The organism is Rhizobium sp. SU303, assembly GCF_021052345.1.
GTDB classification, from domain to species: domain Bacteria; phylum Pseudomonadota; class Alphaproteobacteria; order Rhizobiales; family Rhizobiaceae; genus Rhizobium; species Rhizobium laguerreae.
In genome coordinates this window covers 3807672-3862788 of sequence record NZ_CP088095.1, presented here as the reverse complement: position 1 = coordinate 3862788, position 55117 = coordinate 3807672, and the positions used below count along the sequence as shown (strand labels likewise).

Sequence of the window (55117 nt, the reverse complement as noted above, 5' to 3'; positions counted from 1 at the left end):
GCCGTTAAAGGCCTGGACTGTGCGGGTTGCGCCAATCGTCTCGTTGGCGAAGGCGGAGGCATGGGCCAGCGTATCCTGGGCGGCGCGCGAGCGCTTGCGCACCGAGCGGCCGAAGGCGACGAGCGGGAAGACGATCAACGGGATCGCTCCGATAACGAGGCTCGAAAGCTTCGGCGAGGTGACGATCATCATGCCCATGGCGCCGATACAGAGGATGAAGTTCCTGAGCGCTACCGAGGCGGTGGCGCCGACGGCGGACTTGATCTGCGTCGTATCGGCGGTCAGCCGCGAGACGATCTCCCCGGATTGGTTGACGTCGAAGAAGGAGGGTGACAGCCTGGTCACATGGGAAAAGACGTCGCGGCGAAGATCGGCGACGATGCGCTCGCCGATGGTGATGACGAAATAATAGCGCAGTGCGCTGGCGACCGCGAGCACGATGGCCATGACCATCAGCATGGCGAAGTAGCTGTTGATGAAGCGGCCGTCGGACTGGGTGAAACCGTGATCAATCATGCGACGCACGGCGAGCGGCAGCGCCAGCGAGGTGATGGCGGCAAGCGCCAGCGACATCAGCGCACCGGCCACCAGGCCGCGATAACGCATGACGTAGGGCGTCAGCCTGCCGAGCGATCGCAGTGATCGCGTCTTGTTTTCCTCAGCCCGTGCCTGCTCTGCCAAATCGTCTCCGATCGCCCGCAGGACCCGCGCAATGCGGCCTGTTGGCTCTTGTTATCTAGGCGTCCTTCATGTATAGGCACTGCATCCTAATGGGAAGCCGTAGCCATCCGACTGCGGCTTCATTTATTCAATCGGTTCGTTGGCCGCAACTGCATGCGGCAAATTGAACTCCGGTATCGCAGGAAGATTGTTATGAAGGCAGGCATCCATCCCGAATATCACATGATCAAGGTGGTCATGACCGATGGCACTGAGTACGAAACCCGCTCGACCTGGGGTTCGGAAGGCGCTGTCATGAACCTCGAAATCGATTCCAAGTCGCATCCGGCCTGGACCGGCGGCAACCAGCAGCTCATGGACCGCGGTGGCCGCGTCTCCAAGTTCAACAAGCGTTTCGGCGGCCTCGGCCTCTAATCGCTCCTGCTCGACGGAATTCGAAGAGAGCCCGGTTTCGCCGGGCTTTTTTGCGTTTGCAACGGCTTACTGTGCTGCGCGTCTTTTCAGACGCGCAAAGGACGCTGTAGGGATGCCGGCGTTCAGCGGCAAACAAAAAACCGGCCGCGCAAGACGCAGCCGGTTTGTATTCGAATTCTTGCAGGTCCGGTCAGTTGTTGCCGAAGGCAGTCTGCAGCAGGGAAAGCTGGGCCTGGACGCTGTTCTGATTATCGTGAACGATCACCGCTTCGGACGGGCGGTAGATCTCGCGGTCGAGCAGGGCAATGCGGTTTTGCAGACGCAGCGAGCGTTCGACGAGGTCGCGGAAGGATTCCGGCAGGTCGCCCCAGCCGGGTGCGGCGCGGTCGACGTTGAAGCCGTCGAGGCGAACCTTGTTCTTTTCAGCCAGCACCTGATCGCGAGACATTTCGCCATTGTTGACGGCGCGCTGCAACAGCAGCCAGGAGGCCATCTGCATCAGGCGGGTGGTGAGGCGCATCGATTCCGCCGCGTAGAGAACCGAGGCCATCCGCGGCAGAACCTTGGAGGCGGCGCGGCCCTGACCGTCGAGATAAGCGGCAGTCTCTTCGACCAGCGACATGCCTTCCGCATAAAGTGCCTTGAACTGCGAGGATGCAGCGGCGCGGCCTGCAAAACTGATCGTGTTCAATCCAACTTCCGACATCGCAATAGTCCCTGTTCGCACGCAGCTACATATAGTCAGGTAACGCCGGCACCGACGGAAAAGTTTCCAGGCCCGGTCTTTATGACTTTAAGATGGTATCATTAGCCCAAATGCGCAAGCCGTTTCTTAAGAAAGGGTTAATCTCCACAGTTTCGTGGAAGTGTGCCGGCCATAGGAAAAAGAAGAGCCGCAAACGCGGCTCTCAAGGTAAAACAGGGAGAAAAATCAGACCAATTCACCGCTTGGAAAACTGTCTGAGATCCAGAGGAAATCCGGATGAATACAGTAATACCTTATAAAGCTTAATATTTTATTAACATTGTGCCGGATTAAGACTTGAGGCGGGCTATTTTATCCGCCTATAGCCTTGTTTTTCGGGGGTTTTTATCCGATCACGAGCGGAAGAAGCTTTCCGCCGCCTGCCGCCCGGAGGCTTTGCGGGCGGCCTCGGCCTCGAGACGGGCGATCTCCGTCTTCAGCAATTCCACCCGCGCCTTCAATTCGTCGACCGAAAGCATGGAGAGATCGGCGCCAATCTCATGGGCGACTTTCTTCTGCGGCCGGTCATCATCGATGAAGCTCATGGTTCGTCCTCCGTTCGCTGCCTAACCAAACTTTACAGCAGGATCGTCGCTTTCGGGAGACTTTGCGGTTTCGGGAGGTTTGCCGGCGCCGCGATCAGCAAGCGACATGCTTTGCGGTGTCAGGATCGCCGAGGTGCCGGTCGGGATCGTCGTGTAGGCGTCGCGGTCGCTGGCGGGGACCGCGGCGCGGATGCGGCTCCTGATGATGGCATAAACGGTGATCAGCACATGGGCGATGGCGGTGACGAGGAAAAGCGCATGTGGCGTGATCGCCGACATGACGGGACCGCTGAGCGTCGGGCCGATCACCGTGCCGATGCCATAGAGCAGCAGCAGGCCGCCGGAGACCTTGACGAAATCCTCTGACGCCGCGAAGTCGTTCGCGTGGGCGACGGCGATCGGATAGAGCGTATTTGCCACGGCGCCGTAAAGGACGACGAGCCCGATCAGCAAAGCGGGGGACGTCGGGTGGAGCAGGAAGATCAGCAGGCCGGCAAGGGCGGCGATCCCCGACATGGCAGCGAGCACGTAACGCCGGTCGATGCGATCGGAAAGCCGGCCGGCCGGCAGCTGCATCACCGCCCCGGCGAAGATGGTGGCGCTCATCATGACGGCGATGCTGGTGTCGGACAGGCCGGCGCCGGCGCCGAAGACGGCGCCGAGCGTGCCGTAGGCACCGTTGGCGATACCGACGAGCAGAATGCCGAGGCAGGAGACCGGCGAATTGCGATAGAGCGCCGGCAGATCGAGGCGCACCGCCTTCAGCGGCTGCGGCGAAGCGGCGGTCGACAGCGTCGTCGGCAGCATGGCGATGCAATAGAAGATGCCGCAGATCATGAACAGCACCGGTGTGCGCACATCCTCGAGCGGGATCATCATCTGGCCGCCGACGACGCCGATGAGTGTGATGCCAATATAGAGCGAGAAAATCGCGCCGCGGCTCTCGTTGCTGGCGCGCTCATTCAGCCAGCTTTCGATGATCATCGACGTGCCGGCGGTGGAGAAGCCGGTGACGGCGCGCAGGACCACCCACCAGATCGGATCGATGATGATGCCGCTGACCAGCGCAATGATGGCGATGATCGAGATGAAGCCGGAAAAGGCACGCACATGGCCGACGCGGCGCACGATCTTCGGCGCAACCAGGCAGCCGACGACGAAGCCCCCGGCCCATGAGGTGCCGAGCAGGCCAAGCGTCGTCGTTCCGTAGCCTTCGAGATTGCCGCGCACCGGAAGCAGGATGCCCTGCAGGCCGTTGCCCATGAAAAGGAAGAGCGTGCCAAAGAGCAGCGCGGCGACGGACAGCAGATTTCTCTTCATTTCCCCAGACTCGGTCTTAGCGATTTGCAATGACATAAGGCAGGACCTGCGTCAGCCCAGCCTCAAGATGATTGATTGTGCCCCGGAATGTCTTTACGGCGTGTCGAGATCCTCTTGTTCGCGCGGAAAAATGTCCGTCCTGTGACATTCCGAAAAACGGAAAAAATAAAGCATGACAAAGCTGATAGCCTTGCTGCTCATCCTTGCCATGGCGATACAGGTGATCAAGCCGCTCGGGCTTCCCGGCCTCAGGCGGCGAATGGATTTCTGGAAGCTCGCGCTGATCGCTTTCGCCGTCTGGGCAGTGGCTCTGCTTTCGCGCGATTTCCTGATGTAGCCCCGGACTAAGTCTAACGCAGGGGTACGGTCCGAACTGCGACCGTCAGTCTTGCAAGCTAATTTCTCCGCGCATGACGGAAACGCAGCCTCCCGAGATGACGACATCGGTGACGATGCCGTCGGATTTCACGACATCAAGGGTGATGACGCTGCGGCGGCCCATTTCGACGCCCTGTTCAATGGTGATGCGGGCGTTCATATGGGCCTCCGGCGCAAGCGAGACGAGATAGGCACCAAGCGCCGCTGACGCGCTGCCCGTTGCCGGATCTTCGGGCACGTTGTCGAGGGGCGCGAACATGCGGGCGCGAATATTCCACGGATTTTCGGCTGTCCTCACATAGAGGAAGAGCGAGAAGTCGTGGCCGCTCGTCGCCTGACGGCCAGCAGCTGCCTGGAACCCGGCAAGGTTTGGGCGGACGGCGGCCAGCGCCTCGAGCCCATTCACCTCTGCAACGGCGAAATTCAGGCCGACGGATGCAAAGACCGGGGCATGGGTGGTGCTGACGATGACACCGGGGTCGAGCGAGACGCAGCCGGCGATGGTTTCCGCGGCGATGGTGTCGCCGATCGTCAGCGGCTGCGGCGCGCGGATGGCGGCAGCAGCAACCTTTCCGCCGCTGCGTTTCAGGCTGACTTCGACGATGCCGGCCTTTTCTTCGAAACGCAGCGTATCGCCGACCGGCTTGCCGAAAATCTCCGCCTGCTGGCCGAGCACATAGGCGGTGCCGACGTTCGGATGGCCGGCAAAGGGTATTTCCATCGTCGGGGTGAAGATGCGCACGCGGGCGGAATTTTGCGGGTCTTCCGGCGGCAGGACGAAGGTGACTTCGGAATAATTGAACTCGGTGGCGATCTTTTGCATCGCCGCATCGCTCAGATCGCGCGCATCGGAGATGATGGCAAGCGGATTGCCCTCGAAGCGGGTGGAGGTGAAGACATCGACGGTGACGTAGGAGAGGGTGTTCATGGCGGCTCCTGTTGTGACAGGGCGCTATGAGTAATCACGGTTTTTCGCGGAACGAAGCGGTTTCTTGTCGCCGTGACAATGAGAGGGAAGGAAACGGCAGAGAGGGCAGGAAGCTGCGTTCGCCGCTCCCTGCCCATTAGTTCAAAGCTCCAAAAACTCAGGCGGCCTTTTCCAGGTCTTTCTTCCAGTTGCCCTTGGCGGCAAGGCTGTTCATCTCGGCGCGGTGGGTGAATTCGCGCTGGCCGGCAGCGACGTTTTCCTGCTTGCCGTTCCAGGCCCTGAGCGCGCTGTCCTGCAGGGCGCGGCCGTAGGAGAAGGTGACGAACCAGGGCAGGTCGCCGCTGGCATTGATCGCCGAAAGATGGGCTGTCGCTTCTTCGGTCGTCTGGCCGCCGGAAAGGAAGGCGATGCCGGGAACGGCAGGAGGTACGGTCGCCTTCAGCACCTTGACGGTGCGTTCGGCAACTTCCGCGACCGAGGCCTTGCGGGCGTTCTTGCCGTCGATCACCATGTTCGGCTTGAGGATCATGCCTTCGAGGTTGACGCGGGCATCGGCCAGTTCCTCGAAAACGATGCGCAGCGTGGACTCGGTCACTTCGGCGCAGCGGTCGATATTGTGGTCGCCCGGTTTGCCGTCCATCAGGCATTCCGGCTCGACGATCGGAACGATCCCGGCTTCCTGGCAAAGTGCGGCATAACGAGCAAGCGCCTGAGCGTTGGCGCGGACGGAACCGCGGGTCGGCAAGATTGACGAGATGGCGATGACGCCGCGCCACTTGGCGAAGCGGGCGCCGGCTTCATAATATCTGGCGAGGCGCTCGCCGAGGCCGTCGAGGCCTTCGGTGATGGTTTCAGCGGGATATTTGGCCATCGGCTTGGCGCCGGTATCGACCTTGATACCGGGGATGGCGCCGGCTGCGCGGATGATATCGACGAAGGGCGTGCCGTCCGCGGCCTTTTGGAACAACGTCTCTTCGAAGAGGATGACGCCGGAGATATATTTCTTCATCGCCTCGTCGGAGCGGAAGAGCATCTCCCGGTAGTCCCGCCGGCTCGTTTCGGTCGATTCGAGGTTGATCGTGTCGAAACGCTTCTTGATGGTGGAGGTCGATTCATCGGCGGCGAGCAGCCCCCGGCCGCCCGCAACCATCTGCACTGCAATGTCTTCCAGTCGTTCGCTCATTTCGTTCTCTCCACAACAATAAACATCGGCACTTGAGGAATATAGAACGCGGATAACAGAAGTTGATAGCGAGGAAAATGGAAGGCTAAGTCATTGAAACGATTGAATCCAATTCAATCGTTTGAAAATTTGGGATTTTTTTCATCATCTGAGCAAAAGACCGCGGAAGCTGTTTTTCTTCCACGGTCTATCCGCATGTAAAATCTGCGAAATCAGTCTGGGTAGTTATTTAGCAGCGTTGAGGACGGCGACGCCGGGAAGCTCTTTGCCTTCCATCCATTCGAGGAAGGCGCCGCCGGCGGTCGAGACATAGGTGAAATCGTCGGCAACGCCGGCATGGTTGAGCGCCGAGACGGTATCGCCGCCGCCGGCAACGGAGGTGAGCTTGCCGGCTATGGTGCGCCCAGCGGCGTATTTCGCGGCAGCGACCGTTGCAGCATCGAAGGGCTCGATCTCGAAGGCGCCGAGCGGGCCGTTCCAGACCAGGGTTGCGGCGCGCTCGATCCAGGCATTGATGGCCTCAACGGATTTCGGGCCGACATCGAGCACCATGGCATCGGCAGGAATGGCGTTGATATCGACCGTCTCATTGGCGGCGCCCGCCTTGAACTCGCGAGCGATCACGCCATCCTCGGGCAGGATAATGGCGCAGCCGGCGGTGGCGGCCTCGATCATGATTTGCTTGGCGGTCTCGGCGAGATCATGTTCGCAGAGCGACTTGCCGACATTGGTGCCGCGGGCGGCGATGAAGGTATTGGCCATGCCGCCGCCGATGACGAGCGCATCGACCTTCTTCACGAGGTTCATCAACAGGTCGATCTTGGTGGAGACCTTGGCGCCGCCGACGATCGCAACGACAGGGCGAGCGGGATCACCGAGGCCCTTTTCCAACGCTTCCAGCTCGGCCTGCATGGTGCGGCCGGCATAGGCCGGCAGGTGGTGGGCAAGGCCCTCGGTCGAGGCATGGGCGCGGTGGGCGGCCGAGAAAGCGTCGTTGACATAGATGTCGCCGTTGGCGGCAAGCGCCTTGGTGAAATCGGGGTCGTTGTTTTCCTCGCCCTTGTGGAAGCGGGTGTTTTCCAGAAGCAGGATATCGCCGTCATTCATCGCGGCAACGGCGGAGGCGGCGGCTTCGCCGATGCAGTCGGAGGCCGTCAGCACGGCATGATCAAGCACTTCCTCGACGGAAGGGGCGATCAACGACAGCGACAGCTCCGGCGAAGGGCCATCCTTCGGCCGGCCAAAATGGGCGAGCAGGATCACCTTGGCACCCTTTTCGGACAATTCGAGGATCGTCGGCGCCACACGCTCGATGCGCGTCACATCGCTGACCTTGCCGTCTTTCACCGGGACGTTGAGGTCGACGCGGACGAGAACGCGCTTGCCGCGGATGTCGGAAAGATCGTCGAGGGTCTTGAAAGAAGGCATGGGGAGGATCCTGTCGTGGTTGGCGAAAGTTGCGCCGAACATAGCAAGGATCATTCGAGACGCAAGGCGTTCAGCGGCCGTTTTCGCGTGTGCCTTCGTCGCGTCCGGCCGGTGGTTTCGGTGTGCTTTCGGAAGCTGCGGTTTCCCGGTTCCGGCGTCCGTTCAACCGGTCGCGGATGCGCTGGATGATGTCCTTGAGATTGAGGAAGATCGGCAGCGTAATTGCCGGTTCGACTGCTTCGAGCGACATGCCGACGGAGGTGATGTGATCGTGCTCGTCGAGATCGCGGACGATGAGGATGATCGAGCCGAGGCGGACGCGGTCGGCATAATCGGCCTTGCCGCCGAGGCGCTGGCGCATCAATTCGGCGATCGTCAGGCCCTTTTCGGATTCGTTGAGCAGGCCGGGGCCATAGGCGGCGTCGAGATCGGCGGCGGGGCGGGCGGGAGAGAGCGCGAAGGCCCCGAAGAATTCGGCATCGTCGTCATCGACAGGCGCCCGGCTGGCGAAGAGCCGGTCGAGCAGGCGGGAATAGCTCGGCACGATGAACAGGTAGACGAGATCGTGCTCGCGCAGCCGCCCGGCATATTGATAGCGCATCGACTTGCCGTCGCGGATGACGAGCGAGGGGGTCGCCCAGCGCGGAATGCGCTCGCCGCGTAGCACCGGGCTATCCTTGATGACGCGGTAGGAGAGCAGTTCGTGGTTGGCCGCGCCCGGCAGGTCGACCTCGACCTTGTCGACGGCGCCGATGCGCGGCGGAATGATCAGCCCGAGCTTCTTGGCGACGGGTTTGATCGTCCAGCCCTGGAGGAGCAGCGAGACCAGCACGATGATGAAGGCGGTGTTGAAATAGATCTGGCCGTTCTCAAGCCCGCCGAGGATCGGCATGATGGCAAGCAGGATGGAGACGGCGCCGCGCAGGCCGACCCAGGCAACGAAGCCGATTTCCTGCTGCGTGTAATCGAAGGGAAGCAGCGACAGCCAGATCGCCAACGGCCGGGCGACGAAGATCAGGAAGAGGGCGAGCAGGATGGCCGGCACGATGATGGCAGGGAATTGCGACGGCGTGGCGAGCAGGCCGAGCACCAGGAACATGATGATCTGCGCCAGCCAGGTCATGCCGTCCTGGAAGCGCTTGATGGTGCCGATCGCCTGCATCTTGCGGTTTCCGGCGTAGATGCCGGCAACATAGACGGCGAGGAATCCGCTGCCGCCAACCGCGCCGGTGAAGGAGAAGACGAGAAGAGCGAGCGCCAGCACGAAGATCGGTGTCAGGCCGCGATCGGTATCGAGCTTGCTGACGATCAGCACGATCATCATGCCGCCGAGCAGGCCGAGAATGACGCCGAGGCCCATCTGCTGCACGAACATGGCGAGCATGCCGATATTGATGCCGGCATAACGCTCGCCGCTCGCCAGCACCTCGACGAGGGCGATGGTGAGGAAGATCGCCATCGGGTCGTTGGTGCCGGATTCGACTTCCAGCGTCGAGCGCACCTTGTCACGGATGTTGATGCCGCCGATGCGCAGCAGGAAGAAGACGGCGGCGGCATCCGTCGATGCGACGATCGAGCCGAGCAGCAGTCCTTCCAGCCAGGTGAAATTCAAAAGCCACATGGCGGCGAAGGCAAAGAGCGAGGCGGTGATCAGCACGCCGACCGAGGCGAGCGCCAGAGAGGGCACGGCCGCCAGCCGGAAGGCCTGTATCGGCGTGCCGAAGCCTGAATCGAACAGGATGACGGCCAGCGCGATGGAGCCGAGAATATAGGCGAGATAATTGTTGCTGAACTCGATGCCGAGGCCATCGACGCCGGCAGCAAGGCCGATCATCAGGAAGAGCAGCAGCAGGGGGGCGCCGAAGCGGAAGGCGAGCAGGCTCGAAAAAGCGGCAAGAAGCACGAGTGCCGTCGAAACCAGCACCACGATATAGAACGCTTCCATGCCCACCCCTTTCCATCGACTGCTTCGCGAACACAGCCGCCCCGGCCGATCCGCCTTTATTCACCCCCTCCGTCACGCGCGGCGATCCGTCAGTAAACGGCAAAACGTCAGAGAAGGGTAGGCCTTGCGGCTTAACCTCGTCGCGATGCTGCTTCATGCTGCTGAACGGCTGCCGGACGGCCAACCGACACGGAATGCTACGGGAGAAAGTCTCTATAAAGAATGTATAGGAAAATCAGGCGAGAGCAGGGCAAAAGAGACAGGCACGGATTTTTCCTGCCGGTATCTGCGAATGGAAACAACATAAGACACGCTCCTCACTTCACGCGGCCCGTTTGCCTTGTCCGATGACGGGAAGACTGGATTGCACGCGCGGATGCGGAGAGGAGGAAAATGAGCGCTGAGATATTTCGATATCGGGTGGAAATGCCGGCCGCCCAGCGAGAGCAGCCGGCTGTAGTTTTGTGCCAGAAGCGGCCGCCCCTTGCTCAGTTATCCCAACACTGCCTGAAGTATGACGATGGCGAGAAACGAGAGGCCAATGAACGCGGCAGCCGAGATGACCAGACGATTGGCCTTTGCCAGCACGGCAGGTCTGACGTCCCGCTTGGGGTGAAACCGCTGCCGCCGTTTGAGAGTGGTATGGGACAAGCGTTTTTGTGCCTCTGCCATTTATCACCTCCCTTGGCTCATTAGCCATTGTGCAGCGCTGCGTATTTCCTCAATCTAGCACGCTTGGCCAGCGGATTGCCAACCCGTGCAGCGAAGCCTATCGAATTCGTCGCTTCGATATGGCTTCGAAACCGGTGCGGATCGGCGCTCAGTCTTCTGTGTTCTCGCCCTCATCGGTCAGATCCGCGACCGGGACCAGGAAAACGACGAACTCGTCCTCGATGGTCCGTTCGGGATCGTCGTCGAATTCATAGGCGTGCTCGACTTCGCTTGCTTCCTCGGTGGTCGCCTTGCGCAGGCTCAGGGCCGCTTTGCGGTCCCAAAGAGGCTTGCCTTCGGATTCCAGGACGGTCAGATCGTCGCGAAAATCTTCCGCCTCGAAGAAATGCGTCGCTTCCTCGTGATTTTCCGAGCGAAAACTGGCAACGGCGCGGCCGGCGATTTCAACGGTAAAGTAATCCATCCATCTCTCTCATTTTCATGCGGGCGACAGTGCTACCACACGGTATTGGCGTTCCGCACCTGGCCGGTGGCCGATGCGGTGTGAGGAAACTGGGCATTTTGGAATGTCCAGGGTGACGTATTCTAGCAGATCTCACCCGGGCAAGGGGCGAAAAGATGCCAGTGCGGGAAGGCCGGTTTCGTTTGGAGGCACGGCAACGAAAAGCGGCCCGGTTTCCCGGGCCGCTTACGTGTCGACGCCTGAAGAGCGCTCAGATGAGCTTGGCGAAAGCGACTGCCGTGTCGGACATGCGGCTGGAGAAGCCCCACTCGTTGTCGTACCAGGACAGGACGCGCACGAAGTTGCCTTCCATGACCTTGGTCTGATCGGTTGCGAGGATCGAGGAGTGGCTGTCGTGGTTGAAGTCACGGGAGACGAGCGGCTCGTCGGTGTAGCCGAGGATGCCCTTCAGCTTGCCGTTTGCAGCAGCCATGATGGCTTCGTTGATTTCGCCAACGCTGGTCGCCTTCTTGGAGACGAACTTGAAGTCGACGACCGAAACGTTCGGGGTCGGAACGCGGATCGAGGTGCCGTCGAGCTTGCCTTTCAGATGCGGCAGAACGAGGCCGACTGCCTTGGCTGCACCCGTCGAGGTCGGGATCATGGAAAGGGCGGCCGCGCGGGCGCGATACAGGTCCTTGTGCATCGTGTCGAGCGTCGGCTGGTCGCCGGTGTAGGAGTGGATGGTCGTCATGAAGCCGTGGTCGATGCCGACGGCGTCGTCGAGAACCTTCACGACCGGCACCAGGCAGTTGGTGGTGCAGGACGCGTTGGAGATGACCATGTGCTCCTTGGTGAGCTGGTCATGGTTGACGCCGAAGACGACCGTCAGGTCGGCACCATCGGCAGGCGCCGAGACGATGACGCGCTTGGCGCCGGCCGTCAGGTGAGCGGCAGCCTTGTCGCGGGCGGTGAATATGCCGGTGCATTCCATCGCGATGTCGACGCCGAGTTCGCGGTGCGGGAGCGTTGCCGGATCCTTGATCGCCGTGACCTTGATCGGCTTGCCGTTGCCGACGATGATCGTGTCACCCTCGACCTTCACCGTTGCCGGGAAGCGGCCGTGGATCGAGTCGTAGCGCAGCAGGTGGGCGTTGGTTTCAACCGGGCCGAGATCGTTGATGGCGACGACTTCGATGTCGGTGCGGCCGGATTCGACAATGGCGCGAAGGACGTTGCGGCCGATGCGGCCGAAACCATTGATGGCAACCTTGACTGTCATGTTCATTCACTCCCGATAGAGTAGGGCCCGATAGCGAGGGCCTGGAATTGAGGAGATGGAGAGCGCCTCAAGGCGCCCTCATTAAAGCTTTGCTTCGGCGGCCGCAACGACGGCGTCGGCGGTGATGCCGAAATGCTTGTACACTTCCTTGACCGGGCCGGAAGCGCCGAAGCTCTTCATGCCGATGAAGGTGCCTTCCGGTCCGATGAACGCATCCCAGCCTTCGCGAACGGCGGCTTCGACGGCGATCTTCACCGGCGAGTTGCCGAGGATTTCCTTGCGATAGGCTTCCGGCTGCTCGAAGAACAGTTCCGTGCAGGGAACCGATACGACGCGGACGGTGACGCCCTTGGCTTCGAGTGCCGTACGCGCCGCAACCGCGATTTCGACTTCCGAGCCGGAAGCAAAGATCGTCACCTTGGCGTCGGCATTGCCGGCCAGCGTGTAGGCGCCCTGTTCGCAGAGGTTCTTTTCGCTGTACTCGGTGCGGGACGGCGTGAGGTTCTGACGCGTTAGAGCAAGGCCTGAAGGACGGTTGTGTGTCTTGATTGCGATCTGCCAGCATTCCGCCGTCTCGGTGGCGTCGGCCGGACGGAAGACCATCAGGTTCGGGATGGCGCGCAGACCGGCGAGCTGCTCGACCGGCTGATGCGTCGGGCCGTCTTCGCCGACGCCGATCGAGTCATGCGTCAGGACGTGAATGACGCGGATGCCCATCAGCGAAGCAAGGCGGATCGGCGGGCGGCAATAATCCGAGAAGATCAGGAAGCCGCCGCTATAGGGGATGAGGCCGCCATGCAGCGCAATGCCGTTCATAGCAGACGCCATGCCATGCTCGCGGATGCCCCAATGCATGTAACGACCGGCGAAATCCGTCGGGGTGATCGAATGCATCTGGCTGGTCTTGGTGTTGTTCGACGGCGTCAGGTCGGCGGAGCCGCCGAGCGTTTCCGGCAGGAAGCCGTTGATGACCTCGAGCGCGTCTTCCGAAGCCTTGCGGGTCGCAACCGTCGGCTTGGTCTCGGCGAGCTTCTTCTTATATGCGCTGATCGCGGCGTCGAAGCCTTCCGGCAGCTCGCCTGCCATGCGGCGGGTGAACTCGGCCCTGGCCGGAGCCTTGGCAAGACCGTCTTCCCAGGCCTTGACGAGGTCGGCCGAGCGAGCGCCGGCTGCACGCCAGCTGTCGAGCACATCAGACGGGATGACGAAGGCCTCGGATTCCCAGTTCAGCGCCTTGCGGGTGGCGGCGATTTCCTCGGCGCCGAGCGGGTTGCCGTGGACCTTGTGGGTGCCCTGCTTGTTCGGGGCGCCGAAGCCGATGATCGTCTTGCAGGCGATGAAGGTCGGGCGGTCGGACTTGTGGGCAGCTTCGATCGCGGCGGCGATGGCGGCCTGATCGTGACCGTCGATCTCGATCGTGTTCCAGTGAACGGCCTTGAAGCGGGCGACCTGGTCGGTGGAATCCGACAGCGAGACGGCGCCGTCGATGGTGATCGAGTTATTGTCCCAGAACAGGACGAGCTTGTTGAGCTTCAGATGGCCGGCGAGCGCGATGGCTTCGTGGCTGATGCCTTCCATCAGGCAGCCGTCGCCGCAGATCGCATAGGTATAGTGATCCTGGAGATCGGAGCCGAACTCCTCGCGCAGCTTGCGTTCGGCAATCGCCATGCCGACGGAATTGGCAATGCCCTGGCCGAGCGGACCGGTCGTCGTTTCGATGCCGGTCGCGTGACCGTATTCCGGATGGCCGGCGGTCTTCGAGCCGAGCTGACGGAACTGCTTCAGATCCTCGATCGTCATGTCAGGGTAGCCGGTCAGATACAGCAGCGAATAGAGCAGCATCGAGCCATGGCCGGCCGACAGCACGAAGCGATCGCGGTTCGGCCAGTGCGGCTTCTTCGGATCGAACTTCAGATATTTGGTGAACAGGACCGTCGCCACGTCAGCCATGCCCATCGGCATGCCCGGGTGGCCGGAGTTCGCCTTTTCAACGGCGTCCATGGCGAGAAAACGGATCGCATTCGCCATCCGGTCGTGTTGTTCGGGAGAGGTCATGGCTTTTCCGCAAGTTCCGGGTGTCGGGGGATGGCCTCGAGCCTCCAAGACCATCGAGTGAAAGCGGCAGAGACATAGCAGTTGGGACGGGCAAGTCAATAAATGGCAGGCCAAATCCGGGCCGTCAGCGGCGATTTTTGACATTTGATCGCGCGATTGTACAAATGACGAATCTGATGTGACGGGCATGTGTAAAACGCTCATCCACAGGATAGGCCGGTGGGCAGGTGACGGGATTTATTGACGGGCCGTTTACGAGCGGCATATCCTCTTGAAATCACAGGATCGGTGCGGGCCGCCGATTCGCGGATCCTGCGCGGGAATCGGAAAGGCATGATGCCCACAGGCAAAACCATGGAAGCAGCGCTCAACGAGCTGAGACAGGCGATTTCGAGCCTCGAAAACGCCGTCGACATGCGCGTCGAGCGCCAGCGCGAGCAGGGCGAGATCGAGGGCGAGGTGCGGCGCGTGCATGCCGATCGCTCCCGGCTGGCGCAGGAGCTCGACCAGGCCGAATTCCGCGCCAACCGGCTGGAAGAGGTCAATCGCGAGGTCTCGCGGCGGCTGGTGACGGCCATGGAAACGATCCGCGCGGTTCTGGATCGCTGATGAGAGAGAGTTTCGCATGGCGCAGGTGACGGTAACGATCGACGGCAAGGCCTATCGTATGGCCTGCGAAGAAGGGCAGGAGGATCACCTGACCGATCTCGCCAACCGCTTCGACGGCTATGTCGGCCATCTCAAGGATCAGTTCGGGGAAATCGGCGATCTCAGGATCACCGTCATGGCCGGCATCATGGTTGTGGATGAAATTTCCGAACTGACACGCCGCGTCGCCGGATTGGAATCCGAGCTCGAGACGCTGCGCGGCAACCGCGATACGGTGCTTGCAGCCACCGCCCGCACCGAGGAAAACCTAGCCGCGGCGCTCAGTGAGGTTTCGAGCCGCATCCGCGGCATCACCGACAAGCTGAACGGCCGGTCCGCCCCCGAACTCAATTGATCTCAATTAAATAAGGACGGCTTGCTGCTGCCACTGGCGCGTCGGCGCAAACGACCTTATATATCGCCATGCGGTCTGCGCCTCTCGACAGGAACCACAATCCCTGGGGCCATACTCGATCCAAAGGGAGCTGTCCCTGGCCAGGCCCGTGGGCCTGGACACACGGCGCCCACCTACGTTTGTAGGCACCCAGGATCGTAAACATCCATCGGTGGTCGTGGATCGCACCCTTTCCTTCTATTTTCAGCGAAGACGCCGGATCGACAGCGAGCATCAGGAAGGTTCTTGTCGGAAAGAGCAACGATTTCGCTCTCAGCGGCGATCGTCGTCTTGTCCTTGGCATACCGGGTACGGCCCTTCGGCGAAGACCTCGTCGTGATAGCCCTTGGAGCCGACATTCAGCGCCAAAGGGCTTCGCCATTCCTTGTTGTCGCGCAGGCAATCGAGCACGAAACGGAAATCATATCGCGGCTGCCAGCCGAGCTCCCGCCTTGCGCGTTCGTTGACGTAGACGCGGTCGAGTGTCGGGAACATTTTCCAGCCGCGTGATGCGTAAAGGACCCCTGCACCTGGGAACAGTCGTTCGACGACGTGAGGCGCCTCGCGCCGGATCGCGGCGAGATCACTTGCCGAAAACGGCGTCGTGGCGGAGGCGATGTAGCGGCCGAAGCCGATCGCCGGCGCCTTTTCGAGCGCCAGCAGATGAGCGCCGACCACGTCGCTGATATCGACGCGGCGGTGAAGAAGCTCGTTGGCCTGGGCATTCTCTGCCGAATAGCGGTTGCGAATGTCAGGATCGTCGTCGTTTTCGGGGAAGAAGCGCGACGTTCTGAGAATGACCACCGGCAGGCCGGATTTGCGGGCGAAGAGTTCGCACAGACCTTCGGCGGCGAGTTTCGTCACGCCGTAGATGTTTTTCGCGACGGGAAGCACGTCCTCGGTCACCCATGCCGCCGGTTCGCCGGCAGCCGGCGTCAATGCCGCACCGAAGGTGCTGGTGGTGCTGGTGAAGACGAAGCTTGCAACGTTGGCAGTGACCGCTTCTTCGAGCAGGTTGAGGGTGCCGGCGATATTGGTGTCGAGAAAATCGTAATTGCCGTGGGTTGCCACATGCGGCTTGTGCAGCGTTGCGGCATGGATGACGTGGCTGATGCCTGACATTGCCTGCCGGACGAAGGCGCGATCACTGATCGAGCCGACCATGTCGGTAAAAGCCGAGGGCTTGATATCGATGCCGCGCACCCAGCGGCTTTCCGCCCTCAAGGTCCGCATCAGCGCCTCGCCGAGATGGCCGGCACTTCCCGTCACCAGTATCGTCATCACATCGTCTCCTGACCGTTTAGGCGGCGGACGCTATAAAGACTGATGTTTCCGGACAACGCATAAATTATGCATGGGAGTGCAGGAAAGCTTGAGGCTCAGCCGATGGTCGTAACAAGGCGGCCGGCGCTGCCGTCGGAAAGCATGATCCGTTCCCAGGTCACGCGGCCGGCGGCGATCGGCAGCAGCGCATTGCCGTTGGCGCCGGTATCGAGGGTCAACGACGAGAGCCTGCCCTCATGCCAGCCGCGCTCCTCCAGCGACTGCTCGGCGGCGGCGATTTCGGCGGAGGCGTAGGAGAACAGAGAACGGCCGAGAAAGGCGCCGAGCGGCGCCCGCCACTCCGCCTGTCGTGGGCGAGAGGCGGAGAGCAGACGGTGGGTGCGGTCGCAGATCAGATGCACCGGCCGGACGGAATCCTCGACCAGCCGCTTCAGCGCCGCATCGACTGCTGCATATTGCGGGGAGGCGAAAATCCGTTCCAGCTTGATGGCCTGTTCGGGCGAGAGAGCGAGCTGATTACGCTCCCAGCGCGAGACCGTCGCCTGGTTGACGCCGAGGAGTTCGGCGAGATGTCCTTGCTTCATGCTGCGCAGCAGCCGCATGCGGCGTAAGCCGGCGCCCGATATCGTCATTTGCCTGATCCCGTGCCGTTTTGGCCAGCATAAGGCTTCGGCTGACCGACCGGCAAGCTGTTGGGCGGCTGGATCATTATTCGGGCTGCCCATCGAGGTCGCCCTTCAGCCGGTCGAGAATCGACAAGGAATGGCCGGCATAGGCGCTGATCCAGCGGTCATAGATGTGTTTGATCGGCAGGCTGTTCAGGTGGTTCCAGCGCTCGCGGCCTTCCTTCCTGGCGATGACCAGGTCAGCCTCTTCCAGCACCTTCAGATGCAGCATCACCGTACAGCGATCCATCTCCGGAAACATCTCGCAAAGGGTCCCTGTGGTTCGGGCGCCATCCTTGAGCAGATCGAGGATTTCGCGGCGGCGATGATGCGCTAGCGCCTTGAAAACGGGGTCGTCGGTTGATTCGCTTGACATGTTATGTTTTTATAACATAATGGTGCCAGGCACAATGGAGAAGAGGAGAAGTGTCATGTCTCTTGGAATTCGCGTTTCCGGCCGTATCGGCCGGCCCGTTGCCGAAGTGTTCGATGCCGTCGTCAACCCGAAGAAGCTCAGCAGCTATTTCACCACGATCGGCGGGGCGAGCGCGCCGCTCGTTCAAGGCACGACAGTAACATGGTGGAAGGATGCGCCGGTCGAGGTTGTCGAGCTTGTGCCGGAAAGCCGCATTGTGCTTCGCTGGGACGGCGGCACTGCTGAGGACAAGACGAGGTACAAAACGCTGGTGGAAATGAATTTCAAGCCGCTGGAGGATGGCGGCACGCTGGTGACGATTGCCGAGAACGGCTGGCGCGAGGACGAGGCCGGCCGGCGCGGCACCTATCTCAACTGCGAAGGCTGGACGCAGATGCTCTGCAGCATGAAGGCCTTCGTTGAATATGGCATCAATCTGCGCGAAGGCATGTTCCTCAGCGAAATGAAGGGCGAGCCGGCCAGCGCGCCGGACGTTTGAGGAGAAAGGTCATGACGGAACTTCTTTATGGCGGCGTCGATATTGCGATGAAGGTGCCGCCGCACCAGTATCAGGCGACGGTCGCCTTCTATCGCGATGTCATCGGCCTCAAGCAGATCGGCGAAGGGGATGCGGCGCTGTTCGCTCTCGGGCCGATCCGGCTCTGGATCGACGAGGTGCCGGCGATGAGCCAGGCCGAGCTCTGGCTGGAGTTGATGACACCGGATCTCGAGAGGGCTGCCGCGCATCTCGAAAGGGCCGGTGTCATTCGCTGCGATCCGATCGAGGCGTTGCCGGAGGATCTGCGCGGCGCCTGGATCGTCAATCCGGCCGGTATCGTGCATCTGGTGCGCGAGGCGCAATAGTCGCATTCGTCAATATGACCGAGACTTCGCTTGCCTGTCACACCGCGGGTGCTAATTTCCGGATTCGATACTTCATTTCGGTTTCCAGGAGATTCATTATGCAGCTTGGCATGGTTGGTTTGGGCCGCATGGGCAATTATATGGTCCAGCGCTTGATGCGAGGCGGTCACGAATGCGTTGTCTACGACGCAAGGCCGGAAAGCGTTGCCGAGCTCGCAGGCCTCGGCGCGACCGGCAGTGCTTCGCTCGCGGAATTCGTCTCGAAGCTCGCCCATCCGCGCGCGATCTGGCTGATGCTGCCGGCGGCGATCGTCGACAAGGTACTGGCGAGCCTGGTGCCGCTGCTTGAGAATGGCGATATCGTCATCGACGGCGGCAACTCCTATTATCATGACGATATCCGCCGCGGCGCCGACCTCATCACCAAGGGCATCCACTATGTCGATGTCGGCACCAGCGGCGGCGTCTTCGGCCTCGAGCGCGGTTATTGCCTGATGATCGGCGGCGAGAAGGGCATCGTCGAACACCTTTCCCCGATCTTCGCGACGCTGGCGCCCGGCGTCGGCAAGACCGAAGCCTCGCCGAACCGGAGCCCCGAAGCGGCTGCGGTCAGCACCGCGGAACAGGGTTACCTGCATTGTGGCCCGCACGGTGCCGGTCATTTCGTCAAGATGGTGCATAACGGCATCGAATACGGCCTGATGGCTGCCTATGCCGAAGGTATCAATATTCTGAAACATGCCAATATCGGCGCTGCCTCGCACGAGGCGGATGCGGAAACCGCGCCGCTCGCCCATCCGGAACATTTCCAATATGACTTCAACCTGCAGGATGTCGCCGAAGTCTGGCGCCGCGGCAGCGTCATCACCTCCTGGCTGCTCGATCTCACGGCCGATGCGCTGCATGCCGATCCCACACTTTCGAAATATGCCGGCCGGGTTTCGGACAGCGGCGAAGGCCGCTGGACGATCATGGCGGCAATCGACGAGAGCGTGCCGACGCCGGTGCTGAGTGCTGCGCTCTACGGCCGTTTCTCCTCGCGCGACAATGACGAATTCGCCAACAAGGTGCTGTCGGCGATGCGCGCGGGCTTCGGCGGCCATGTGGAAAAGCCGGCCGCGAAATCCTGAAACAATTCAGCTACAGCGCCCTGCGGCTCTCGAAAAGACGCGTGGCGCTGTAGAGCGCCCGCCATCATAGCCGAGGCCGTCAGGCAGCGCAGCTGGCGGGCTTGCATCTCGCGCCGCGCCTCAGGCATTGATCTTTGCGGCGGCAACGGTGCTGACACTTCTCAGCCTCAGCTGGCCCTTCCTCATCCAGAGCATCGCGATCGTCTGCGTCGTCGCGCTCCTCGTCCAGCGCTTTACGATCTGCTTCGGCGGCGTGCTGGTCGATCTTATCGGGCTGGCGAGGGTGGAGGAAGAACGGCAGCGTATCACCGCTGCGATCATGCCCGGGCCGACGGTCGCATTGTTCCGGTGCCGGCGCTGTGCGACTTTCGTCATCTATTTCATTTTCGGCTGGGCGGTGATTCAGTCGATGATGACGAAGCCCGGCGAGCAATTTGTCATCCGCCGCAATGCGCTGGCGATGATCCGCAATGCCTTCCACGACAACGATATCGAATTTGCCGTGCCGACGGTGCAGGTGGCGGGCGATCGAGACGCGGAGGTGGATGCTGCCGTCGCGCGCTATGCGGCGCATGCGCGGGCGGGCGCCGAGCCGGCTGCATGAACCGCTTCACATCGCGCTGGCGGCTGCGATCAGCAGACCGCCGATGATCGCCATGTTGGTTTTCCAGGTATTGATCGCGCTGTCGCGCGCCGTTCCCTGCATGTCCCAGAAATTCAGCAGCATGACGGTGGCCGCCAGCGTGAAGATGATGAGGCCGAATGCCGCTGCCGTGACGAAAAGGCCGAGCATCAGCAGGATGCCGGCGACGATCTGGAACATGCTGCCCAAGACCAGCACTCCTTTCGCAAAAGGGACGCCGCGGGCTTCGATCGCGTCGGTCAGCGGCACGATGACGAAAAAATGATGAATGCCGCCAGCGACATAGAGGCCGCCCAGCAGCAGACGTCCGAGGGCAAGTATTACGAAGGCCGCATCACCCTGCATATCGAACCTTTCTCCCGCGTCTCAAATCTCCATCGAGGGCAAGGCTCTGCCGAAGCTTACGAAAATGCAATGTGCGGCGACGCCCGCCTGCGCAAATTCGCCCCAATTGAGGATGATTGAGGCGCAAAGGGCGAGGTGGGGTAGCGGCGGCATGGCTTCAGAGAGCTTCTATGCCTCTTATGTTACGTCATCTGAAATGATTCCGCTGGCGGTCACAGGGTACGCGAATGTCGGGGCACGGCAATTTGGAAGAGATTGAAGAAACGGACGGGTTTTCTTTTGGCGGGCTCTTCAGACGGTACAGAACACCGCTGTTGGCCGCCGCGTCGCTCGTAGTCTTCTGCCTCGTCGGTTACGCGATCATGCAGCTCACCAACGAGGTGCGTTACGACGACGTCGTCGAAGCGCTGGCGGCGACCAAGCCGAGCGCCATCCTGCTTGCGTTGTTCTTCACAGCGCTCAGTTTCCTCGCGCTGATCTTCTACGACATCAACGCCATCGAGTACATCGGCAAGAGGCTGCCCTTTCCGCATGTGGCGCTGACGGCGTTCAGCGCTTATGCCGTCGGCAATACCGCCGGTTTCGGCGCGCTTTCGGGCGGCGCGATCCGCTACCGCGCTTATACCCGCCTCGGGCTCTCGCCGGAGGATATCGGCCGCATCATCGCCTTCGTCACGCTGTCCTTCGGATTGGGGCTTGCGGGCGTTGCGGCAATCGCCCTCATCGTCATCGCCGACGAGATCAGTCCGCTGATCGGGGTCAGCGCCTTCCTCCTGCGGCTGATCGCCGGTTCGATCGTCGCCGTTCTGGGCGCGGTGATGATTATCGGCCGTGACGGGCGCGTGCTCGATCTTGGCCCTGTGGCAATCCGCCTGCCGGATTCTCGCACCTGGTCGCGGCAGTTCCTCGTCACCGCCTTCGATATCGCCGCCTCGGCGTCGGTACTCTATGTGCTGTTACCGCAGACGGCCATCGGCTGGCCGGTCTTCCTCGCCGTCTATGCGATCGCCGTCGGTCTCGGCGTGCTCAGTCACGTTCCGGCCGGGCTCGGCGTGTTCGAGACCGTGATCATCGCCTCGCTCGGCAGCGCGGTGAACATCGATGCCGTGCTCGGATCACTGGTGCTCTACCGGCTGGTCTACCATGTGCTGCCGCTGCTGATCGCCGTGCTCGCGGTCGCGGCGGCGGAGCTGCGTCGTTTCGTCGATCATCCGGCCGCCTCCAGTATGCGGCGCATCGGCGGGCGGCTGATGCCGCAGCTGCTGTCGGCTCTCGCGCTGCTGCTCGGCGTCATGCTGGTGTTTTCGAGCGTCACGCCGACGCCGGACCAGAACCTCGAATTCCTCTCCAACTATCTGCCGCTGTCGATGGTCGAAGGCGCGCATTTCCTCTCCAGCTTGCTGGGGCTGGCCCTCGTCGTCGCCGCGCGCGGCCTCGGCCAGCGGCTCGACGGCGCCTGGTGGGTGGCCGTATTCTCGGCGCTTGCCGCGCTGACTTTGTCGCTGCTGAAGGCGATCGCGCTCGTCGAAGCCGCTTTTCTCGCCTTCCTCATCTTCGGGCTCTTCGTCAGCCGCCGGCTCTTTACCCGCCAGGCTTCGCTGCTCAACCAGGCGCTGACGGCGTCCTGGCTGATGGCGATCGCCGTCATCGTCGTCGGCGCCGTCGTCATCCTGCTCTTCGTCTATCGCGACGTCGAATACAGCAACCAGCTCTGGTGGCAGTTCGAATTCACCGCCGAAGCGCCGCGCGGGCTGCGCGCCGTCCTCGGCATTACCATCATCTCGTCGGCGATTGCGGTCTTCAGCCTGCTCCGGCCGGCGACCTTCCGGCCGGAACCGGCGACGGACGAGGCGCTGGCGCGCGCCGTCGAGATCGTCATGAAGCAGGGCAATGCCGACGCCAATCTGGTGCGCATGGGCGACAAGAGCATCATGTTCTCGGAAAACGGCGATGCTTTCATCATGTATGGCCGGCAAGGGCGCTCCTGGATCGCGCTGTTCGATCCGGTCGGCGACCATCGCGCCGTGCAGGAACTCGTCTGGCGTTTCGTCGAAGCGGCGCGTGCCGCCGGCTGCCGGGCCGTGTTCTACCAGATATCGCCGGCGCTGCTGTCCCATTGCGCCGATGCCGGCCTTCGCGCCTTCAAGCTCGGCGAACTGGCGGTGGCCGATCTCAGGACCTTCGAGATGAAGGGCGGCAAATGGGCGAACCTTCGCCAGACGGCAAGCCGCGCCCAGCGCGACGGGCTGGAATTCGCCGTCGTCGAACCGCAGGACCTGTCTTTGGTCATCGATGATCTAGCCGCCGTTTCGACGGCCTGGCTCGAGCATCACAATGCCAAGGAAAAGGGCTTCTCGCTCGGCGCCTTCGATTCCGATTATGTCTCCTCGCAGCCGGTCGGCATCCTGAAGAAGGACGGCAGGATCGTCGCTTTCGCCAATATCCTCGTGACCGAATCCAGACAGGAGGGCACGATCGATCTCATGCGCTTCTCGCCGGACGCGCCGAAGGGCTCGATGGACTTTCTCTTCGTGCAGATCATGGAATATCTGCGCGGGCAGGGTTTCACCCACTTCAATCTCGGCATGGCGCCTCTCTCCGGCATGTCGAAACGCGAGGCGGCGCCTGTCTGGGACCGCATCGGCAGCACCGTCTTCGAACACGGCGAGCGCTTCTATAACTTCAAAGGCCTTCGGGCATTCAAATCCAAGTTTCATCCGCACTGGCAACCGCGCTATCTTGCAGTCTCCGGAGGAGGCAATCCGATGATCGCGTTGATGGACGCGACATTTCTGATTGGGGGCGGATTGAAAGGGGTAGTGAGAAAATGATCAGGACAATCCTTCTTGCCACGGCATGCGCCTGCATGCTCGCGGCCGCACCGGCTGATGCCGCCGAGGAAACCACGCAGAGCTTCGAAACCGGGCTCATTCCGTCGCCGCACATCTTCCTGCCGGAAGGGGAGGTGAAGGGCACGGTGATGCTGATCTCGGATGCGGCCGGCTGGGGCGACTATGAGAAGGGCGAAGCCGACAGGTTGGTCGCCGAAGGCGCCGTCGTCATCGGCGTCGACTTTCCATCCTATATCCAGGCGCTCAGCCGCTACGACGTCAGCCTCAACGACGGCTGCGTCTATATGGTGTCGGACATCGAATCGCTGAGCCAGCAGGTGCAGCGCGCGACCGGGAACAACGCCTATCACCTGCCGATCGTCGCCGGAATCGGCGAGGGCGGGGCCTTGGCGCTGGCAATCACCGCGCAAACACCGGATGCGACGATCGGCCAGACACTTGCCGTTAATCCGGTCGCCGGCATTCCGCTTGCCAAGGAGCTTTGCACGCCGGCGTCCAAGCAGGTGGTCGGCGAACGCACGGTCTATGGCCTTAGCGACGGCATCCTGCCGGACCCGATCATTACCGTCTTTACGCCTGATGCCAATAAGGATGGCCGGGCGCATGCCGAGGCGCTGAAGAAGGCCCATGACGAGATCGAGATCCGTGATTCCACCGACGATGCGCAGACGGCGTTTGCCGATACCCTCGACGATCTCGTCACCGCCTCCGGCGCTTTCGGCAACCCGCTTGGCCTGCCGCTGGCGGTGCTCGAGGCAACGCCGGCCTTCGATACGATGGCGGTGATCTATTCCGGCGACGGCGGCTGGCGCGACATCGACAAGGAGGTCGGCGGCACGCTGCAGAAGGAAGGCATTCCCGTCGTCGGCGTCGATTCGCTCCACTATTTCTGGTCGGAGCGCAAGCCGGAGGAGACCGCCGCCGATCTTTCGAAGATCATCGATTTCTACCGCAAGCAGTGGAAGGTGAAGCACGTGCTGCTCGTCGGTTATTCCTTCGGCGCCGACGTCGTGCCAGCCACCTACCAGCTCCTCAAGCCAGCCGAAAAGTCGGCGGTGGCGCAATTGTCGCTGCTGTCGCTTTCGCATGAAGTCGACTACGTCATCTCCGTTCTCGGCTGGCTCGGCCAGAAGACGGAAGGGGCGGGAGGCGATCCCGTCGGCGATCTGAAAAACATCGATCCGAAACTCGTGCAATGCATCTACGGTAAGGACGACGATGACGATGTCGCCTGTCCGGCGCTGAAGGACAGCGGCGCCGAGGTCATCGAGCTGCCCGGTGATCATCACTTCGACGAGAATTACGACCTTCTCACCAAGACGATCATCGACGGGCTGAAGAGACGGCTGCAGAACTAATGCATTAGCGTTTCTTCGCTCCAGCCGAGCGCGGTGAGTTCTGTACCACGAAACCGCGCATCGTCGGCAACGATGAATTCGTCGAGTTGCGGCGGAGCGACGCTGGTGCCGGAGAGCATCGCATGCACCTGTCCGCGATGATGGGTCTGATGCTGGAAGAGGTGGGCGAGCACGTCCTCCATCCGCTCCTCTTGGATGCGGTCGCCGCGATGGAGGCTGATGGTCGAGGTGAGCCTCTCTGGCGTCAGGGCCTCGCAAAGCGCCGTCAGGCGCTGATCGACCTTCGCCTGCGCTTCTGCCAGCGAGGAAACGTCATCGAACGGTTCGTCTACCTCGAAGGCCTTGAGCCCGAGCGTGCCGCCTTCCAGGCCGTCGACATAGAACCAGTCGACCGTGATGATATGGTTCAAGGTTTCCTTGATCGAGGGGAAGAAGCTGGTGCGTGGCGCTTCGAATTCTCCAGGCTTTAAAGTTGCGCAGGCCTGAAGTAGCCGGCGGTTGGCAAGGGCGTTGTTATAGGCAAGTTTGCGGAATGGCCTGACAGGATCGAAGGTCGGCATCGGCGCATCTCCTCTTTAAGCGCTTTTGGCTACAGCACCGAGCGCCTTTTGAGGCGCAAAGGACGCTGTAACACCTTGAATTGCCTGCATCAGTCTTTGCCGTCGAGATCGCCGTCCCGCCAGACGAGATGACGTGGCACAACGGGAAGGTTTTCGATTTCATCGGCGATGAAATAGGGCGGGATGTCGAGTGCGCACAAGGCATCACGCGTTGCCGGCACCCATTTGAACTCGAGATGGTTGTCGGCGTCCTCGACCCGATGGATGATCTCGCCGGATAAAAAGGGGAATTCCGGCGGGAGGTCCATCAAGTAATAGAGACCGAGTTCATGCCAGTCGCGCTGTTCGTAGCGGAAGAAGTTCTCGACGATCCACAGCAGGCGATGGACGGTCACCTCAACGCCCAGTTCCTCCACCATCTCCCGTTTGAGCGTTTCCTCCGACGTCTCACTGATTTCCGCCCTGCCGCCTGGAAAGGTCCAGAAGGGCTCATGGACGGCGCGATGGACGAGCACGTGGCCGTCGCGAAAGCCGAGGCCGGCGATACGATAGTTGAAACGCTCAGCGCCCGCATTCAGGCGGATGAGAGTGCGCTTGGCCATGCCATTCTTATCCAAGATCGATGACGACAATTTCCGGCGGCACGCCGAAGCGCACCGGTGCGATGGAGCAGCCGAGGCCGCCGGAAACGATGATATTACGCCCCTCCTCGATCATATGGCCATAGGCGTAGCGGTTGCCGTACCGCGAGGGGACGATCGGCGAACGGCCGAGGAGGCGAATCTGTCCGCCGTGGGTGTGGCCCGATAGCGTCAGCGAGACACGCTCGGGCACCCGCGGAAAGATATCGGGCTCATGAGCGAGCAGAATGACGGGCGCATCGTCCGTGACCTGAGCCATCGTTCCATCGAGATCGTCAAGGCCGCGCATATGCGTGCGACGCCATTTCCGGCCGGGCAGAAGCGCCAGTTGATCTTCGAGGCCTGCCAGCCAGAAGCCGCGGCCCTCCTTTTCGAGCCGAACGGCGCGGTTGCCATAGACCGAGATGCCGGCGTCGGCGAGGGCCCGGTGTCCGAATGTTTCCATCCCGCCGTTCTTCTGGGCGGTCCTATCCTCCCACCAATCATGGTTGCCCATGACCGCATGGACGCCGAGAGGGGCCTGCAAGGTGGCGAGCGCCTTCGACCATTGGCTCGAATGCACGTACTGCGTCACCATGTTCATGCCGGCGGCATAATCGCCGAGCAGGACGGTGACGTCGCCTTCAAGTTCATTCGCCCTGTGGCAGATCGTGGCAATGCGGCTTGCCGACATCCAGGGTTCGCAGGCATGGAGATCGGCGAGCGCCACGACGCGCAGCTTGAGCCCCGGGGTCCATCCCGGCGGCGTCAGCTGGTAGCGGGTGATAGCGAGCCGCGCGAGCGGTTCATAGGCGAAGGCGTAACCACCGAGCGACATGAGGCCTGCGACACCGCCGCCCAGAACCTTGAAAAATCCGCGGCGGGTGATCACTCAGTTGTCCTCCTGGAACAGCCGGAACTGCGCAGCCTCCATATCCTTGGGCGGTTGCATTCCCAGATGTTTCCACGCGATTGCGGTCAGAACACGGCCGCGTGGCGTGCGCTGGATGAAACCTTGCTGGATCATGTAGGGCTCGATGATGTCCTCGATCGCGTCGCGTGGCTCGGAAAGACCGGCGGCAATGGTTTCGATGCCGACTGGACCGCCGCCGAAGTTGACGGCGATCATGTTGAGGTAACGTTTGTCGAGCTGGTCGAAGCCGACATTGTCGACCAGCAGGCGGGTCAGCGCCTCGTCGGCGATCTCGCGGGTGACGGCTTCCGCCCTTGCCACCTCGGCGAAGTCGCGCACGCGCCGCAGAAGCCGGCCGGCGATGCGCGGGGTGCCGCGGGCGCGTCTTGCGATCTCGCGGGCGCCCTCCTCGGTGATCGGCAGGTTCATCAGCCGCGCGCCGCGGCGCACGATCAGTTCCAGCTCCTCGACGGTGTAGAAGCTCAGGCGCACCGGAATGCCGAAGCGGTCACGCAGCGGCGTCGTCAACAGGCCGAGGCGGGTGGTGGCCGCCACCAGCGTGAATTTCGACAGGTCGATCTTCACCGAGCGAGCGGCAGGCCCTTCCCCGATGATGAGGTCGAGCTGGAAATCTTCCATGGCCGGATAGAGGATTTCCTCGACGGCGGGATTGAGGCGATGGATTTCGTCGATGAAGAGCACGTCGCGCTCCTCGAGATTGGTGAGCAGGGCAGCGAGATCGCCGGCCTTGGCGATAACAGGGCCCGACGTCGAGCGGAAATTGACGCCGAGCTCTTTGGCCATGATCTGCGCCAGCGTCGTCTTGCCGAGGCCGGGCGGACCGACGAAGAGCACATGGTCCAGCGCTTCGCCGCGGTTTTTCGCCGCCTCGATAAAGACCTTGAGATTGGCGCGCGCCTCCGCCTGGCCGGTGAATTCGTCCAGCGATTGCGGGCGCAACGTGATATCAAGGTCTTCGCCCCGCTTTTCCGGCGATATCAGGCGGGCGGGTTCGCTCATGCTCTCATTCCGTTTTGAAACCTGTCACACCAATACACCAAAAAACCGCTGCCTCGACATCCCATCATCGCTTTTCCGGCTTTTCACCGCCCCAATTCCTTCAATCCCAGCCTGATCAGCTTGGCGCTGTCGGCACCTTCGCCGGCCGTCTTCATTGCCGCAGCAATCGCATTTGCCGCCTGGTCGCGGGAATAGCCGAGGTTGGTCAGCGCGGAAACCGCATCGGCGACAGGCGCGGCCGCGACGCCTTCGCCGAGTTCCTGCTTGAGGGCGATATTGATCGCTTCCCCGGCAAAGGCCGGCGCCCGGTTCTTGAGCTCGGTGACGAGGCGCATCGCCACTTTCGGACCGACGCCCGGCGCACGCGAGACGGCGGCGCGGTCCTGCAGGGCAATGGCATTGGCAAGTTCGCCTGGCGTCAGCGTCGAGAGCACGGCGAGCGCCACCTTGGCGCCGACGCCTTGGACGCTCTGGAGCAGGTTGAACCATTCCCGCTCCAGCGCGGTCATGAAACCGAAGAGCTTCAACTGGTCCTCGCGCACATAGGTCTCGATGAACAGCACGCAGGCCTCGCCTGCCGAGCCGATTTTCGACAGGGTGCGGGCCGAGCAATAGGCGACGTAGCAGACGCCGTGCACATCGACGAGCACATAGTCTTCGCCGATCTCGTCTATGGTGCCTTTCAGCTTGCCGATCATGGGGCGCGGTCTCTCAAGGATGCGTTTCGGGGGTTATAAGGTCAACGGAGGGGAAATAGGAGCGGTATCCGCTGGGATCGCGGGTCAAAATTCTGTAGCCCCTTATCGCCGCATGCGCGCCGATGAAGAAATCGGGCAATACCCGTTCGCGCCCACCGCCGGCGCGACGGTAAAGCCGGAAGGCCGCAGCAGCGGCGAATGCAGCCGGCCAAGGCAGATTCTCGCGGCGGAATTCATCCTGCGGCAGCAGCCGATCGACTTCGTCCACGTCGTCGTACCGAACGGAAAATTCGGAGTAGATGATCGGGTTTATGAGGACGGGACCGTCTTTGAAGACGTCAAGCATCTTTCGACGCGACCAACCGTGCCAGTCCGAACCGACCACGGCCAGATCGACAAGTATGTTCGTATCGACAAGTGTGGCCATCAGCGATCACGGGTCATCGACATAAGGTCTTCGGCATCGATCTCCTGATCGCCAGTGCCCTCGAGACGACGGATCGTCTGTATAAAACGATCCAGGCGGCCCCGATCCTCGATCTCCTGCTTGCCGTTCTTCGGCGAGAGAACGAGCTTGCCGCCCTCTATCGAGAAAATGACCTCGCTATTGGCCTCGATGCCGACAAGTTCCCTGAGATCACGAGGAATGGTGACCTGGCCTTTGGACGTAACCCGCATCTTGTTGCTCCTTCAAAGTAAGAATTATCCTTACCCATGGAACAAGTCAAGAACAAGCTATCCGGCCAATGCCTGCCGCATTCGGTTGCTGCCGCGATTATGCGCATGGCAGATGGCGATCGCCAAGGCGTCGGCGGCGTCGTTGCCCTTGAATTCGACCTTCGGCATCAGGATCTTCAGCATCATGTGGATCTGCTGCTTTTCGCCGTGGCCGACGCCGATGACGGCCTTCTTCACGGCGTTCGGGGCATATTCGGAGACCGGCAACCCGGCACGCGCCGGCACCAGCATAGCGATGCCGCGGGCCTGGCCAAGTTTCAAGGTCGCCACCGCATCCTTGTTGACGAAGGTCTGTTCGACGGCGGCCTCATCCGGCTTATAGCTGTGGACAATCTCCGCCAGGCCATCGTGCAGCTGACAAAGGCGGGAGGCAAGGTCCATGTCACCATCGGAGGTCACGGTTCCGGATGCCACAAACCGCAGGGAATTGCCTGATGTCTCGATGATTCCCCAGCCGGTGCGGCGAAGCCCGGGATCGATACCGACGATGCGAATCGTATTTTGCATGGTTCAACCTATAGCCATTGCGAAATAACTGCCATTGATATGTGAACAAAACAAAAACGTTCCGGATTTCGGCCCCGCCATTTACCGCGAATTAAAACAGATGCTTGAAATCTAGTCATCGAATACGAGAGGGGCTTCTTTTCGCGAGGATTTAAGCCCCCGATGTTCTGTTTATAGGCCAGTTGATCAGGCATGCGGTGCGTGCCCGCGCTTGGCAGGTGCGTTCAGAAGGGGTTCGTCGTACATGGCTCGGAGATTTCAATCCCTGTCCTTTAAGGTCATCGCCACATTCATTCTGCTGACCGTGCTGTCGATCGCGGTCATCGATGTGCTTGCCTATTTCGCCAGCAGCCGCATTTCCGACGAGCAGGCGCTGAAGGCAAAGGAAAGCGTGCTGATCTTTCGCGGCGACATGCTGCAGGACCAGCTGACGCAGCTTGAAAATCAGGCCAATTCCATCGCGCGCATCGAGGCGCTGCAGATGTCGATCACCAATCTGAAGAGCGGCTGGAAGACCATCGAGAAGACCGCGGGCGATGCCCGTGCCGAGCTGAAGAAGGTTTTCATAGCGGGCAACCCCAACCCCGCCGACCAGCGCGAGAAGCTCATCAAGCCGGAAGGGCCGAGTGGCTTTTATTATTCGAGCCACGAAAAGACGCAGGGCGAAGTCGCCCGCGACCTTGAGGATACTGCCTTCAGCGATCTGCTGATCGTCGATCTCGAGGGTACCGTGCTCTATTCCTATAAGAAGGAAGATGATTTCGCCGAAAATCTGAAGTCGGACGCCTGGAAGGCGACCGGCGCCGGCATCGCTTTCGCCAAGGCGATCGAGAATACCGCCAAGGCGACCGATGACGCCGCGCCGACAGGCTTTTCCGGCCTTCGCGTCGATGCCGGCAGCGGCAAGTCGGCGATCTTCTATGCCGTACCGATCGTCAAGCTTGGGGCGGCCAAGGGCATCATCCTCTTCAAGGTGCGCGACGATATCGTCACCGGCATCCTCGCCAAGGGCATCGTCAAAGGCAGCACGGCGCGGGCGGCGATCGTCTCCGGCGATGGTTCCGCCATCGGCCTCGACGGAAGCGGCAAGCTTGCGACGCTCGATGCGACGCCCTTCACCTTCATCAAGAGCGCGCTTGCCAGTTCGGCGATGACGGTTGCCGATTTCGACCGGGCGGACGGAGCGGCTCGTGCCTATGTCCGCGGCATCGACTATCGCGGCGACCGCTTCCTCGTGGTCGAGAGTGTGCTGTTGAGCGAGCTCAATGCCGGCTCGATCGAAATCGCCACTTTGCTGACGATGATCGGCATCGGCGTGCTCGTCGTCATGGCGGTCGCCACCGGGCTGGTCACCAATTTGCTGTTTTCGCCGCTGGCACGTCTTGCCGGCGTCACCCGCGATGTCGCCGACGGCAAGCTCGACAGCGAGGTCGGCAGCCTGAACCGCAAGGATGAGATCGGCACGATGGCCAACGCGCTCGACCGCTTTCGCCACTCGCTGATCGAAAGCCGCGAACTCGAAGCCGCCAGCGAAGAGACGCGCCTGCAGGCCGAGCATGACCGCCAGCAGAATCTGGCCGAGCGCGAGGCCGAGGCCAAGACGCTGCAGCAGGTGGTCGAGGCGATTGACGAGGGCCTGCATCATCTGGCGAACGGCGATCTCGCCTATCAGATCGATACCCGCTTCCCGAACGAGCTCGAAAGCCTGCGCGTCAATTTCAACGAGGCGTTGGCGACACTTAGCGAAACCATGACGGCGATCGGCGGCAACTCGATGGCGGTGCGCGCCGGCTCCGAGGAGATGCGCACCGGCGCCGACGAACTTGCCGGACGCACCGAGCGCCAGGCTGGCTCGATCACCGAGACGGCGAATGCGATCAGTGCCATCACACAGTCGGTCCGCCGGCAGATCGAGCGGGCCGAGCAGGCCGAGCGCATCGCCCGCGACGCCAAGAAGGAGACGACCGGCTCAGGCCAGATCATGCGCGAGACGATCGCGGCAATGGAGGCAATCCAGGCCTCCTCGCGCCAGATCAACACGATCATCTCCGTGATCGACGACATCGCCTTCCAGACCAACCTCCTGGCGCTCAATGCCGGCGTCGAGGCGGCGCGCGCCGGTGAATCCGGCAAGGGGTTTGCCGTCGTCGCCATGGAAGTGCGCGAGCTGGCCCAGCGTTCGTCGAGTGCGGCCAAGGAGATTTCCAGCCTGCTGCAGAAATCGACGCATGAGGTCGAAAGCGGCGTTACGCTTGTGGAAAAGGCGGGCGTTGCCCTGACGGGCATCGGCGCCCATGTCGAAGCGATCAACGGGCAGATCAATGAGATCATGAGTGCGACCCGCGAGGAGGCCAATACGCTGCGCGAGATCAATAGCGCCGTCGCCGAACTCGACGCGATGACGCAGCAGAACGCCTCGATGGTCGAAGAGACGACGGCGGCGATCCACCGGCTGGCGACGGAAGCCCTGGAAATGGACCGCCAGCTCGGCAATTTCACGCTGCCGCCCGGCCACCACCAGCCGAGCGCCGAGGTGCATGTGCTGCGCCGTCATCGGTAAATTATCGCTTGTGACATTGCTGAAGGGTCGCGCCCGCGCGGCCATTTTGTTTGCGCGCATCGTTTGGAATGGTGCGGGCGCGAACCTACATAGACGGCATCGTTCAACTGCCCGGCAGGTTTCCAATGGTTCCCTTCTCCATACTCGACCTTTCCCCCGTTGCCGAAGGCAGCACCGTGCGCCAGTCCCTCGATGGCTCGGCGCGGATGGCACAAAAAGCCGAGGAATTCGGTTACAAGCGCTTCTGGCTTGCCGAACATCACGGCATGCCGGGGATCGCCAGCGCCGCCACCGCCGTCGTTATCGGCCATGTCGGGGCCGCGACCAAGCGCATCCGCATCGGTTCCGGCGGCATCATGCTGCCCAATCATTCGCCGCTGGTCATCGCCGAGCAGTTCGGCACGCTGGAGGCACTCTTCCCCGGCCGTATCGATCTCGGCCTCGGGCGCGCACCGGGAACGGATATGCGCACGGCACAGGCGCTACGGCGCAACCTCGAGGCTGGCGCAAACAGCTTCCCCAACGACGTGGTGGAACTGCAGCAACTTCTCGATACGCCGGTCGAGAACCAGGCGATCCTCGCGGTTCCCGGCAATGGCTCACATATCCCGATCTGGCTGCTCGGCTCCAGCCTCTACAGTGCCCAGCTTGCTGGCATGCTGGGGCTTCCCTATGCCTTCGCTTCGCATTTCGCGCCCGACATGCTGCTCGATGCGATCGCGATCTATCGCGACCGCTTCCAGCCCTCGGCGACGCTCGACAAGCCGCATGTGATGGTCGGCGTGATGGGCGCGGTGGCGGCGACGGATGAGGAGGCACGCTACCATTTCACTTCCGCAGAGCAGCAGTTCGTCAATCTGCGCCGCAATGTCCGCGGCCCGTTCCCGCGTCCGGTGGCCGATATGGCGGACTTCTGGTCGCCGATGGAAAAGATGAATGTCGAACACACGCTGCGTTATGCCGTGGTCGGCTCGCCGAAGACGGCGGAGGCGAAACTGACGGAGTTTCTGCAGGAAACGCAGGCCGACGAGGTGATCATCTCGATGCCGATCCACGATATCGAGGCGCGGCTGAGGTCGGTGGAGCTTTTTGCGGGATTGGGAAATTTCATGCGGGCCGCCGCGTAGGGTTTACGTACAACGCCTTGAGCCGGGCTCATCAACGAAAAAACCCGGCCTCGCAGCCGGGTTTTTATTTGAGACCGCTCGAAAAAATCAGGCGGAGAGCTTGGCCAGCACTTCTTCCGAGACTTCGAAGTTGGAATAGACGTTCTGCACGTCGTCGTCGTCTTCCAAGCTGTCGATGAGCTTCATCAGCGACTGGGCCTTTTCCTCGTCGACCGGCACGTTGTTCTGGGCGCGCCAGACTGCCTTGACGGTTTCGGCTTCGCCGAGGCTCGCTTCCAGCGCTTTCGCCACTTCGCCGAGGGCTTCGAAGGCACAGGTGATGTAGTGGCCGTCTTCGTCGGTCTCGACGTCGTCAGCGCCGGCTTCGATCGCGGCTTCCATCACCTTATCGCCATCGCCAACCGAAAGCTTGTAGGTGATTTCGCCGACATGGTCGAAGGAGAAGGACACAGAACCGGTTTCGCCAAGCGCGCCGCCGGCCTTGGTGAAGCTCGAGCGAACGTTGGAGGCGGTGCGGTTGCGGTTGTCGGTCAGGGCCTCGACGATGATCGCCGTGCCGCCGGGGCCGTAGCCCTCATAGCGGACTTCATCATAGTTTTCGCCGTCGGCACCGGCTGCCTTCTTGATGGCACGGTCGATATTGTCCTTCGGCATGGACTGGGCCTTGGCGTTCTGGATCGCCAGGCGAAGGCGGGCGTTCATCGTAGGGTCGGGCAGGCCGGCCTTGGCGGCAACGGTGATTTCGCGCGCAAGCTTGGAGAACATTTTCGACCGCACGGCATCCTGACGGCCTTTGCGGTGCATGATGTTTTTAAACTGTGAATGGCCAGCCATGGCACCCCTGTTCACGTCTCATTGTTCGGAATGGGCCGCCTTATAAGAGCGAAACGGCACCCGTTCAAGGAAAAAGCAGTTCGGAACAAAGGCGAGGGGATGACGTTTCAACCGAACTCCATCCAACGGAAAGGAACGGTCATGGCAAGTCTCAGCGAGGCGCAGGAACATCCAGCACGTCAGCTCTGGGATCAGGTCAACGATGTTCATGCCGGCATGCTCGGAATTTCCGGACTGGACATGCACATGCAGCCGATGGCGCCGCATGCCGATCCCACCACCAACACCATCTGGTTCTACACCAAGACCGACGCCGACATCGTGCGCGCCATCAAGCCCGGCAGCCGCGCGCATTTCTGTGTCATCGGCAAGGATCACGACTATCACGCCTGCCTTGCCGGCGTGATCGAGGTGCATCCTGACCCTTCCAAGATCGAGGAATACTGGAGCTCGATCGTCGCGGCCTGGTATGACGGCGGCAAGAAGGACCCCAAGCTCACCATGCTGTCCCTCCATGTCGACGATGCCGAGATCTGGGTTTCCACGGGTAACAAGCTGAAATTCGGCTGGGAGATCGCCAAGGCCAATCTCGACGACGACAAGATGCCGGATGTCGGCATCAAGCGCCATCTGCAGTTCGCTTGACGCGCATTGCTCCTATGCAGCAATTCAAAGTGCTACAGCGTCCTTTGCGCGTCTGAAAAGACGCGCAAAGGACGCTGTAGAAGGAAAACTGCCGGGCCTTTTTACTGCACGCCCTTCAACACATAGATCAGCGGCTTTTTCGGCAGAGTGCGCATCGAGACGGTGATGCTGACATCGGGCGCATGGGCGACGTCGAAATCCTTGCCGAACATCGAGACGAAGGCTTCGACCGGCGGGCCGCGCCGGTGCATCGGCAGGATCAACGACGAGCGGAGCCGTTTGATGACGCGGCTCATGCTGTCGGCGCCCATGGTCAGGCCGCCATCGACGGGGACCATGACGATGTCGAGCCGGCCGATTTCGGTATAATGGGTATCCGTCAGCTCGTAATGCAGATGGCCGAGATGGCCAACGCAAAGGCCGGCGATCTCGAAAATGAAGATGGAATTGCCGTTCTCGTGCGAGCCGCCGAGGCCATAGCTGAAGCGGATATCTGTCGTGACGTTGCGGATATAGGCATCGCCGACGACGAGATTGACATTGGCCTTCTCTTCCGGAACATCGCTCCACCCGTGCAGTACGTGCTTGATGCCCGGATCGGGCGCCAAGGTGAAGTGGGTCGAGTGGGCCTTATTCATGGTCACGACGTCGGGCATCGTCGCCGGCCTGTACCAGCCATTATAGTCTGTCGCGATGACGATGCCGCCCGGGGTCTCGATCGCGAAGGTGGAGTGGCCGAGGAAGGTGAGCTTGACATCCTCGCCCTCGGAGGCGGCAGGCATCAGCGGCAGAGCGCCGGAAAAACTTGCGAAGGTCACCTTGGGGATGGTTTGCGCGATTGCCTGGCACTGGCTGACCGGCGGCCGCTGCTCTTGTGCCCCGGCAAGATTCGGCGCGGCGAAGGCCGCAAGGCATGCGATAGCGAGGACAAGATATCGCGGCTTCATGCCACCCCTCCGGCGCTCTATCACCCTTCAATCGGCGCATAATCCTTTCCGAAAATCGATCCCGATTTTCGGGGTTATGCGCGAGTGGCGGGGAGGATGCGGCATGAGGCCGCAGGGGTCCAGACCGAGGATGCTCACAATTGCGTGTTGGACGGCCGCGCGTCGCCTGTTACCGCCAGAACTCCGGCAGAGTTTCGGCCAGCCGCGGGCCGAGCCGGAGCGGCGCGATCTTTTCTGCAAGTCCCGTCGTATCCGAAATCTCCACGCCGACGCCGCAGATCGTCGCGGGGCCGTTGGCGGCTTCCATGCGGCCCTTCGGCATCTTGGAGATGAAGCGGTTGAGCGGTTCCTCCTTGTCCATGCCGAGGGAGGAGTCGTAGTCGCCGCACATGCCGGCATCTGACATATAGGCGGTGCCGCCGTTCAGGATCTGTGCGTCGGCGGTCGGTACATGCGTGTGGGTGCCGACGACGAAGCTGGCGCGGCCGTCGACGAAGTGGCCGAAGCACTGCTTCTCGCTGGTCGCCTCGGCATGGAAATCGAAGATGATCGCGTCGGCCTGCTCCTTCAGCGGGCACGCGTCGAGGATGACCTCCGCCGATTTGAAGGGGTCGTCGAGTTCCGGATGCATGAAGACCCGGCCCATGACGTTGGCAACGAGCACACGCGCGCCGTTCCTGGCATAGAAAAGGCCGGAGCCGCGGCCGGGCGTGCCTTGGGGATAGTTGGCGGGACGCAGGAATTGATCGTGGCGGCCGGCAAAAGCGACGGCTTCCTTCTGGTCCCAGACGTGATTGCCTGTCGTCACCACATCGGCGCCGGCATTGATCGTTTCCAGAAAGATATCCTCGGTGATGCCGAAGCCGCCGGCGGCGTTCTCGCCGTTGACGATGACGAAATCGAGCTTGAGGTCGGAAACCAGGCCGGGGAGGCGGTCCCATACCGCCGTGCGTCCCGTCTTGCCGACCATGTCACCCAGAAAAAGCAGCCGCATTCCCTATCCAATCCAAGAGGCAAAAAAGCGAAGGCCGCTTTCTGTCAGGATGGCATCCAGGCTTATGTCGTGCGGCTCGTCGGGCACATGTGCCACTTCCTGGCAGTCGAATGCAATGCCGATCAGCTTTGGATGCAGGCCTTTTTGCCTTAGCCGGCTGATGGCGCGGTCGTAGTGGCCGGCGCCGTAGCCGATGCGGTGGCCGCGGGCATCGAAGGCCGAAAGCGGCACCAGCATGATCTCGGGATCAAGAATGGCGGCATCCGAGCCGGGGCCGACCGTGCCGAAGCCGGTATCGATGAGGGGCGCACCTTCCGCCAGCTCGCGAAAGACGATGGTCTGCCGATCGAGGATCGCCGGCACGCAGAGCCGCGCACCGCGCACGGCAAAGCGCGCCATCAGCGGCCTGAGATCGGCTTCTGAACGAATCGGCAGGAAGCCGGAGACGATCGTATCCAGCGCAAAACCGACGGCCTCGCCGGCATGGTCGGCCATTGCGAGGCTTTTGGAGGCGCGTTTCTCGGCGGGGATGGCGTCGCGTGCGGACAGCCGTTCGTCGCGCAGCTGCGCTTTCAATTCTTTCGCGGTCATTGGATCTGCCGGTTGAGAGATTTGACCGAGCATAGACGGCTGGATGTCCGATGCAAATGCCGGATGCGACGGTATCACGTTGGTTTCACGCCTCGCCCGCCGGCGGCAGCGGTCGTCAGACGACGATGCTTGTCGGTATTGTCGCCGTGGCGATGGAGAAGCCTGCCATATTGGCCCCGGCCTGCCGGTCCTGCTGCCGCAACTCGCGCATCGCCTTTTCGAGCACTTGCTTGAGTTCGCGAACGACCGCCTTGAACTCTTCCATCGTTTCGCGATCATCGGCCGAGATTCCTGAGAATTTCGGGGCATCCTCGGCGACGCTCGCATAGGCTTTGCGGGCGTTGGCGGCGGCGTCCGGTTCCTGCGAGCCGGTCTCGCCGGCCGCAGTTTCTCCTGAAGTATCCGTCAGCGCAGCAGCGCCCCCGCTCGTTGCGATGGCCGCAGCGCCCGTGGTTGCATCCATTGGAACAGCCGTTGCCGGGCTGCCGGTCGCGACCGATGATGCGAATTCGGAGGCGGCGGTGCCGACCTTGCGCGCCAGTTCGGCGGCCAGCCGGGCGACCACTTCAGGAGCCATGTTGGAGCTGCGCAGCATCTCCAACTCCTGTTTTGCCTCCTCGAGCCTGCGTTGCGCCTTCGCCTTGGCCTCGTCTCCTGAGTTCGCCAGGGTCTGGCGCATCTGCTGCAGCGCCTGTGTGGCGCGCTGCAGCTTCAGCACGCCTTGATCAGTCTCGCTTCCTGGGGCGGATAGGGCTGCCGTCGAAGACGCGCCGCGCAAGATGATGGAGGCAGACGTGGTTGCGACCTGCATGAACAATTCCCCGATTTTTAATTCAGGCCCCGATTGCGATTCGGGCACATTCTGCAACGTCAGACTTGCGTGGACCTGTGTCTTGGGAATTCGGGAAGCGCAGCGGCCAGCCGCTGCATCGTCTCCTCGAACAGAGGGGCTCCGCCGGGCGCCCAGCCGAGCGCGCGGATTTTCGCAGTGCTCATGGGATTGATCGCGACGTTATCGACAGGGGCCGGTAATGCGTGCCGACAGCCCGTCTCGCGGCGGATGGATGAAAGGATATCGCGCGTGTCGACTGACATGTCCGAGACATTGAAGACCTCGCCGGAGATGCGGGTGCTTTCCGTCTCCAGCATGAGCCTCACCGCCCGACCGAGGTCGCGGCCGTGAACTTCCGTTCCCAGGCGGGCAGTAACCGGCCGGCCGGCGAGGTAATCGGCGATCAGGCCGTCCCATTTGTTCGGCGAGAGATCGCCATAGACGCCGGTCGGCCTCAGGCTTACGCCGGCAAAACCCGGCGTGGAGAGATGGGCAAGCGCGCGTTCGGCATCGAGCTTGACCTGGCCGTAGAGTGTTTCGGGCTTGGCCAGCATCGTCTCCGTCAGTTCGGTTGCCTCGGGATGTTCGCCGTAGGCGGCGCGGCTGGACAGGAAGACGCAACGGCGCGTGCCGGCGCGTTTGGCGGCTTCGAAAAGCCGGACGGTGCCGTCGAGGTTCAACCTGTGGAAGGTCTTCGGGTCGTCGCCCTCGCCGCCGCGATATTTACCCGGGACATGGCTGAAAGCGGCATGGACGAAGAAATAGGCGTCGTCGAAGACGTCGATCTGATCCTTGTCGGGATCGAGAGAAAGCGCTGCGAACTCGACCGGGCGGGAGAAGAGGCGGGGCAGCGGCGCGCGGCGCCCGCCGACGATCACCTGATATCCAGCGGCCAGCAGTTCCTCGACGACATACCGGCCGACGAGACCCGTTCCACCCGATACCAGTACCTTCATGCTGCCCCTTCCGGATTGTCCAGCGTCGTGATCTCAGGCACATCGCCGCCATCGTGGAAACGATGCCACAGATCGATCAAAGGTTGTAGTCTCGCTGTCTTGGGATGATCCTTTTCCCACGGTTTTTCATACTGGTAATGCAGGATCGAAATGCTCTTCCAGTCCCAAAGCTCCGGCATGGTGAACCATACATATTGCAGCATGTTGAAATAAACCGGCAGGCCGTGCCAATCCGGGAAGAACGTCTCGAGAAAGGTCTGATCGGTGCGCCGCCAGAAGGCGTTCGGCCTGTCGAGCCTTTCGAGCATGTGCCGGAACGTGTCATGCGAGGGCGTGGCGACGAAGACGCCGGAATTCATCCGGCGGAAATCGGCGAGGTTTTCGTAGACATTGGGGGCGGCGGAAAATTCCGGATAGAGGAAGAGCCTGTCGACGTTCTTCAGCACGAGGGCGTCGGCGTCGACGAAGACGCAGCGCTGGTATTCGACGAGCTGCCAGAGCCTGAGCTTGCAGAAATTGTCGAGCGGCGAATGAAAATCCGGCTTGCGGCCCTTGGTGAAAGGAGCTGTCGAATGGAGCTGACCGCGGGCGTGGCGCTCGTTGAAGGCGGCAGAGAGCGGCAGGTGCTCGACCTCGACCAGGCGGCAGTCGAGCGCTTCGATGGATGCGAGAATGGTTTTGTCGACACCGCCGGTATGGAGAATGACGATGTCGGCCCCGGTGCCGGTTCGGCGTAGGGAGCGGGCAAGCGCGGTCGCGCCCATGGCGTAATCGGCATTGGTGACGAGTGTGACGTAGGCGAAGACGGACGAGCGGTTCATCGGATTCCGCTGCCCCGATATATCTTGCGCCGGCTAAGGAGAGACGGCAATGCGTTGCTACACGTCTCTTCTCCCCAGCGGGGAGAAGGTGCCGGCAGGCGGTTGAGGGGGTGAGCGACGACAGGAGCGAATGCACGGAGCGCAAGCGATGGGCAATGAGCGGCGTGCCGTGCGGCCCCCTCATCCGACCCTTCGGGCCACCTTCTCCCCGCTGGGGAGAAGAGGGAGCAAGCCGCGGCCTTCCTAGCCTTCGTCATCTCTCAGCACTCACGACACCGACTTCAGCCGCTTGCCTTCCGGATCGTGATTGATCGTCGCGGCGATGCCCTTGGTCCAGGCGGAGACGGCCGGCACGCGCGAGCGATCGACGCGATAGGCGAACTTCTTCGCGACGTCGACGATCTCGCCGAGCAGGCCGGCTTCTAGCGTGATCGGTTCGAGGCCGAGATCGCGGAATTTTTCGTTCCGGACGATCAGCTCGTTCTCGGCGGCTTCCTTGCGCGGGTTGGGCAGCCAGGCAATCTTGGCGCCGCTCATCCTGGCGATCATCTCGGCAAGGTCGCGCACCCGGTGGGTCTCCGTCATCTGGTTGAAGATCTCGACGCGGGAGCCGCGGGCCGGCGGGTTTTTCAGTGCCAGCTCGATACAGCGCACCGAATCCTGGATGTGGATGAAGGCGCGGGTCTGGCCGCCGGTGCCGTGCACCGTCAGCGGATAGCCGATCGCCGCCTGGATGAGGAAGCGGTTCAGTACCGTGCCATAATCGCCGTCATAGTCGAAACGATTGATCAGCTGCGCGTGGCGGCGCGTCTGCTCGGTGTGTGTGCCCCAGACGATGCCCTGGTGCAGATCGGTGATCCTGAGACCATCATTCCTCGCGTAGAACTGGAAGAGAAGCTGATCCAGGCACTTGGTCATGTGATAGATCGAGCCGGGATTGGAGGGATAGAGGATCTCCTGGCTGACCGTCTCGCCGCCCGCAGTCTCGATGCCGACCGGCAGATAGCCCTCGGGGATTGCCGCGCCGACTGTCGAATAGCCGTAGACACCCATGGTGCCGAGATGGATGAGATGGGTATCGAGATTGAGTTCCGTCAGCGCGTTCAGCAGGTTGTGCGTGGCGCTGACATTGTTGTTGACGGTGTAGTTCTTGTGGCGGTCGCTCTTCATCGAATAGGGCGCGGCCCGCTGCTCGGCGAAATGGATGACGGCATCCGGGCGATGTTCGGAAAGCCAGTTCTTCAGGAGTTCGTAATCCTTGGCGAGATCGATCAGATTGAAGTGGATGCGGCGCCCGGTTTCAGCATGCCAGATGCGGGTGCGCTCCTGGATCGAATCCATCGGGGTCAGCGACTGAACGCCGAGTTCGGTGTCGATCCAGCGGCGCGAGAGATTGTCGAGGATATGGATGTCGTGACCGGCATCGGAGAGATGCAGCGACGTTGGCCAACCAATGAAACCGTCTCCGCCCATAACCGCAATCTTCATCGCATCGTCTCCTGATTAGTCGCTCATTATCGGGAATAGTTAGGAATTGTGACAATCATTCAATGCTTGCCTGTCCGGAAGCGTTGCGCCAAACAGGGCACCTCAGTTTGGAGAAAATTATGACGGAACGCGCTTTTTCCATTTCGGGAGAGCTGACGGAGGCCGGACACCGGCTCGTGCAGCGGGTCTATTATGAAGATACGGACTTCTCCGGCCTGGTCTATCACGCCCGCTACCTGCATTTCCTGGAGCGTGGCCGCACCGATTATCTGCGCTGCCTCGGCGTCGAGCAGCGCGAACTCGTCAGCGCCGATGAGGAGGGGCTGGTTTTCGTCGTTCACCGCATGGAGATCGACTTCAAGAGCCCGGCGCGTATGGACGATGTGCTGACGATTCTGACGCATACGGAAAAAGCCGGAGGCGCCAAGATGGTGCTCAATCAGCAGATTCGCTCGGGCGAGACGCTGCTGATCGCCGCCAAGGTGATCATCGCCGTCATCAACGCCCGGGGGCGGCCGAGGCGGCTGCCGGAAACACTGGCGGTGAAATTCCTGGAAGGCAGCATGCCGCTATAGTCCGAATTGTCGGAAAATCGAGTCTTGTCAGAACTTGAGTTTTGTGTGAAGGAATTCCCGCGCCGCAGGATGAGCGCTCTTTCGGCAGCCGGACCTTGCTCTGGTCAAGTAATCCATGGAACGAAATCTTCCAAACACAGGCTTACTGTCACAGTCCGGCACTAACGATCTATTAACCATAATAGTGTCTTACTGGGAAAGTCGGAGTTTGTGCGGTGCACGCCTTCCTTTGACCAAATTTGACGGCAAGAAGGCGGAAGATGAGCTTGGAAGTTTGACCAGGGCTTTGGGCGGCGGCCGCCGGACACTTCTTGCGAGATCAGTTTGTGCCGCCCGGTCCAGCACCGGGCGTTTGGATTCGGGGATTTTGGACCAATGGAACAAGTAGGATTGGCAGCAGCAACGACGGACGTCAGCCTCTGGTCGCTTTTCATGCAGGCCGGCATCGTCGTCAAGCTCGTCATGCTCGGGCTGATCGCGGCCTCGGTGTGGACGTGGGCGATCGTCATCGACAAATACCTGGCCTATGGCCGCGCACGGCGCCAGTTCGACAAGTTCGAACAGGTGTTCTGGTCGGGCCAGTCGCTGGAAGAACTCTACCGCTCGCTGTCGGAGCGCAACAATACAGGGCTCGCGGCGATCTTCGTGGCCGCGATGCGCGAGTGGAAGAAATCCTTCGAACGCGGCGCCCGCTCACCGATCGGCCTGCAGATGCGCATCGACCGCGCGATGGACGTGACGCTTGCCCGTGAGACCGAATTTCTCGGCGCCCGCCTGGGATCGCTCGCGACCATCGGCTCGGCCGGTCCGTTCATCGGTCTCTTCGGTACGGTCGTCGGCATCATGACTTCGTTCCAGGCGATTGCCGGTTCGAAGTCGACCAACCTTGCGGTGGTTGCGCCCGGTATCGCCGAAGCGCTGCTTGCCACTGCGATCGGTCTGGTCGCCGCTATCCCGGCGGTTATCGCCTACAACAAGTTCTCTGCCGATGCCGGCAAGCTCTCGGGCCGCATGGAAGGTTTCGCGGATGAATTCTCCGCCATACTTTCGCGCCAGATCGACGAGAAACTGCAGCCGCGCGCTGCCGCTCAATAACCAACGGAGTATACTGACATGGGTATGGCTGTTGGAGGCAATGGCGGCGGGGGCGGCGGACGCCGTCGTCGCGGCGGTCGGAACAGGGCCGTGATTTCTGAAATCAACGTGACGCCGCTCGTCGACGTCATGCTGGTGCTTTTGATCATCTTCATGGTTGCGGCACCGATGATGACTGTCGGCGTGCCGATCGACCTGCCGGAAACGCAGGCCAAGGCGCTGAATTCCGAGACGCAGCCGATCACCATTTCCGTCAAGAATGACGGCGAGGTGTTCCTGCAGGAAACGCCGATCCCGGCCGCGGAGATCGCCGCCAAGCTCGAGGCGATCGCCACGACCGGCTATAACGAACGTATCTTCGTGCGCGGCGATGCGACCGCGCCTTATGGCGTCATCGCCGATGTCATGGCCCGTATTCAGGGCGCAGGCTTCAAGAATATCGGCCTCGTGACGCAGCAGAAGAAGGACCAATAGCGCGCAAAATGAAGGCCAGTGTCATCACATCTGCTGTTTTGCACGGCCTGGTGCTAACCTGGGCGATGGTATCGCTCGGCGCTCCGGAATCCTTCAAGGTAGAGGATTTCGAGGCGATGCCGGTCGATCTCGTGCCGGTGGAATCCATCACACAGATGCAGCAAGGCGACAAGAAGGCTCCGAAGAAGGAGACTTCCGCGCCCGTGCCGACGACGCGGCCGCCGATCCCGCAGCCGGCGGAGAATGCCGGCGACAACAATGTCGACCTGAAAACGCCGCCCGTCCCGAACGCCAAACCCAGTAATACTGAGGCTGCCGCGGCGAATTCGAGCGACAAGCCGATGCCGAAGATCGATCCTAAGCCGAATGACGTCAAGGAGATCGTCAAGGAGGAAACGGAAGTCGAGCAGCCGAAGGAGGTCGCTTCAATTCCGCCGCCGAAGCCTGTCGAAGTGACGCCGCCGAAGCCCGAGGAAAAACCGCTGGAAGAACAGGCCAAGCCGGAGGAGCCGCCGAAGCCCGATGCCGAGGCGCTGCCGGACAATGTACCGACGCCTGTCGCCAAGCCGCAGGTGAAGCCGCCGGAACCACAGAAGCCCGTCGAAAAGCCGCCGGAAAAGACTGCGGATCAGCCGAAGACCGCCGACACACCGACCGACAAGAAGAAGGCGGACAAGAAGCAGGAAACGGCGAAATCCGCCTCATCGATGAAGAGCGACTTCAATGCCGACGAGGTTGCTGCGCTGCTGAATAAGACCGATCCTTCCGCTGGAGGTGCTAAGCGTTCGACGCAGGAAGCATCGCTTGGTGCGAAGAAGAGCAATGGTGGTGCTGCACTTAGCCAGAGCGAGATTGATGCCGTACGCGGCCAGATCTCTGGCAACTGGACGGTTGTTTCCGGGTTGGCGGGCGCTAACGAGGTTCATCTTAAGGTTCGTGTTCAACTTGATCCGGCCGGTAATGTCGTTGGCGATCCCGAGGTCATTGCTTCAGGCGGGCCGGATTCAACACGTCAAGCACTCAAGAGCAGTGTCTACCGCGCTGTTATGAAATCATCTCCTCTCAAAAATTTGCCTGCAGACAAATATGAGGGAGAAAATGGCTGGAACGAGCTGGATCTCAACTTCGATGCCAGCGATCTGGGAATCTAAATGTTGAGTAGCTTATCCCATTTCGCAAAGTCTATCGGGGCGTTGACGATGTTAATGGCTGCTTTCTCACTGCCGCCTGATGGACATGCGGAGGCGATGAGTCGGGAAAAAACTGACTCAAAAGCAAAGATTTTAAGTATGCCCGTCATCGATGCGATGCGAAATGCCATCACAAATCGTTTTGTCCTTCCTGCGGGCCTGAAGGATGCCGCCAGCGTTCATTTAAGGTTCCGTGTGCGCCTCGATAGGGACGGTCGCATTATCGGAACTCCCGACGCGGAGGTCAGTGGTGGCAGCGAACGTACACGTAAAATCATTACCGACGCAGCTCTTCGCGCAATTGTCCGTGCAGCTCCTTACGCGATGCTTCCAAAAGATAAATACGATGCCTGGAAGGAAGTCGTTTTGTACTTCGACGCCAGCCAACTGAACCTATAAAGTGCTGAAAGGCTTGTTTTGATATGGTCAAGTGTTCCCTCATCCGCGCCCTGATGGTCGTTGCCGGTCTAGTCGGGGCCGCAGTCTTTACGACTCCGGCGAACGCGCTTGTCGAGATCAATATCAACAAGGGTAATATCCAGCCGCTTCCGATCGCGGTGACTGATTTCCAGGGCGACATGGGCGCGCAGGTCTCGCAAGTCATCGCCGCCGACTTGCAGCGGTCCGGTCTCTTCGCACCCATCAACAAAACCGCCTTCATCGAGAAGATTTCTAATCCCGACGCTTCGCCGCGCTTCGAGGACTGGAAGGTCATCAATGCCCAGGCGTTGGTCACCGGCCGGGTTACCAAGGAAGCGGATGGCCGCCTTCGTGCCGAATTCCGCCTGTGGGATACATTTGCCGGACAGCAGATGACCGGTCAGCAATTCTATACGCAGCCGGAGAACTGGCGCCGTGTGGCTCACATCATCGCCGATGCGATCTACAAGCAGATCACCGGTGAGGAAGGTTATTTCGACACCCGTGTCGTCTTCGTCTCCGAATCCGGCACCAAGCAGCAGCGCAAGCGCCAGCTGGCGATCATGGATCAGGACGGCTTCAACGTGCGAATGCTGACGGATGGCAGCGATCTCGTGCTGACGCCGCGCTTCTCGCCGAGCCGGCAGGAAGTGACCTACATGTCCTTTGCCAACCAGCAGCCGCGGGTCTACCTGCTGCAGCTCGAAACCGGGCAGCGCGAGGTCGTCGGCAATTTCCCCGGCATGACCTTCTCGCCGCGCTTTTCGCCGGATGGGCAGAAGGTGATCATGAGCCTGCAGCAGGATGCCAATTCCAACATCTATACGATGGACCTGCGCTCGCGCACGACGACGCGGTTGACCTCGACGGCGGCGATCGATACTTCGCCCTCCTATTCGCCGGATGGTGCGCGTGTCAGCTTCGAAAGCGACCGAGGCGGAAAGCCGCAGATCTATGTGATGAATGCCGATGGCTCGGGCCAGACCCGTATTTCCTTCGGCGACGGCTCCTATTCGACGCCGGTCTGGTCGCCGCGCGGCGATCTTATCGCCTTCACCAAACAGGCCGGCGGCAAGTTCTCGATCGGCGTGATGAAGCCGGATGGTTCCGGCGAGCGCATCCTGACGACCGGCTTCCACAATGAGGGCCCGACCTGGGCGCCGAACGGCCGCGTGCTGATGTTCTTCCGCCAGGCGGCGGGGTCGGGCGGTCCGCAGCTTTATTCGATCGATCTGACCGGTTACAACGAGCAGCTCGTGAAGACGCCGACCTACGGCTCCGACCCGGCCTGGTCGCCGCTTATGGAGTAGGCGATGCGCTGCTGCCTTCTTGTCGCCCCAAAGTCATGGAACCGAGCGACCAAGGGACAAATCAGTAAATCGTTAACCATAATCTTTGAGGGGCGGTTAACCGAGTGCGGTTACTGTCCGGAAACCCTGATGAAATCGCAAGGAGACCGGCCATGAGCCGAATTCATACCCCGGCAATGAGCCGCATGCAGAATTTCGCCCGTAACCCCGTCATGATCGCGCTTATCGCCGGCCTCGCTCTGGCAAGCTGCGCCAAGAAGCCGCCGAACAGCGCAGGCGACCTCGGCCTCGGCACAGGTGCCGGCGGCGCTGCAACGCCGGGCTCGGCCCAGGACTTCACGGTCAATGTCGGCGACCGTATCTTCTTCGATACCGACTCCTCGTCGATCCGCGCCGATGCCTCGCAGACCCTCGACCGTCAGGCGCAGTGGCTCGGCCGCTACCCGAACTACCAGATCACCGTCGAAGGCCATGCCGACGAACGCGGCACGCGCGAATACAACCTCGCGCTCGGCGCCCGCCGTGCTGCTGCCGCCAAGGACTATCTCGCTTCGCGCGGCGTCCCGGCGCAGCGCCTGAAGACGATCTCCTACGGCAAGGAACGTCCGGTCGCCGTCTGCGACGATATTTCCTGCTGGTCACAGAACCGCCGCGCGGTTACCGTGCTTGGCGGCGCCGGCATGTAATTGCCGAGCAACACTTCGCTTTTTCGAAAGGCGGCCCGCTCAGGGGCCGCCTTTTCTTTTTGACCACACTTTGGCCAGACTCCGTTGCTTTTTGAAAGCAATTGGAAAAATCTCCTGTTCGTGCCATCGAGGTGCGAAGAATCACTGGGACAGGACGATACATATGAAGAAATTTGTCGTGGCAGGCATGCTGTGCCTCGCGGCTGTGACCGGAAGCGAACGGGCGGCCTATTCGGCCTCGTTCTTCGGGCTACATCTCGGCGGCCGATCCGCGGAAAACCAGGCGGCGCCGCCCGTCGTCAAGGTGCAGAGCGGCGATGCGGAGGTCCGCGTGCAGCAGCTCGAAGAGCAGCTGCGGCAGCTGAACGGCCGGATCGAGGAGATGAGCTTTCAGCTTCTGCAGATGCAGGAGACGATCCGCAAGCAGCAGGAAGACAATGAATTCCGCTTCCAGCAGCTCGAAAAGACGGGTGCCAGCGGCGGCGCCAAGGCTCCTGTCAAGAAGAGCGAGACCGATGCTGCTCCGGCAGCCTCCGGCGGCGACGACATTGCCAAGGTGATCCAAGCACCGGAGGGAGCCGAAACGGCTCCCTCTACCAGCGTGCCTGAGAATAGCGGCCTCGGCCAGCCGCCCAAGGAGCTCGGCTCGATCGATTTCGATCAGAACGGCAATCCGATCGGCGGAAGCGTCGACGAAAACGCCACGATCGGTTCCGGGCCGATTCCCGATGCCAGCCGCAAAACGCCGCAGCAGACCGCCTCGCTCGGCAGCGAGGCCGACCAGTACAAAGCCGCCTATGGCCACGTATTGTCCGGCGATTACAGCACGGCCGAACAGGAATTCACGCAGTATATCGCCCGCTACCCGAGCAGTGCGCGGGCGGCGGACGCCAATTTCTGGCTCGGCGAAGCGCTCTATTCGCAGGGCAAGTACAATGAGTCGGCCAAGACCTTCCTCAACGCGCATCAGAAATACGGCACATCGGAAAAGGCGCCGGAAATGCTGCTGAAGCTCGGCATGTCGCTTGCCGCCCTCGACAATACCGAGACGGCCTGTGCAACGCTGCGCGAAGTGTCGAAGCGTTATCCGAAGGCCTCGCGTGCCGTCATAAGCAAGGTTGCGAGCGAACAGAAGCGCCTCTCCTGCTGAGGTCTTCCGGAATGTCTCCGGATGCCGCATCGCCTCAACTGGCGATCCTCCAGTTTCTCACGTCGCTTCAAAGCCCCGCACACATTCTCGTCGCGATATCAGGCGGCAGCGATTCCACCGGCCTGCTTCTTCTGCTCGATGAAGCTGTGAAGGCCGCGCCCCATCTCAAGATTTCTCTTTGCGCTGCGACCGTCGATCATGCGTTGCGCGCGGGCTCCGCAGCCGAGGCGCGTGAAGTCGCCGACCTCTGCGCATCGCTCGGCATTCCCCACACCATTCTGATCTGGCAGAGCGACAAGCCGAAAACTGGCATCATGGCGGCTGCCCGCGAGGCACGCTACGGCCTGCTTGCGACTGCCGCCGAACGTTTCGAAGCCGATCTCATCGTTACGGGCCATACGTTCGACGACCAGCGCGAAACGCTTGCCATGCGTGGGATGCGAACGGAGCAGGTTTCGACCGGTATTGCAGATGCGGTGCTCTTCGACCGGCGCTTCTGGATTTTACGGCCGCTTCTTTTTTCCACCCGGGCAGATATCCGCGCTTTCCTGAAAGAGCAGGGCGTGCCGTGGATCGACGATCCCAGCAACGAGGATACGAAGTACGAGCGCGTGCGGATGCGCCGGCAGTTTTCGGCCGATGCAGGCATGGAGAAGGATATTGGCGCGGCCTGGGAGGAGCGGCTGGCCCTGTCGTCCAGAGGAGCCGAATGGCTGGATCGTCACTTCCGGCTTCACGGCGGCCTGCTCGGCCAGGTGATGCCTGATGGGCTGCGGCAGGATCGCGCAGTCCTCGACTATGTACTCGCCCGTCTGGCAGCCGTTTTCGGTGGGCAGCCATTTGCGCCGGGGAGGGGGCAGATGGATCGGGTTCTCACATTTGCCACCGGCAGCGGGCTTGGACGAATGACTGCCGGCAGGGTGGTGTTCGATCTCAGGCGTGACGGGCTTTATCTGGCGCGCGAGAGCCGGGGGATATTGCCCCTGGTTCTGCAGCCGGGAGAGGCTGGGGTTTGGGACGGAAGGTTCGGGGCCGTAAATAGGTCTGGAACGACTATAGGGGTGGAAGCCCAGGCCGGACACTCCCTCATTCCCGCCCTCGGGTCCAACCCGAGGGATGTCACAGGAATCCAGCCACCGCGCGTCGGCGCGGTGAATGACTCAACAATGCGTGAAGAGTCCCCTGCGCCCAAGGACTTGGGCGCGCTGGATTCCTGTGACGAGCACAGGAATGAGGGAGGGTTGGGCAGGGACCTTCCCAAGGGGGCATGGAGGCGCGCCATCGCTTCGGCGCCGGCGTTATCGGTCGAAGGGACCCCTTTATCTGAGGAATCTGCCCGCATGGTCGAACTAACACCCTATTTCGCACCCTTCGACCGCTTTTTGACACGATTTGACTTCATCTTTGCCAATAGGCTTTCGGCGGTTTTCGCGACGGCGCCCTATGCGAGGCTGCCTTTAAGAAGTATTGACGGAAAAACCATCTGACTTAGGGGATCGCCTTGGCAATCGCACGGCGCAACCCTATGTTAGAAACGAATAAGACGGTCGCCATGAGGCGGCTGTTCCATGCTGGGGAGTTCAATGAACCCTAACTTACGTAATTTCGCCTTGTGGGCGATCATAGCGCTTCTACTGATCGCCCTTTTCAGTATGTTTCAGACGGCGCCGGCGCAAACGGGCTCCCGCGAAATCCCTTATTCGCAGTTTCTGCGTGAGGTCGATGCGGGCCGTGTGAAGGACGTCGTGGTCACGGGCAACCGTCTCTCCGGAAGCTATGTTGAAAATGGCACCACCTTCCAGACCTATTCGCCTGTGATCGACGACAGTCTGCTCGATCGCCTGCAGTCGAAGAATGTCTTGGTTTCCGCCCGTCCTGAAACGGACGGCTCTTCGGGTTTCCTCAGCTATCTCGGCACGCTTTTGCCGATGCTTCTGATTCTCGGCGTCTGGCTGTTCTTCATGCGGCAGATGCAGGGCGGCTCACGCGGTGCGATGGGCTTCGGCAAGTCCAAGGCCAAGCTGCTCACCGAAGCGCATGGTCGCGTGACCTTTGAAGACGTCGCCGGTGTCGACGAGGCCAAGCAAGATCTCGAGGAAATCGTCGAATTCCTGCGTGATCCGCAGAAGTTCCAGCGTCTCGGCGGCAAGATCCCGCGCGGCGTGCTGCTCGTCGGCCCTCCGGGTACCGGCAAGACGCTGCTCGCCCGCTCGGTTGCCGGCGAAGCCAATGTGCCCTTCTTCACCATTTCCGGTTCCGACTTCGTCGAAATGTTCGTCGGCGTCGGTGCAAGCCGTGTGCGCGATATGTTCGAGCAGGCGAAGAAGAATGCGCCCTGCATCATCTTCATCGACGAAATCGATGCCGTCGGCCGCCATCGCGGCGCCGGTCTCGGCGGCGGTAATGACGAACGCGAGCAGACGCTGAACCAGCTGCTGGTCGAAATGGATGGCTTCGAGGCGAATGAAGGCGTGATCCTGATCGCTGCCACCAACCGTCCCGACGTTCTTGACCCGGCGCTGCTGCGTCCCGGCCGTTTCGACCGTCAGGTCGTGGTGCCGAATCCCGACATCGTCGGCCGCGAGCGTATCCTCAAGGTGCATGCTCGCAACGTTCCGCTGGCGCCGAATGTCGATCTCAAGATCCTCGCCCGCGGTACGCCCGGTTTTTCCGGCGCCGACCTGATGAACCTCGTCAACGAAGCCGCCCTGATGGCCGCCCGCCGCAACAAGCGCGTCGTCACCATGCAGGAATTCGAGGACGCCAAGGACAAGATCATGATGGGCGCCGAGCGCCGTTCCTCGGCGATGACCGAGGCGGAAAAGAAGCTCACCGCTTACCATGAGGCCGGACACGCCATGACCGCGCTCAATGTCGCCGTCGCCGATCCGCTGCACAAGGCGACGATCATTCCGCGCGGCCGTGCGCTCGGCATGGTCATGCAGCTTCCCGAGGGCGACCGCTACTCGATGAGCTACAAGTGGATGGTCTCACGCCTCTGCATCATGATGGGCGGCCGCGTTGCCGAAGAGCTCACCTTCGGCAAGGAGAACATCACCTCGGGTGCCTCCTCCGACATCGAGCAGGCGACCAAACTTGCCCGCGCCATGGTCACGCAATGGGGCTTTTCCGATCAGCTCGGTCAGGTCGCCTATGGCGAGAACCAGCAGGAAGTCTTCCTCGGCCACTCGGTTTCGCAGTCGAAGAATGTTTCGGAAGCAACCGCGCAGAAGATCGACAATGAAGTGCGCCGCCTGATCGACGAAGCCTATACGCAGGCCCGCACGATCCTGACGGAAAAGCACGACGAATTCGTCGTGCTTGCCGAAGGTCTGCTCGAATACGAGACACTGACCGGCGAAGAGATCAAGGCGCTGATCCGCGGCGAAAAGCCTTCCCGCGATCTCGGTGATGATTCGCCGCCAAGCCGCGGCTCAGCCGTTCCGAAGGCCGGTGCACGGCCTGCCACCAAGGGTGATGAGCCCGAAGGCGGTCTCGAACCGCAGCCGCATTGAACAGCGGCACTCCCTTGAACAAGGCCGGATTTCCGAAGTGGGAGATCCGGCCTTTTCTATTGGTAACGGGATATAATCATTTTTCTCGCTAATTTACGTGCTGATCGCCGCATTTTGTGGCATTCCGCTGAATTGAGGCAAGCATGAATCACGCTCCGGGATTGACGACATTCCACTGAAGCCGGATTCGCTTGGAACGATGCGCTGCCTTGAATGGCGCGCGGAAAGCGCAGGAGTGCAGATGAAAAGACGCTATTTCGGTACGGACGGCATTCGCGGCCAATCCAATGTCTTCCCGATGACGCCGGACCTCGCCATGCGCGTCGGCATTGCCGCCGGCACGATCTTCCGCCGTGGCAACCACCGCCATCGCGTCGTCATCGGCAAGGATACGCGCCTTTCCGGTTATATGCTTGAGAATGCCATGGTTGCGGGCTTCACCGCTGCCGGCCTCGATGCCTTTATTCTCGGCCCGATCCCGACACCTGCCGTCGCGATGCTGACGCGCTCGCTGCGCGCCGATATTGGCGTGATGATCTCGGCGTCGCACAATCCTTACGAGGATAACGGGATCAAGCTCTTCGGCCCCGACGGCTACAAGCTTTCAGACGACATCGAGGCCGAGATCGAGGATCTGCTCGAAAAGGACCTGAATGCGCAGCTCGCCAAATCCGACGACATCGGCCGCGCCAAGCGCGTCGACGGCGTGCACGACCGTTATATCGAGCATGCCAAGCGCACCCTGCCGCGTGATGTGACGCTGCAGGGTCTGAGGATCGCGATCGACTGCGCCAACGGGGCTGCCTACAAGGTGGCGCCTGCCGTGCTCTGGGAGCTCGGCGCCGATGTCGTCACCATCGGCAACGAGCCGAACGGCACCAACATCAATCTCAATTGCGGCTCCACCAGCCCCGTCGCGTTGCAGAAAAAGGTCGACGAGGTGCGCGCCGATATCGGCATCGCGCTGGACGGCGACGCGGACCGCGTCATCATCATTGATGACAACGGTTCGATCGTCGATGGCGACCAGCTGATGGCCGTCATCGCCGAGAGCTGGGCCGAGAGCCAGCAGCTGCGCGGCAATGGTATCGTTGCGACCGTCATGTCTAATCTCGGCCTCGAGCGTTTCCTCGAGGACAAGGGCCTCGGCCTTGCCCGGACGAAGGTCGGCGACCGTTACGTCGTCGAGCATATGCGCCAGCACAATTACAATGTCGGCGGCGAGCAGTCCGGCCACATCGTGCTTTCGGACTATGGCACGACCGGCGACGGTCTCGTTGCCGCCTTGCAGATCCTGGCCGCGGTCAAGCGCACCGGCCGGACCGTCAGCGAGGTCTGCCGCCGCTTCGAGCCGGTGCCGCAGCTCCTGCGCAATGTCCGCATCAGCGGCGGCAAGCCGCTGGAAGATATCCAGGTGCAGAAGGCGATCGCCGATGCCGAAGCCGAGCTTGCCAGGAACGGCCGCCTCGTCATCCGCCCCTCGGGCACCGAGCCGCTGATCCGCGTCATGGCCGAGGGTGACGACCGCGCCCAGATCGAGCGCATCGTCAACGAACTCATCGGCACGATCTCGAACGTCCGGACCGCCGCCTGATTTTTCGGGACGGAATATCAAAAGCCGGTGCGCAAGCGCCGGCTTTTTCGCTATTGGCGCCTTCGAAGATCCACTCCGGATAGACTTCCCGCCGGAACCGTTTCCGCCCTTCCGAAGACAACATGTCAGTGCCTTGCCAGCTTGGCTTTCGAGAGAGCGCAAGCCTCGGCAGCTGCAGCATGTCGGGGTGCAGTGAGCACCGAAACGGCATCCACGGAAATTCGCCGATGCCTTGGTGACAGTGCTGTCAACCTCCACACGCGGATGCTACACGGCGGCGTTTGCATTCAAAGGAAATATCATGAAAAAATTGGTGCGCCTGCTGCTGACGATCGCTCTCGCATTCGTCGTCTTTACCGGTTTCCGCTGGTATCGCTACATCACCAACACCGACAGCCCCTACGATGAAATCGGCATCACGCTCAACAATGCCATGCCAGGCCCGATCAATGCCTGGGGCTGTGCCAAGCTCAAAACGACCTTTGGCAGCTCCTTGCCCCCGTACGGCTGCGCCGCCGAAAATGCGACGCAATGGAAGTAACGGCAGGATTCGCCGAGTGGAGTCGACCGACTTGACGGCGAAGGAAACCGACTTAGCGATTTGACGGTGGCGGACTTCATATCGTTGCAGCTGGCGGTCTTCGGCGAGTCCGGCGGCTGCCAGCTTGAACCTAACTCCACGATATCGAGGAACTTGCCGCCAATCTCTCTCTTAACATTTCTTCCCATTTATAGTTAAGCAGCTTTTAACGTTTCCAATTCATTATCCATACGAAGCGTACCAGATTGGCGGCGATTGAGCCTGCCGACGCAACGAGATTTTGGAGTGGGATCCATGAAAAGAAGCTTGTCCGGCATCTTCGCCGCATTGTTGATCGCGACAAATGCCTATTCCGCGGACTTCGCTCCTGCCGAGCCTATCCCGGAGCAGCCGCCCGAGGTAACGGTCACCGAAGCGACCGGCTGGTACCTGCGCGGCGATGTCGGCTATGCCTTTACCGATCTGCGCGGCGCCCGCTATTTTCAGGGCAGCAACGCCACGGAAGTCGATTTCGACGACGCTGATCTCGATGACGCATGGACGGTCGGCGGCGGTGTCGGTTATCAGATCAACAGCTATCTGCGCACCGATCTGACCTTCGACTATCTCACCCAGGCGGATTTCAAGGGCTCGACGGTTGGGCAGTGCGGCTTTCCGCTGGTGGATTGCACCTCGAGCGACCGTTCTTCGCTGACAGCCTATACGCTGCTCGCCAACGCCTATGTCGATCTCGGCACCTACGGCTACGTCACGCCTTATGTCGGTGCTGGTATCGGTGGTTCCTACGTGAAGTGGAAGAACCTGCGCAATGTTGCCTGCGCCGATGACGGCAGCTTCTGCGACGACCAGGTCACCCATGGCGGCAAGGGCAACTGGCGCTTCACTTACGCCCTGATGGCCGGCGCTTCGATCGACGTGACCTGCAACATCAAGGCCGATGTCGGTTACCGCTACCTGCATATCGACGGCGGCAACATGTTCGGCTATGCCGACAATGGCGGCCCGGGCCGCGACAAGGGTCTCACGGCACACGAAGCCCGCGTCGGCGCCCGCTATCTCTTCGGCGGCTGCGCTCAGGCGAGCTACGAACCGCCGCCGGA

General features: G+C 61.4%; 57 protein-coding genes, 1 other RNA gene and 2 pseudogenes (2 of these 60 only partly in view). 28 read left to right on the top strand and 32 right to left on the bottom strand.

The features are described 5' to 3' along the window. A protein-coding gene (locus RlegSU303_RS19175) for an ABC transporter transmembrane domain-containing protein (protein WP_231283287.1) crosses the window boundary here: on the bottom strand, window positions 1–681 show its start. Its footprint begins 1122 nt before the window's first position; the window shows 681 of its 1803 coding nt (coding positions 1–681); it begins with the start codon at window positions 679–681; the stop codon falls past the left edge of the window. A 192-nt stretch (window positions 682–873) separates the two neighbouring features. On the opposite strand from RlegSU303_RS19175, the gene rpmE reads away from it, so the two are divergent. Beyond that, window positions 874–1095, top strand: a complete 222-nt coding sequence (gene rpmE / locus RlegSU303_RS19170; protein ID WP_003542805.1) for a 50S ribosomal protein L31 — start codon at window positions 874–876, stop codon at window positions 1093–1095. Between the two features lie 190 nt (window positions 1096–1285). Here the strand turns inward: rpmE and rcdA are convergent, their stop codons facing one another. From rcdA to RlegSU303_RS19155, 3 genes are all read right to left on the bottom strand, one after another. After that, window positions 1286–1801 (bottom strand): protease adaptor protein RcdA, encoded by a 516-nt coding sequence (gene rcdA, locus RlegSU303_RS19165; RefSeq protein WP_003542804.1) that lies wholly within the window; start codon window positions 1799–1801, stop codon window positions 1286–1288. Between the two features lie 392 nt (window positions 1802–2193). Then, complete coding sequence (locus RlegSU303_RS19160) at window positions 2194–2385, bottom strand: DUF1192 domain-containing protein (RefSeq protein WP_003542803.1); 192 nt, start codon at window positions 2383–2385, stop codon at window positions 2194–2196. Window positions 2386–2406: 21 nt separating this feature from the next. Next, complete coding sequence (locus RlegSU303_RS19155) at window positions 2407–3705, bottom strand: MFS transporter (RefSeq protein WP_222402193.1); 1299 nt, start codon at window positions 3703–3705, stop codon at window positions 2407–2409. Between the two features lie 172 nt (window positions 3706–3877). Here RlegSU303_RS19155 and RlegSU303_RS19150 point away from each other — a divergent pair, with 172 nt between their 5' ends. Beyond that, a complete protein-coding gene (locus tag RlegSU303_RS19150) occupies window positions 3878–4042 on the top strand; it encodes a hypothetical protein (protein ID WP_003542801.1) in 165 nt (54 codons plus the stop codon). Window positions 4043–4087: 45 nt separating this feature from the next. Here RlegSU303_RS19150 and RlegSU303_RS19145 read toward each other — a convergent pair whose 3' ends face one another. The 8 genes from RlegSU303_RS19145 to tkt all read right to left on the bottom strand — a co-directional run bounded on the left by RlegSU303_RS19145 (window position 4088) and on the right by tkt (window position 14018). After that, on the bottom strand, window positions 4088–5011 hold the full coding sequence (locus tag RlegSU303_RS19145) for a PhzF family phenazine biosynthesis protein (RefSeq protein WP_222402194.1): 924 nt from the start codon (window positions 5009–5011) through the stop codon (window positions 4088–4090). Between the two features lie 157 nt (window positions 5012–5168). Continuing rightward, window positions 5169–6194, bottom strand: coding sequence for a class I fructose-bisphosphate aldolase (locus RlegSU303_RS19140; protein WP_017962019.1), 1026 nt, complete (start codon window positions 6192–6194; stop codon window positions 5169–5171). 225 nt (window positions 6195–6419) lie between these two features. Next, the gene (locus RlegSU303_RS19135) at window positions 6420–7622 is read right to left on the bottom strand and encodes a phosphoglycerate kinase (RefSeq protein ID WP_172426325.1); all 1203 of its coding nucleotides are present in this window, start codon (window positions 7620–7622) and stop codon (window positions 6420–6422) included. Between the two features lie 70 nt (window positions 7623–7692). Further along, entirely contained in the window at window positions 7693–9567 is a 1875-nt protein-coding gene (locus RlegSU303_RS19130) for a potassium/proton antiporter (RefSeq protein WP_026158864.1), read from the bottom strand. A 492-nt stretch (window positions 9568–10059) separates the two neighbouring features. After that, window positions 10060–10239 (bottom strand): hypothetical protein, encoded by a 180-nt coding sequence (locus tag RlegSU303_RS19125; RefSeq protein ID WP_020051550.1) that lies wholly within the window; start codon window positions 10237–10239, stop codon window positions 10060–10062. A 148-nt stretch (window positions 10240–10387) separates the two neighbouring features. Then, on the bottom strand, window positions 10388–10702 hold the full coding sequence (locus RlegSU303_RS19120) for a hypothetical protein (RefSeq protein ID WP_017962015.1): 315 nt from the start codon (window positions 10700–10702) through the stop codon (window positions 10388–10390). Window positions 10703–10952: 250 nt separating this feature from the next. Continuing rightward, window positions 10953–11963: a type I glyceraldehyde-3-phosphate dehydrogenase gene (gene gap, locus RlegSU303_RS19115; protein WP_131629270.1), complete on the bottom strand. Its 1011-nt coding sequence runs from the start codon at window positions 11961–11963 to the stop codon at window positions 10953–10955. A gap of 81 nt (window positions 11964–12044) precedes the next feature. Further along, window positions 12045–14018, bottom strand: a complete 1974-nt coding sequence (gene tkt, locus RlegSU303_RS19110; RefSeq protein WP_222043541.1) for a transketolase — start codon at window positions 14016–14018, stop codon at window positions 12045–12047. 333 nt (window positions 14019–14351) lie between these two features. Between tkt and RlegSU303_RS19105 the strand changes: the two genes are divergently transcribed. The 3 genes from RlegSU303_RS19105 (at window position 14352) to ssrS (ending at window position 15249) form a co-directional block, all read left to right on the top strand. Then, a complete protein-coding gene (locus RlegSU303_RS19105; protein ID WP_012758879.1) occupies window positions 14352–14627 on the top strand; it encodes a DUF4164 domain-containing protein in 276 nt (91 codons plus the stop codon). A gap of 16 nt (window positions 14628–14643) precedes the next feature. Beyond that, a complete protein-coding gene (locus RlegSU303_RS19100; RefSeq protein WP_017962012.1) occupies window positions 14644–15021 on the top strand; it encodes a cell division protein ZapA in 378 nt (125 codons plus the stop codon). A gap of 69 nt (window positions 15022–15090) precedes the next feature. Continuing rightward, window positions 15091–15249: non-coding RNA, 6S RNA (ssrS, locus tag RlegSU303_RS19095), on the top strand. A gap of 84 nt (window positions 15250–15333) precedes the next feature. Here ssrS and RlegSU303_RS19090 read toward each other — a convergent pair. From RlegSU303_RS19090 to RlegSU303_RS19080, 3 genes are all read right to left on the bottom strand, one after another. Then, window positions 15334–16341, bottom strand: coding sequence for an NAD-dependent epimerase/dehydratase family protein (locus RlegSU303_RS19090; RefSeq protein ID WP_131709801.1), 1008 nt, complete (start codon window positions 16339–16341; stop codon window positions 15334–15336). Window positions 16342–16439: 98 nt separating this feature from the next. Beyond that, complete coding sequence (locus tag RlegSU303_RS19085; RefSeq protein WP_131709802.1) at window positions 16440–16976, bottom strand: helix-turn-helix transcriptional regulator; 537 nt, start codon at window positions 16974–16976, stop codon at window positions 16440–16442. Window positions 16977–17052: 76 nt separating this feature from the next. Next, window positions 17053–17385 (bottom strand): ArsR/SmtB family transcription factor, encoded by a 333-nt coding sequence (locus tag RlegSU303_RS19080; RefSeq protein ID WP_131621808.1) that lies wholly within the window; start codon window positions 17383–17385, stop codon window positions 17053–17055. Window positions 17386–17440: 55 nt separating this feature from the next. Between RlegSU303_RS19080 and RlegSU303_RS19075 the strand changes: the two genes are divergently transcribed. From RlegSU303_RS19075 to RlegSU303_RS34560, 5 genes and pseudogenes are all read left to right on the top strand, one after another. Beyond that, the gene (locus tag RlegSU303_RS19075) at window positions 17441–17923 is read left to right on the top strand and encodes an SRPBCC domain-containing protein (RefSeq protein WP_017962008.1); all 483 of its coding nucleotides are present in this window, start codon (window positions 17441–17443) and stop codon (window positions 17921–17923) included. A gap of 11 nt (window positions 17924–17934) precedes the next feature. Further along, entirely contained in the window at window positions 17935–18288 is a 354-nt protein-coding gene (locus RlegSU303_RS19070) for a VOC family protein (RefSeq protein WP_017962007.1), read from the top strand. 98 nt (window positions 18289–18386) lie between these two features. Next, complete coding sequence (gene gnd / locus RlegSU303_RS19065) at window positions 18387–19418, top strand: phosphogluconate dehydrogenase (NAD(+)-dependent, decarboxylating) (RefSeq protein WP_094087456.1); 1032 nt, start codon at window positions 18387–18389, stop codon at window positions 19416–19418. A 71-nt stretch (window positions 19419–19489) separates the two neighbouring features. After that, window positions 19490–19830, top strand: a pseudogene (locus RlegSU303_RS19060) (mechanosensitive ion channel protein); the annotation flags it as partial. Next, window positions 19825–20022: pseudogene (locus RlegSU303_RS34560) on the top strand (hypothetical protein); the annotation flags it as partial. The pseudogenes RlegSU303_RS19060 and RlegSU303_RS34560, both read left to right, overlap by 6 nt. Before the next feature lie 6 nt (window positions 20023–20028). Here RlegSU303_RS34560 and RlegSU303_RS19055 read toward each other — a convergent pair. Next, window positions 20029–20406, bottom strand: coding sequence for a DoxX family protein (locus RlegSU303_RS19055; protein ID WP_017962005.1), 378 nt, complete (start codon window positions 20404–20406; stop codon window positions 20029–20031). A 227-nt stretch (window positions 20407–20633) separates the two neighbouring features. Here RlegSU303_RS19055 and mprF point away from each other — a divergent pair, with 227 nt between their 5' ends. Further along, window positions 20634–23237 (top strand): bifunctional lysylphosphatidylglycerol flippase/synthetase MprF, encoded by a 2604-nt coding sequence (gene mprF / locus RlegSU303_RS19050; protein ID WP_231283279.1) that lies wholly within the window; start codon window positions 20634–20636, stop codon window positions 23235–23237. Beyond that, the gene (locus RlegSU303_RS19045) at window positions 23234–24616 is read left to right on the top strand and encodes a virulence factor family protein (RefSeq protein ID WP_017962003.1); all 1383 of its coding nucleotides are present in this window, start codon (window positions 23234–23236) and stop codon (window positions 24614–24616) included. The genes mprF and RlegSU303_RS19045 overlap by 4 nt, the downstream gene beginning before the upstream one ends. Here the strand turns inward: RlegSU303_RS19045 and RlegSU303_RS19040 are convergent. The 8 genes from RlegSU303_RS19040 to ruvC form a co-directional block, all read right to left on the bottom strand. Continuing rightward, window positions 24613–25176, bottom strand: coding sequence for a DinB family protein (locus RlegSU303_RS19040; RefSeq protein ID WP_017962002.1), 564 nt, complete (start codon window positions 25174–25176; stop codon window positions 24613–24615). The two genes, RlegSU303_RS19045 and RlegSU303_RS19040, sit on opposite strands and share 4 nt — an antisense overlap. A gap of 89 nt (window positions 25177–25265) precedes the next feature. Further along, a complete protein-coding gene (locus tag RlegSU303_RS19035) occupies window positions 25266–25778 on the bottom strand; it encodes an NUDIX hydrolase (RefSeq protein WP_168279765.1) in 513 nt (170 codons plus the stop codon). A 7-nt stretch (window positions 25779–25785) separates the two neighbouring features. Next, entirely contained in the window at window positions 25786–26688 is a 903-nt protein-coding gene (locus tag RlegSU303_RS19030) for a metallophosphoesterase (protein WP_168279766.1), read from the bottom strand. After that, the gene (gene ruvB / locus RlegSU303_RS19025) at window positions 26689–27729 is read right to left on the bottom strand and encodes a Holliday junction branch migration DNA helicase RuvB (protein ID WP_003552548.1); all 1041 of its coding nucleotides are present in this window, start codon (window positions 27727–27729) and stop codon (window positions 26689–26691) included. A gap of 83 nt (window positions 27730–27812) precedes the next feature. Continuing rightward, a complete protein-coding gene (ruvA, locus tag RlegSU303_RS19020; protein ID WP_017961999.1) occupies window positions 27813–28427 on the bottom strand; it encodes a Holliday junction branch migration protein RuvA in 615 nt (204 codons plus the stop codon). A 13-nt stretch (window positions 28428–28440) separates the two neighbouring features. Next, window positions 28441–28854 (bottom strand): type II toxin-antitoxin system VapC family toxin, encoded by a 414-nt coding sequence (locus tag RlegSU303_RS19015; RefSeq protein WP_017961998.1) that lies wholly within the window; start codon window positions 28852–28854, stop codon window positions 28441–28443. Then, the gene (locus RlegSU303_RS19010; protein WP_017961997.1) at window positions 28854–29105 is read right to left on the bottom strand and encodes an AbrB/MazE/SpoVT family DNA-binding domain-containing protein; all 252 of its coding nucleotides are present in this window, start codon (window positions 29103–29105) and stop codon (window positions 28854–28856) included. The genes RlegSU303_RS19015 and RlegSU303_RS19010 overlap by 1 nt, the downstream gene beginning before the upstream one ends. Window positions 29106–29162: 57 nt before the next feature. Then, entirely contained in the window at window positions 29163–29672 is a 510-nt protein-coding gene (ruvC, locus tag RlegSU303_RS19005) for a crossover junction endodeoxyribonuclease RuvC (RefSeq protein ID WP_003542749.1), read from the bottom strand. Window positions 29673–29916: 244 nt separating this feature from the next. Between ruvC and RlegSU303_RS19000 the strand changes: the two genes are divergently transcribed. Then, the gene (locus RlegSU303_RS19000; RefSeq protein WP_231283274.1) at window positions 29917–32232 is read left to right on the top strand and encodes a methyl-accepting chemotaxis protein; all 2316 of its coding nucleotides are present in this window, start codon (window positions 29917–29919) and stop codon (window positions 32230–32232) included. A gap of 125 nt (window positions 32233–32357) precedes the next feature. After that, on the top strand, window positions 32358–33359 hold the full coding sequence (locus tag RlegSU303_RS18995) for an LLM class flavin-dependent oxidoreductase (RefSeq protein WP_017961994.1): 1002 nt from the start codon (window positions 32358–32360) through the stop codon (window positions 33357–33359). A gap of 87 nt (window positions 33360–33446) precedes the next feature. Here RlegSU303_RS18995 and RlegSU303_RS18990 read toward each other — a convergent pair whose 3' ends face one another. Next, window positions 33447–34193, bottom strand: a complete 747-nt coding sequence (locus RlegSU303_RS18990; protein ID WP_017961993.1) for a YebC/PmpR family DNA-binding transcriptional regulator — start codon at window positions 34191–34193, stop codon at window positions 33447–33449. Window positions 34194–34334: 141 nt separating this feature from the next. On the opposite strand from RlegSU303_RS18990, the gene RlegSU303_RS18985 reads away from it, so the two are divergent. Beyond that, window positions 34335–34838, top strand: a complete 504-nt coding sequence (locus RlegSU303_RS18985; RefSeq protein WP_012758860.1) for a pyridoxamine 5'-phosphate oxidase family protein — start codon at window positions 34335–34337, stop codon at window positions 34836–34838. 101 nt (window positions 34839–34939) lie between these two features. On the opposite strand, the gene RlegSU303_RS18980 is transcribed toward RlegSU303_RS18985, so the two are convergent. The 7 genes from RlegSU303_RS18980 to RlegSU303_RS18950 form a co-directional block, all read right to left on the bottom strand. Beyond that, window positions 34940–35785 (bottom strand): MBL fold metallo-hydrolase, encoded by an 846-nt coding sequence (locus RlegSU303_RS18980; protein WP_168279768.1) that lies wholly within the window; start codon window positions 35783–35785, stop codon window positions 34940–34942. A 169-nt stretch (window positions 35786–35954) separates the two neighbouring features. Then, window positions 35955–36779, bottom strand: a complete 825-nt coding sequence (locus RlegSU303_RS18975) for a TIGR00282 family metallophosphoesterase (RefSeq protein ID WP_017961990.1) — start codon at window positions 36777–36779, stop codon at window positions 35955–35957. 3 nt (window positions 36780–36782) lie between these two features. Continuing rightward, window positions 36783–37370: a 5-formyltetrahydrofolate cyclo-ligase gene (locus RlegSU303_RS18970; protein ID WP_017961989.1), complete on the bottom strand. Its 588-nt coding sequence runs from the start codon at window positions 37368–37370 to the stop codon at window positions 36783–36785. Window positions 37371–37485: 115 nt separating this feature from the next. Beyond that, window positions 37486–38181, bottom strand: a complete 696-nt coding sequence (locus tag RlegSU303_RS18965) for a hypothetical protein (RefSeq protein ID WP_168279769.1) — start codon at window positions 38179–38181, stop codon at window positions 37486–37488. Between the two features lie 59 nt (window positions 38182–38240). Then, window positions 38241–39158: an NAD-dependent epimerase/dehydratase family protein gene (locus tag RlegSU303_RS18960; protein WP_231283273.1), complete on the bottom strand. Its 918-nt coding sequence runs from the start codon at window positions 39156–39158 to the stop codon at window positions 38241–38243. Further along, the gene (locus tag RlegSU303_RS18955; protein WP_168279770.1) at window positions 39155–39979 is read right to left on the bottom strand and encodes a glycosyltransferase; all 825 of its coding nucleotides are present in this window, start codon (window positions 39977–39979) and stop codon (window positions 39155–39157) included. The genes RlegSU303_RS18960 and RlegSU303_RS18955 overlap by 4 nt, the downstream gene beginning before the upstream one ends. 267 nt (window positions 39980–40246) lie before the next feature. Beyond that, on the bottom strand, window positions 40247–41467 hold the full coding sequence (locus RlegSU303_RS18950) for an NAD-dependent epimerase/dehydratase family protein (protein ID WP_168279771.1): 1221 nt from the start codon (window positions 41465–41467) through the stop codon (window positions 40247–40249). Between the two features lie 119 nt (window positions 41468–41586). On the opposite strand from RlegSU303_RS18950, the gene ybgC reads away from it, so the two are divergent. From ybgC to RlegSU303_RS18885, 13 genes are all read left to right on the top strand, one after another. Further along, window positions 41587–42042, top strand: a complete 456-nt coding sequence (gene ybgC, locus RlegSU303_RS18945) for a tol-pal system-associated acyl-CoA thioesterase (RefSeq protein ID WP_131709814.1) — start codon at window positions 41587–41589, stop codon at window positions 42040–42042. A 375-nt stretch (window positions 42043–42417) separates the two neighbouring features. After that, window positions 42418–43137, top strand: a complete 720-nt coding sequence (gene tolQ, locus RlegSU303_RS18940) for a protein TolQ (protein ID WP_003542733.1) — start codon at window positions 42418–42420, stop codon at window positions 43135–43137. A gap of 18 nt (window positions 43138–43155) precedes the next feature. Further along, entirely contained in the window at window positions 43156–43611 is a 456-nt protein-coding gene (gene tolR / locus RlegSU303_RS18935; protein ID WP_003542730.1) for a protein TolR, read from the top strand. An 8-nt stretch (window positions 43612–43619) separates the two neighbouring features. Beyond that, on the top strand, window positions 43620–44762 hold the full coding sequence (locus tag RlegSU303_RS18930; protein ID WP_168279772.1) for a hypothetical protein: 1143 nt from the start codon (window positions 43620–43622) through the stop codon (window positions 44760–44762). Between the two features lie 48 nt (window positions 44763–44810). Beyond that, window positions 44811–45200: a hypothetical protein gene (locus RlegSU303_RS18925; RefSeq protein ID WP_231283272.1), complete on the top strand. Its 390-nt coding sequence runs from the start codon at window positions 44811–44813 to the stop codon at window positions 45198–45200. Between the two features lie 23 nt (window positions 45201–45223). Further along, entirely contained in the window at window positions 45224–46531 is a 1308-nt protein-coding gene (tolB, locus tag RlegSU303_RS18920) for a Tol-Pal system beta propeller repeat protein TolB (RefSeq protein ID WP_065281168.1), read from the top strand. A gap of 152 nt (window positions 46532–46683) precedes the next feature. After that, the gene (gene pal, locus RlegSU303_RS18915) at window positions 46684–47217 is read left to right on the top strand and encodes a peptidoglycan-associated lipoprotein Pal (RefSeq protein WP_027683223.1); all 534 of its coding nucleotides are present in this window, start codon (window positions 46684–46686) and stop codon (window positions 47215–47217) included. 163 nt (window positions 47218–47380) lie between these two features. Continuing rightward, a complete protein-coding gene (gene ybgF, locus RlegSU303_RS18910) occupies window positions 47381–48367 on the top strand; it encodes a tol-pal system protein YbgF (RefSeq protein WP_094087466.1) in 987 nt (328 codons plus the stop codon). Window positions 48368–48378: 11 nt separating this feature from the next. After that, on the top strand, window positions 48379–49854 hold the full coding sequence (gene tilS, locus RlegSU303_RS18905; RefSeq protein WP_131621830.1) for a tRNA lysidine(34) synthetase TilS: 1476 nt from the start codon (window positions 48379–48381) through the stop codon (window positions 49852–49854). Window positions 49855–49950: 96 nt separating this feature from the next. Continuing rightward, window positions 49951–51882, top strand: a complete 1932-nt coding sequence (gene ftsH / locus RlegSU303_RS18900) for an ATP-dependent zinc metalloprotease FtsH (protein WP_017961979.1) — start codon at window positions 49951–49953, stop codon at window positions 51880–51882. Between the two features lie 241 nt (window positions 51883–52123). Beyond that, window positions 52124–53476 carry a phosphoglucosamine mutase gene (glmM, locus tag RlegSU303_RS18895; protein ID WP_231283271.1) on the top strand — a complete coding sequence of 451 codons (1353 nt, stop codon included), beginning with the start codon at window positions 52124–52126 and terminating at the stop codon, window positions 53474–53476. 301 nt (window positions 53477–53777) lie between these two features. Then, window positions 53778–54017 (top strand): hypothetical protein, encoded by a 240-nt coding sequence (locus RlegSU303_RS18890; RefSeq protein ID WP_064651403.1) that lies wholly within the window; start codon window positions 53778–53780, stop codon window positions 54015–54017. Between the two features lie 294 nt (window positions 54018–54311). Beyond that, on the top strand, window positions 54312–55117 hold the 5' portion of the coding sequence (locus tag RlegSU303_RS18885) for an outer membrane protein (protein ID WP_131621832.1). Its footprint extends 31 nt past the window's final position; only the first 806 of its 837 coding nucleotides appear in the window; it begins with the start codon at window positions 54312–54314; its stop codon lies beyond the right edge, outside the window.

Coding starts and splice junctions, on each gene's coding strand:
- ruvC (WP_003542749.1), bottom strand. CDS start 29,672: ATGCAAAATACGATTCGCATCGTCGGTATCGATCCCGGGCTTCGCCGC.
- RlegSU303_RS18965 (WP_168279769.1), bottom strand. CDS start 38,181: ATGCAGGTCGCAACCACGTCTGCCTCCATCATCTTGCGCGGCGCGTCT.
- RlegSU303_RS18890 (WP_064651403.1), top strand. CDS start 53,778: ATGAAAAAATTGGTGCGCCTGCTGCTGACGATCGCTCTCGCATTCGTC.
- tilS (WP_131621830.1), top strand. CDS start 48,379: ATGTCTCCGGATGCCGCATCGCCTCAACTGGCGATCCTCCAGTTTCTC.
- rpmE (WP_003542805.1), top strand. CDS start 874: ATGAAGGCAGGCATCCATCCCGAATATCACATGATCAAGGTGGTCATG.
- tolR (WP_003542730.1), top strand. CDS start 43,156: ATGGGTATGGCTGTTGGAGGCAATGGCGGCGGGGGCGGCGGACGCCGT.
- RlegSU303_RS19070 (WP_017962007.1), top strand. CDS start 17,935: ATGACGGAACTTCTTTATGGCGGCGTCGATATTGCGATGAAGGTGCCG.
- RlegSU303_RS19120 (WP_017962015.1), bottom strand. CDS start 10,702: ATGGATTACTTTACCGTTGAAATCGCCGGCCGCGCCGTTGCCAGTTTT.
- RlegSU303_RS19090 (WP_131709801.1), bottom strand. CDS start 16,341: ATGACGATACTGGTGACGGGAAGTGCCGGCCATCTCGGCGAGGCGCTG.
- RlegSU303_RS19140 (WP_017962019.1), bottom strand. CDS start 6,194: ATGAGCGAACGACTGGAAGACATTGCAGTGCAGATGGTTGCGGGCGGC.
- RlegSU303_RS19045 (WP_017962003.1), top strand. CDS start 23,234: ATGATCAGGACAATCCTTCTTGCCACGGCATGCGCCTGCATGCTCGCG.
- RlegSU303_RS19130 (WP_026158864.1), bottom strand. CDS start 9,567: ATGGAAGCGTTCTATATCGTGGTGCTGGTTTCGACGGCACTCGTGCTT.
- tkt (WP_222043541.1), bottom strand. CDS start 14,018: ATGACCTCTCCCGAACAACACGACCGGATGGCGAATGCGATCCGTTTT.
- RlegSU303_RS19125 (WP_020051550.1), bottom strand. CDS start 10,239: ATGGCAGAGGCACAAAAACGCTTGTCCCATACCACTCTCAAACGGCGG.
- RlegSU303_RS19145 (WP_222402194.1), bottom strand. CDS start 5,011: ATGAACACCCTCTCCTACGTCACCGTCGATGTCTTCACCTCCACCCGC.
- gnd (WP_094087456.1), top strand. CDS start 18,387: ATGCAGCTTGGCATGGTTGGTTTGGGCCGCATGGGCAATTATATGGTC.
- RlegSU303_RS19085 (WP_131709802.1), bottom strand. CDS start 16,976: ATGACGATATCGGGCGCCGGCTTACGCCGCATGCGGCTGCTGCGCAGC.
- RlegSU303_RS18955 (WP_168279770.1), bottom strand. CDS start 39,979: ATGAACCGCTCGTCCGTCTTCGCCTACGTCACACTCGTCACCAATGCC.
- glmM (WP_231283271.1), top strand. CDS start 52,124: ATGAAAAGACGCTATTTCGGTACGGACGGCATTCGCGGCCAATCCAAT.
- RlegSU303_RS19105 (WP_012758879.1), top strand. CDS start 14,352: ATGATGCCCACAGGCAAAACCATGGAAGCAGCGCTCAACGAGCTGAGA.
- RlegSU303_RS18990 (WP_017961993.1), bottom strand. CDS start 34,193: ATGGCTGGCCATTCACAGTTTAAAAACATCATGCACCGCAAAGGCCGT.
- RlegSU303_RS18925 (WP_231283272.1), top strand. CDS start 44,811: ATGTTAATGGCTGCTTTCTCACTGCCGCCTGATGGACATGCGGAGGCG.
- RlegSU303_RS19100 (WP_017962012.1), top strand. CDS start 14,644: ATGGCGCAGGTGACGGTAACGATCGACGGCAAGGCCTATCGTATGGCC.
- RlegSU303_RS19055 (WP_017962005.1), bottom strand. CDS start 20,406: ATGCAGGGTGATGCGGCCTTCGTAATACTTGCCCTCGGACGTCTGCTG.
- pal (WP_027683223.1), top strand. CDS start 46,684: ATGAGCCGAATTCATACCCCGGCAATGAGCCGCATGCAGAATTTCGCC.
- RlegSU303_RS19015 (WP_017961998.1), bottom strand. CDS start 28,854: ATGGCCACACTTGTCGATACGAACATACTTGTCGATCTGGCCGTGGTC.
- RlegSU303_RS19075 (WP_017962008.1), top strand. CDS start 17,441: ATGTCTCTTGGAATTCGCGTTTCCGGCCGTATCGGCCGGCCCGTTGCC.
- RlegSU303_RS18960 (WP_231283273.1), bottom strand. CDS start 39,158: ATGAAGGTACTGGTATCGGGTGGAACGGGTCTCGTCGGCCGGTATGTC.
- ybgF (WP_094087466.1), top strand. CDS start 47,381: ATGAAGAAATTTGTCGTGGCAGGCATGCTGTGCCTCGCGGCTGTGACC.
- RlegSU303_RS18985 (WP_012758860.1), top strand. CDS start 34,335: ATGGCAAGTCTCAGCGAGGCGCAGGAACATCCAGCACGTCAGCTCTGG.
- ruvB (WP_003552548.1), bottom strand. CDS start 27,729: ATGAGCGAACCCGCCCGCCTGATATCGCCGGAAAAGCGGGGCGAAGAC.
- RlegSU303_RS19160 (WP_003542803.1), bottom strand. CDS start 2,385: ATGAGCTTCATCGATGATGACCGGCCGCAGAAGAAAGTCGCCCATGAG.
- rcdA (WP_003542804.1), bottom strand. CDS start 1,801: ATGTCGGAAGTTGGATTGAACACGATCAGTTTTGCAGGCCGCGCCGCT.
- RlegSU303_RS18995 (WP_017961994.1), top strand. CDS start 32,358: ATGGTTCCCTTCTCCATACTCGACCTTTCCCCCGTTGCCGAAGGCAGC.
- tolQ (WP_003542733.1), top strand. CDS start 42,418: ATGGAACAAGTAGGATTGGCAGCAGCAACGACGGACGTCAGCCTCTGG.
- RlegSU303_RS18930 (WP_168279772.1), top strand. CDS start 43,620: ATGAAGGCCAGTGTCATCACATCTGCTGTTTTGCACGGCCTGGTGCTA.
- RlegSU303_RS19150 (WP_003542801.1), top strand. CDS start 3,878: ATGACAAAGCTGATAGCCTTGCTGCTCATCCTTGCCATGGCGATACAG.
- RlegSU303_RS19080 (WP_131621808.1), bottom strand. CDS start 17,385: ATGTCAAGCGAATCAACCGACGACCCCGTTTTCAAGGCGCTAGCGCAT.
- RlegSU303_RS19040 (WP_017962002.1), bottom strand. CDS start 25,176: ATGCCGACCTTCGATCCTGTCAGGCCATTCCGCAAACTTGCCTATAAC.
- ruvA (WP_017961999.1), bottom strand. CDS start 28,427: ATGATCGGCAAGCTGAAAGGCACCATAGACGAGATCGGCGAAGACTAT.
- RlegSU303_RS18975 (WP_017961990.1), bottom strand. CDS start 36,779: ATGCGGCTGCTTTTTCTGGGTGACATGGTCGGCAAGACGGGACGCACG.
- RlegSU303_RS19000 (WP_231283274.1), top strand. CDS start 29,917: ATGGCTCGGAGATTTCAATCCCTGTCCTTTAAGGTCATCGCCACATTC.
- mprF (WP_231283279.1), top strand. CDS start 20,634: ATGTCGGGGCACGGCAATTTGGAAGAGATTGAAGAAACGGACGGGTTT.
- RlegSU303_RS18970 (WP_017961989.1), bottom strand. CDS start 37,370: ATGACCGCGAAAGAATTGAAAGCGCAGCTGCGCGACGAACGGCTGTCC.
- RlegSU303_RS19035 (WP_168279765.1), bottom strand. CDS start 25,778: ATGGCCAAGCGCACTCTCATCCGCCTGAATGCGGGCGCTGAGCGTTTC.
- gap (WP_131629270.1), bottom strand. CDS start 11,963: ATGACAGTCAAGGTTGCCATCAATGGTTTCGGCCGCATCGGCCGCAAC.
- RlegSU303_RS19135 (WP_172426325.1), bottom strand. CDS start 7,622: ATGCCTTCTTTCAAGACCCTCGACGATCTTTCCGACATCCGCGGCAAG.
- RlegSU303_RS18950 (WP_168279771.1), bottom strand. CDS start 41,467: ATGAAGATTGCGGTTATGGGCGGAGACGGTTTCATTGGTTGGCCAACG.
- ftsH (WP_017961979.1), top strand. CDS start 49,951: ATGAACCCTAACTTACGTAATTTCGCCTTGTGGGCGATCATAGCGCTT.
- RlegSU303_RS19010 (WP_017961997.1), bottom strand. CDS start 29,105: ATGCGGGTTACGTCCAAAGGCCAGGTCACCATTCCTCGTGATCTCAGG.
- RlegSU303_RS18980 (WP_168279768.1), bottom strand. CDS start 35,785: ATGAAGCCGCGATATCTTGTCCTCGCTATCGCATGCCTTGCGGCCTTC.
- RlegSU303_RS19155 (WP_222402193.1), bottom strand. CDS start 3,705: ATGAAGAGAAATCTGCTGTCCGTCGCCGCGCTGCTCTTTGGCACGCTC.
- tolB (WP_065281168.1), top strand. CDS start 45,224: ATGGTCAAGTGTTCCCTCATCCGCGCCCTGATGGTCGTTGCCGGTCTA.
- ybgC (WP_131709814.1), top strand. CDS start 41,587: ATGACGGAACGCGCTTTTTCCATTTCGGGAGAGCTGACGGAGGCCGGA.